Raw genomic sequence first — 56,497 nt, forward strand, 5'->3', positions numbered from 1 at the left:
GCTTGCCCTTCGCGTGCTGCGCCTCGGTCGCACGGTCACTCGGCCCGCGCCGCGCCTGCTCACGCAGGGACTGCAACTCGGCCACGCGCCCGCGGGCGTCCGTGGGCTCGCTCGGGGTCTGGTCCACAACGGTCATGTACCGACCTTACGAAGCGCGCGATGAAAAACCTCCGTTCATTCCACACAGTCTCGGGTGTCATCAGCTGTCCGGCCCGCACAGTACGGCCCGTGGATGCGTGGACTCCGCCATACGAGACCTTCGTCCTTTGTGGACCTTCCACAAATGGGGGAGACACCCTGCCTAGATGTTGAAATTTGAACGGAATGGGTCTAGCGTCGTTCCTGTTGAAGTCGTTGAAGATTCAACAGAACCGCTACCAAGGAGCACGTCATGGGTCTCTTCACCCGCCGCAGCCAGACCACGAACCTCCAGCAGGGCGCCGGCGCCGTCGCCACGCTCGACGTGGACCCCGCCCTCGCCGCCCTCACCGGCGACTACACCATCGACGCCGCCCACAGCAGCATCGGCTTCACCGTCCGCCACGCCATGGTCACCAACGTCCGCGGCAGCTTCGCCGAGCACGAGGGCACGCTGCACCTGGAGGGCGCCGACCCGTCCCGGTCCACCGCGTCCATCGACGTGAAGATCGCCTCCGTCGACACCGGCATCGCCGACCGCGACGGGCACCTGCGCAGCGGGGACTTCTTCGACGCCGAGGCCTTCCCGCTGATGACCTTCCGCTCCACCGAGGCGAGCCCGCTCGGCGGGGACACGTACCGCATCACCGGCGAGCTGACGATCAAGGACGTCACGCGCCCGCTCTCCATCGACCTGGAGTTCAACGGCTCCGCCACCGACGTCTACGGCAACGAGCGCGTGGGCTTCGAGGGCTCCGCCGAGATCCTGCGCTCCGACTGGGGCCTGACCTGGAACGCCGCCCTGGAGGCCGGCGGTGTGATGGTCAGCGACAAGGTGAAGCTGACCTTCGACATCTCCGCCGTCAAGCAGGCCTGACGAAGCGCTCGGCCCGGGTGACCGGGGGCGGCTAGAAGCCGCCCCCGCCGTCGAATCCACCGCCCCCGTCGAAGCCGCCACCGCCGCCGAAGTCCCCGCCGCCGAAATCGGACGGGTTGAAGTCGGCCCCGGAGACGTCCCCGCCCTCGAAGCCGCCGCCCATGCCACCGCCGAAGTCCGAGGCGTAGGCGGGGCTCGACATCATCGAACCGAGCAGCGTGCCCACGAGCAGGCCGGGCAGGATGCCGCCGCCGAAGTAGCCGCCGGCCCAGGGACCGTACGCCGGGCCGGCGTCGTAGTAGGGGCGCGGTCCGTGCTCGGTGTCGACCGTGCGGACGGCCGGGTCCTGGCCGTCGCGCAGCCGTACGGCGTCCGCCGTGCAGACCGGCACGGTACGGGCGGCCCCGCCGGCCGGAGCCCAGGAGGCGTCCTCGGTGCTCGGCCCGTGCCGCGGGTCGAAGAAGCACGGCGAGCGGCGCTCGGGCACCGGCTGCCCCTGACGGCGCGCGTCCAGGCAGGCCAGGGCGTAGCGGCCGTCCTCCAGCGCCTGGGTCACGCCCTGGACCTCTTCGGGGCGCTGCACCGAGGCCATGATCTGTTTGGCCTTCTCGTACGAGTCGAGGCCCTGCTCGTAGTCCTTGCGCATCGCGTCGTCGGCGCCGGGCTCGCCGGGGTGGAAGTCCAGCCGGTCCAGCTCCTCGCCGAAGGCCGTGATGTCCTCGTCGACGACCACGCTGAGGCGCTCGATCGCCTCGCGCCGGGTCTCTTCCTTCTTCTTCCGGTTGCGGCGGACCAGCGCGTAGGCGCCACCGCCGCCGATCGCGGCCACCGCGCCGAGGGTGATCAGCCCGCCGACCGGGGCGCCGGTGTCGGCGCCGGTGCTGCCCCAGGAGGCCGGGGCGCTGCCCTTGGCCTGGCTCAGGGCCTGGTCCACGAAGTTGTCGAGCTGGGTGGCCGCGTCGGGCGCCCCCACCTTCACCGCGTCGGTGAGGTTGCGTACGGCGTTGGTCGGCATGACCGCCTTGTCGGCGCCGGCGTTGAAGCCGTCGCCGAGCCGGATCGCGTAGAGCCCGGTGATCCCGGTCTCGGCCCGGACCGCGCTCAGCACCTTGTCAGCGGGAAACTCGCTCGTCGCGGGCAGCACGGCGACGAACACCGGCTTCCCGGCGTCCTTGATCTTCTTCGCGAGCGCGTCCGCGTCCGCCTTGGGCAGCTGGGCTTCGGCGCGGGGGTCGACGTAGACGGGGCCCTCCTTGAGGGCCTCCCCCACGGCGGTGACGCCGGTGGCGGCCGATGCCTGCGGGGCGACCAGGAGTCCGGTCGCGGACAGGGCCAGCACCAGACCGGCCAGCAATGATCCAAAGTGTGCGGATATAAGCCTGGTCCTCATACGCTCGACGCTACCCGAACCGGAAGTTTCCTGTGTGAACAGGACATAAGCCCGTCCGGACCTCGGTCGATGTGCGCACGCGTACGCTGCCGCCAGGGGGGTGGGCTGATGCGGCGCGCATGGCATGGGGTGGCTCTGGCACTGGTGGGAGCAGGGGTGCTCTCGGGCTGTTCGGCGGCGGACCTGCCGCTGATCTCGGTCCACAACGGAGTCGACGGAACGCCTCAGGTGACGATGGTGCCGTGCGGCAAGGACGCGATCGGCACCGCCGACTTCTACGTCCACAGGGAGTCCGCGGCCTCCCCCGGGACGGCGGCGCCCTCCCTGGGATCGACGGCGCCCTCCCCCGCGGCGACGCCGCTCCCCGTGTCGGAGGACGGCTGGATGGCCGGCGGATCTCCGCTGGCCCCCGGCACGGTCTCGTTCCCGCTGTTCTCGCCACCGGCGAGCTGGGCGGTGCGGGAGTGGGGCGAGAACCGGCGCCTGGAGCCCGGGCGCCGCTACGGCCTGAGGTTCCACGCCCCCGGGTTCGCCGACTACTCCGGCACCGTGAGGTTCACCGCCGAGGACCTCGCCGGGCTGAAACCCGGCGAGGTGTGGGCCGGCGGCCGGGCCATGTCCCCCAAGAAGTTCCGCGCACTGGTGGAGGACAAGTGCTGACCCGGCGGCGGGACTACTCGGCCGGTTCGACGCCCGCGTGCAGGAGGCCGAAGGTGAAGGCGTCCTCCAGGGCCTGCCAGGAGGCGGCGATGACGTTGGGGGCCACGCCCACCGTGGACCACTCGCGGACGCCGTCCGTGGTGGCGACCAGCACGCGGGTCGTGGACTCCGTGCCGTGCTTGCCCTCCAGGATGCGGACCTTGTAGTCCACCAGCTCGAACTTGGCCAGCTGGGGGTAGAAGCGCTCCAGGGCGACCCGCAGCGCCCGGTCCAGGGCGTTGACCGGGCCGTTGCCCTCCGCCGTCGCGACGATCCGCTCGCCCTTGGCCCACAGCTTGACCGTGGCCTCGTTGGCGTGGGTGCCGTCCGGGCGGTCCTCGACGATCGCGCGCCAGGACTCGATGCGGAAGTACTTGCGCGCCCGGCCCTCGACCTCGGCGCGGAGCAGCAGCTCGAAGGAGGCGTCGGCGGCTTCGTAGGTGTAGCCCTGGAGCTCCCGCTCCTTGACCCGCTCGACGACCCGGGAGATCAGCGCGCGGTCCCCGCCGAGGTCGACGCCGAGCTCCTTGCCCTTGAGCTCGATGGAGGCGCGGCCGGCCATGTCGGAGACCAGCATCCGCATGGTGTTGCCGACCCGCTCGGGGTCGATGTGCTGGTAGAGGTCCGGATCGACCTTGATGGCCGAGGCGTGCAGACCGGCCTTGTGCGCGAAGGCGGAGACGCCCACGTACGGCTGGTGCGTGGAGGGCGTGAGGTTGACGACCTCGGCGATCGCGTGCGAGATCCGGGTCATCTCGGCGAGCGCGCCGTCGGGGAGCACCTTGCGGCCGTACTTGATCTCCAGTGCGGCGACGACGGGGAAGAGGTTGGCGTTGCCGACGCGCTCGCCGTAGCCGTTCGCGGTGCACTGGACGTGGGTGGCGCCCGCGTCGACGGCGGCCAGGGTGTTGGCGACGGCGCAGCCGGTGTCGTCCTGGGCGTGGATGCCCAGGCGGGCGCCGGTGTCGGCGAGGACGGTGGCCACGGTCGCCGTGATCTGGGCGGGCAGCATGCCGCCGTTGGTGTCGCAGAGGATGACGACATCGGCGCCGGCCTCGTGCGCGGCGCGTACGACGGACTTCGCGTACTCGGCGTTGGCGCGGTAGCCGTCGAAGAAGTGCTCGCAGTCGACGAAGACGCGGCGGCCCTGGGCGACCAGGTAGGAGACCGTGTCCCGGACCATCTCCAGGTTCTCGTCCAGCGTGGTGCGCAGGGCGAGCTCGACGTGCCGGTCGTGGGACTTGGCGACGAGCGTGATCACCGGGGCGCCGGACTCCAGCAGGGCCCGCACCTGCGGGTCCGCGGCGGCCGAGCCGCCCGCCCGCCGGGTCGCGCCGAAGGCGACCAGCCGGGCGTTCTTGAAGTCGATCTCGGCCTGGGCCCGGGCGAAGAACTCGGTGTCGCGGGGGTTGGCGCCGGGCCAGCCGCCCTCGATGAAGCCCACGCCGAAGTCGTCCAGGTGCCGGGCGATCGTCAGCTTGTCGGCGACCGTGAGGTTGATGCCTTCGCGCTGCGCACCGTCGCGCAGGGTGGTGTCGAAGACATGGAAGCCGTCGTCGAGGACCTCTGTCGTCGTCATGCTGATCTGACTCCTGTCGGATGAGTGGGTCCGGGTGTCCGGGATCCACTGCCCCCATCATCGCGCGCGGCCCGGTCCCGGCAGGAATGGGCCGGGAAACGAAAAAACCCCTCGCGGGTGCGAGAGGTCTGCGCGCGGGTCTGGGGCACGATGGCCTCTGCCGCGGAGTTCTTCCACGGTTCAGCGGTCAGTGCGGACCGGCGCGCTGCTGCCGATAATCATGGGGTGAGCAAGCACGCCCGCAGTGTGCCATATCGCCTGCGGCTCGCGGACACGGATCTCAGTATGCGGACCCTGTGTCGGGCGTGGTCGGGTGCGGCGCCGTTGCTGGGGCTCCGCCCCAGGCCCCGCGCCTCAAACGCCGGCGGGGCTGGGTGTGCCGCCGGGACTGGATGTGCCCGCGGGGCTGGGTGTGGGTGGTGTGAGGCCTTCTGTGAGGAACTCTCGGACGTGTTCGAGGATTTCCTCGCGGGAGAGCAGGGGGAGGCCCACCGCCAGCTGGATGCTGAATCCGTCGAGGAGGGCCCTGGTGCGGGCCGCGAAGCGGTCGGCGTCGACCGGGCGGAACTCGCCGCGCGAGATGCCCTCGGCGAGCAGGGCCACCAGGTCCCGGTGCCAGGCGCCCTCGATCGCCGCCTGCCGGTCGCGTTCCTCGGGTCCGGCGTTCTGGGAGCGGTTCCAGACCTCCAGCCACAGGGTCCAGTGCGGGTCCCGGGCGCCCTCCGGCACGTACAGGTCGACGTACGCCTGGAGCCGCTCGCGCGCCGGGGCGCGCCGGGACAGCAGGGCCCGGCGCTGGTCGCCCAGCGCCGCCTCGCTCCACTCCAGGGTCTGCAGCAGGAGCTCGTCCTTGCTGCGGAAGTAGTAGAGGAGGTGGCCGCTGCTCATGCCGACCTCGCGGCCCAGACCGGCCATGGTCAGGCCTTCCAGGCCCCGCTCGGCGATCGTGGCCATGGCGGCGACGAGTACGTCCTCGCGCGGGGGCGCGTTCTTGCGCGCCGCCCGTACCGGTACTCCACCCGCCACCATGGGCCCACTCCTTGTCCGGATCCCGAAGGTCAGACCTTCGGCTGCTGCTGGGTGATGCAGTGGATACCGCCACCCCCGGCGAAAATCGTACGTGCGTCAACGAGTGTCACGGTCCGCTCGGGGAACAGTCCGCGGAAGATCTCGGCCGCCTCCTCGTCGCGCGGGTCGTCGAAGGCGCACAGCACGACGCCGCCGTTGCACAGGTAGTGGTTGATGTACGAGTAGTCCACCCACTCGCCGTCCTCCTCCAGCACGGTCGGCGCCGGGACCTCCACGACCTCCAGGCGCCGGCCCTGGGCGTCGGTGGACGCGCGCAGGATGGCCGCGATGGTCTTGCAGCGCTCGTGGTCCGGGTGGGCCGGGTCGGGCTGGGTGTGGACCATGACCACGCCGGGGCGGGCGAAGGCGGCGACGATGTCGACGTGGCCCTGGGTGCCGTAGGTGCCGTAGTCGCCGGCCAGGCCGTACGGGAGCCAGATGGCCTTGGTGGTGCCCAGGTGGGCGTGGATCTCGGCCTCGACCTGCTGGCGGGTCCAGCCGGGGTTGCGGCCCTCGCCCAGCTGCACGGTGTCGGTGAGGAGCACGGTGCCCTCGCCGTCGACGTGGATGGCGCCGCCCTCGTTGACGAGCGGGGTGCTGTACGTGCGGGTGCCGACCACGTCGGATACGTGCCGGGCGATCTTCGAGTCGTGGTCCCAGCGGGCCCACTCCTGGGCGCCCCAGCCGTTGAAGGTCCAGTCGACGGCCGCCAGCTCGCCGGCCCCGTTGGTGACGAAGGTCGGGCCGATGTCGCGCATCCAGGCGTCGTCGAGCTCGCGCTCCACCAGCTGGATGTCGTCACCCACGATCGCGCGGGCGCTCTCGGCGTCGCCGGGCGAGACGACGAGCGTCACGGGCTCGTACGTGCGCACCGCGCGGGCGACGGCGCCCCAGGCCTCGCGGGCCTCGGCGAGCTCCTGCTCGTTGGTGAAGGTCGGGTTGGGGCTGGGCCAGGCCATCCAGGTCCGCTCGTGGGGCATCCACTCGGCGGGCATCCGGAATCCGTCGGCAACAGGCTTGGTCATGGCAGGGTCCTTACGGGCTGTGCTGACTTACAAGAAGTACAGGCGGTTGAGGGAGACCGATTCGGCGGCTTCGGAGCGCAGCGGTTCCCCGTCGAGGGAGACGAGGCCGCTGCGCGCGTCGACATCGACCGCGCCCACCCGGGAGTTCAGGAGGAGGTCCTTGGGGCCGATGCCGCGGGTGCCGCGGACGGCCACGCGGCGCCGGCGGGTCGGCATCTCGTCGCTGCCGAGGGCCGCCGCGGCGGCCGAGACGAAGGCGACGGAGATGTCGGCGGCGGTGGCTCCGTACGAGCCGAACTGCGGGCCGAGGACCAGCGGTTCGCAGGTGTCGGTGGCGGCGTTGGGGTCGCCGGTGACGCCGTAGGCGGGGAAGCCGGACTTGAGGACCAGCTGCGGCTTGGCGCCGAAGAACTGGGGGCGCCACAGGACGATGTCGGCGAGCTTGCCGACCTCGATGGAGCCGATCTCGTGGGCCAGGCCGTGGGCGATGGCGGGGTTGATGGTCAGCTTGGCCATGTAGCGCAGGACGCGGGCGTTGTCGTCGCCCTCGCCGTCGCCGGCCAGGGGGCCCAGCTCGCCCTTCATCTTCGCCGCCATGGCGAAGGTGCGGCGGATGGTCTCGCCCGCGCGGCCCATGCCCTGGGCGTCGGAGGAGGTGATGCCGATCGCGCCCAGGTCGTGCAGGACGTCCTCGGCCCCCATCGTGCCCGCGCGGATCCGGTCGCGGGCCATGGCGGCGTCGCCGGGGAGGTCCGGCTTGAGGTCGTGGACGGAGACGATCATGCCGTAGTGCTCGGCGACCGCGTCCCGGCCGAAGGGCAGGGTGGGGTTGGTGGAGGAGCCGATGACGTTCGGCACGCCCGCCATCTTGAGCACGTTGGGGACGTGTCCGCCACCGCAGCCCTCGATGTGGAAGGCGTGGATGGTGCGGCCGTCCAGGACGCGCAGGGTGTCCTCGACGGACAGGCACTCGTTGAGGCCGTCGCTGTGCAGGGCGACCTGTACGTCGTACTCCTCGGCCACCCGCAGGGCCGTGTCCAGCGCCCGGGTGTGGGCGCCCATGTCCTCGTGGACCTTGAAGCCGGAGGCACCGCCCTCGGCCAGCGCCTCGACGAGCGGGGCGGCGTCCGAGGAGGAGCCGCGGGCGAGGAAGCCGATGTTGACGGGCCAGGCGTCGAAGGCGTTGAAGGCGTGCTTCAGCGCCCACGGGGAGTTGACGCCGACGCCCCAGACGGGGCCGAACTCCTGGCCGATGATCGTGGTGACGCCCGCGGCGAGCGAGGCCTCCATGATGCGCGGGGAGAGCAGGTGGACGTGGGTGTCCACGGCTCCGGCGGTGGCGATCAGGCCCTCGCCGGAGACGATCGACGTACCCGTGCCGACGACGACGTCGACTCCGTCGAGGGTGTCGGGGTTGCCGGCCCGGCCGATCGCGTGGATACGGCCCTCGCGGATGCCGATCGACACCTTGCGGATGCCCAGGACCGCGTCGATGACCAGCACGTTGCTGATCACGACGTCGCAGGTCTCGCGGACCGCGGCGGCCTTCAGGTGCAGGCCGTCACGGGCCGTCTTGCCGAAGCCGGCGAGGAACTCGTCGCCGGGCTTCTGCGCGTCGGACTCCACCCGGACGGTCAGCCCGGAGTCGCCGAGCCGGACCCGGTCACCGGCGCGCGGGCCGAAGACGGAGGCGTACTCGTGCGGGTCGATGTGCCGGCTGCCCGGCGCACAGTGGTCGCTGTGGGGGGTCTGGCGGCTCATGCCTGTGCTCCTTCGCTGCCGGTTTCAGATACGCCGAGGTAGCCGCAGGCCGCGGCCCTGCGCAGGGCCTCTTCCTTCGCGCCCTGCGCGTCCAGCGGCCCGTCCACCAGCCCGGCGAAGCCGACGGCGATGCGGTCGCCGCCGATCGGGACCAGGCCGACCTCGCCCTCGCCGTGGGGGTCGAACCGTACGGACGAGCCGGCCGGTACGCACAGCCGCATCCCGTAGGCGGCGGCGCGGTCGAAGTCGAGGCGGGGATTGGCCTCGAAGAAGTGGAAGTGCGAGGTGACGCTCACCGGTACGGAGGCGGTGTTGCGCACGCGCAGGTGCAGCACCGGCTCCGGCTGGGGGGCGCCGGGGCCGGGGACGACAGCGCCGGGGGCGTCGTCGCCGAGGGAGGCCGCGCCCTTGATGGGCGAGGAGACCACCGCGAGGCGGGATCCGTCGTCGAAGACGGCCTCCACGTGCACCTCGGTGACCACGTCGGCCACGCCGGGCAGGACGTCGTCGGGGCCCAGCACGCTGCGGGCCTCCTCGATGGCCTCCGCCAGCCGCTTGCCGTCGCGCGCGGCCTCGCAGACCGTGTCCGCGATCAGCGCGGTGGCCTCCGGGACGTTGAGCTTCAGGCCCCGGGCCCGCCGGGCCCTGGCCAGTTCCGCTGCGCTGCGGAGCAGCAGCCGGTCGCGCTCCGTAGGGGTCAGCCGCACGGCGATCCACCACCTTTTGCCTCGATGGGTTAGAGCATCACTCTAACTCTTCATTTCCTCGCTGGGAATCATTGACCTACAAGCAGGGCTTGAGTCACATTGAGTGTCGCTCAAACAATTGCGCAACCATCCCGGCCCTGCCAAGGGAGTCCCCCCATGCCCATCGAACAGCGCGGAGTCGACACCATCCCGGAAGAGGAGCGAACGAGCGGTCCCCGTGACCTGATCTCGATCCTGCTCGGCTCCAACCTCTGCCTCGGCGTGATCGTCTTCGGCTGGCTGCCCCCGTCCTTCGGACTGGGCCTGTGGCCCTCGGTCACCGCCATCGTGACCGGCACCCTCGTCGGCATCGCCTTCACCGCGCCGCTGGCGCTGGTCTCCCTTCGCACGGCCACCAACCTGTCGACCTCCAGCGGCGCCCAGTTCGGTGTCCGCGGACGGCTCGTCGGCTCGATCGTGGGCCTGCTGCTCTCGCTCGGCTACACCGCGCTCACGCTGTGGATCGGCGGCGACGTGATGGTCGGCACCCTCTCCCGGCTCACCGGGCTCCCGGACACCGGTGTCTCGCGGGCCGTGATGTACGGCGTACTGGCCGCGTGTACCGTCGTCGGGGCCGTCTTCGGCTACCGGCTGCTGCTGCGCATGAGCAAGATCCTCTCCATCGGCATGGTGGTCCTGCTTGCCGTCGGCTTCTTCGCCTACGCCCCGGACTTCACCGCCGCCGCCCCACCGGAGACCCCGCTGCTCCTCGGCTCCTTCTGGCCGACCTGGCTGCTCGCGGCCGTCGCCGCCGGCCTCAGCGGTCCCGTCGCCTTCATCACCCTGCTCGGCGACTACACCCGCTACATCTCCCCCCGCCGGCACAGCTCCCGCAAGGTGTTCTGGGCCACCGGCCTGGGTCTGCTGGCCGGCCTGCTGATACCGCAGCTCTTCGGCACGTACACCGCCCTCGCCGCCAGGGCCGGCGCCGACTACGCCGGGCCCCTCGTCGAGGCCGCGCCGTTCTGGTACCTGGTTCCGCTGCTCGCCGCCGCGGCGGCCGGCTCGGTGGGCAACGCCGGGCTGATGCTCTACTCCATGGGCCTGGACCTCGACGCGATCATCCCCAGGGCCACGCGCACCAAGGCCACCGTGATCGCCGCGGCCGTCGCCACCGCGTTCGTCTTCGTCGGCTCCTTCGAGTGGGACGTGCAGTCCGCGATGACCTCCTTCGTGCTGCTGCTGACCGCGATCGGCACCCCGTGGGCCGTGATCACCCTCATCGGCTACGTGCGCTGCCGCGGGCAGTACGACGCCGATGCCCTCCAGGTCTTCAACCGCCGCTCGGTGGGCGGGATCTACTGGTACCGCGGCGGCTGGAACCCGGCCGCCACCGCCTCCTGGGTCATCGGCGCCGGCGTCGGCCTGCTCGCCGTGACCACCCCCTTCTACGAGGGCCCGCTGCTCGCCCTCACCGGCGGTGTGGACTGCTCGTTCGTCCTGTCCGGCCTGGCCGGCGGGCTCGTCTACACGGCCCTGACCGCGCGCACCTCCCCGGCGGCCGTCCCGGCCGAGGAACCGGAGCCGGTGGCCGCGGCCGCCTGAGCCGCCCTCGCGTACGAAGGCCCGCGCCCCCGATACGGGAGCGCGGGCCTTCGTACGTACGACGCACCGCTAACCGTCCACCGCCCGCGCCAGCGCGAAACCGCCGCCCGACATGTCGTCGCACAACTCGCGGCAGCCGCCGAAGTGCTCGGCGAACTCGGGCTTCTCCTGCCAGCCCTTCATGGCCTCCGCGTCACTCCAGGAGGCGAAGGACACGTAGTGGCCGGGGCTGCTCAGATCGCGGATCAGGCGGGCGAAGAGGAACCCTTCGTTCGCACCCCTGGTCCACGTCAGGAAGGCCTCCCACCGGGCCTCGAACTCGTCTTCTCTGCCTTCGGAGACCTGCCAGGCACCGGAGGCCCAGAACCTGCTCGCCTCGGACATCGCACACCACCTCGGTACGGTCCCCCACTCCAGGTTCCCCGGATCGGACTCGGTGTTCAACCGTGGGTCCCGCGGTGGCGTCTACCGGTACAGCGGCGGCCGAACAGGACAGGGTCGCCACGAACGACACGGGGAGACGTCGTGGAAGAACTCGCATACGTGGCGGGCAAGATCGTCAAGGGCGTCGCCGGCCTGGCCTACGCCTTCGGTGACGCCCTGGTGGGCCTCGGCCCCGACGGGACGAACCAGGAGGGCAAGAAGAAGCGCGCGGGCGAGGGGGACGAGGAGCGCTGACCACGCCCTCCTCCTGCCCGCCCGCTGCCCCTGACGACCGAAGGCCCCCCGCGCGATGCACGGGGGGCCTTCGGATCGTTCGGGGCGGTACGGACTAGCCCAGCGGGTGCATCCAGCCGTGGTGGTCGGCGGCGTGGCCGGTCTGGAGTTCCAGGAGGGCCTTGCGCAGGCGCATGGTGACCTGGCCGGGCTCGCCGTCGCCCTGGGTCCAGTCGGCACGCGTGGACTTGACCGAGCCGACCGGGGTGATCACGGCGGCGGTACCGCAGGCGAAGACCTCGGTGAGGGTGCCGTTCGCGTTGTCGCGCTGCCAGTCCTCGGTGGTGATCCGGCCCTCCTCGGCGGTGTAGCCGAGGTCGCGGGCGATGGTGAGGAGGGAGTCGCGGGTGATGCCGGGGAGGAGCGAGCCGGTGAGCTCGGGCGTGACGATGCGGTCGCCGTACACGAAGTACAGGTTCATCCCGCCCATCTCCTCGATCCAGCGGTGCTCGACGGCGTCGAGCCAGACCACCTGGTCGCAGCCGTGCGAGGCGGCCTGGGCCTGGGCGACGAGGGAGGCCGCGTAGTTGCCGCCGGTCTTGGCCGCGCCGGTGCCGCCCTTGGCGGCGCGGACGTACTCCTCGGAGAGCCAGACGGAGACGGGCTTGACGCCACCGGGGAAGTAGGCGCCGGCGGGCGAGGCGATGACGATGAAGAGGAACTCGTTGGCCGGGCGGACGCCGAGGCCGACCTCGGTGGCGAACATGAACGGCCGCAGGTAGAGGGAGGCTTCACCGGAGTCCGGCACCCAGGCGCGGTCCTGCTTGATCAGCGCGTCGCAGGCGTCGATGAACAGCTCCACCGGCAGCTCGGGCATCGCCATGCGGCGGGCGGAGGCCTGGAAGCGCTCCGCGTTGGCCTCGGGGCGGAAGGTCGCGACGGTGCCGTCGGGCTGGCGGTAGGCCTTGAGGCCCTCGAAGATCGTCTGCGCGTAGTGCAGCGTCATGTTCGCCGGGTCGATCGCCAGGGGCGCGTACGGGACCAGCTCGGCGTCGTGCCAGCCGCGGCCCTCGGTCCACTTGATCGTCACCATGTGGTCGGTGAAGTGGCGGCCGAAGCCGGGGCTGGCCAGGATCGCCTCGCGCTCCGCGTCGGACAGCGGGTTCGAGGAGGGCTTGAGCTCGATCGTGGGCGTCGTCATGAGTGCTTGTCCTTCACCGTGTGTGTATGGCGGACCGCGCTCATGCGTACTAGTTACTAGGACGTCCGAGCTTCCCCGTAGTCCGCGGCCTCGCGTTCGATTATCGCGCGCGAGGGGGGTTCGGAGAAACGGGGTGTTGCGGCCCAGGGGAGATGGTGGCACCCGGGGCCGCACAGGAGAAGCCGCCGGGTCCTGGAATGCGACCCGGCGGCTTCCTGGGGTGGAGCTGCCGGGTCAGCCGGCTACGCGGGCGGCGAGGGCGTCGCCGATCTCGTCGGTGGAGCGGAAGGTGCCGTCGCGCTCGGCCAGGTCGGCGGAGACCGCGTCCTCGATGCGGACGGCCTGGGCCTCGTAGCCCAGGTGGCGCAGCAGGAGCGCGACGGAGAGGATCGTCGCGGTCGGGTCGGCCTTGCCGGTGCCGGCGATGTCCGGGGCCGAGCCGTGGACGGGCTCGAACATGGACGGGAAGGTGCCGGTCGGGTTGATGTTCCCGGAGGCGGCGAGGCCGATTCCGCCGGTCACGGCGGCGGCCAGGTCGGTGAGGATGTCACCGAAGAGGTTGTCCGTGACGATGACGTCGAACCGCTCGGGCTGGGTGACGAAGAAGATCGTCGCGGCGTCGACGTGCAGGTAGTCGGTGGTGACCTCGGGGTACTCCTGGCCGACCTTGTCGAAGATGTTCTTCCACATGTGGCCCGCGTACACGAGGACGTTGTTCTTGTGGACCAGGGTCAGCTTCTTGCGGGGGCGGGCGTTGGCCCGCTCGTACGCGTCGCGGACGACGCGCTCGACGCCGTACGCGGTGTTGATGCTGACCTCGGTGGCCACCTCGGCGGGGGTGCCGGTGCGCAGCGAGCCGCCGTTGCCGGTGTACGGGCCTTCGGTGCCCTCGCGGACCACGACGAAGTCGATCTCCGGGCGGCCGGCGAGCGGGGTGGCCGTGTTGGGGAACAGCTTCGACGGGCGCAGGTTGATGAAGTGGTCGAAGGCGAAGCGGAGCTTCAGCAGCAGACCGCGCTCCAGGACACCGGACGGGACCGACGGGTCGCCGATGGCGCCCAGCAGGATCGCGTCGTGGTGCTTGAGGGCTTCGAGCTCCGCCTCCGGGAGGGTCTCACCGGTGCGGTGCCAGCGCTGGGCGCCGAGATCGTATTCCTTGGTCTCCAGCTTCACATCCTGGGGCAGGACCGCGGTAAGGACCTTGAGTCCCTGAGCCACGACTTCCTGGCCGATGCCATCACCGGGGATCACTGCGAGATTGATGCTGGTCGACATGGCGAAACCGTACTCCGTGTCCCAGCCCTCAGACATATTGCGTCCAGCATCTGGACCCATGTGGACGCAACATGTCCTGGGGCGCTGTTCAGTGGCCGGTCGCCCCGCCGTTGTCGCGGCGGTCGAGGGCCCGCTGGAGGGCCGCGGCGGCCTGCTTGCGGTCGGCGTCCGCGGTGGAGGAGCGGCGGACGCGGCGGGGTGCGGTGGATGCGTTCATGGTGATCGACTCCTTGAGATCACGGCGTGGCGGGGCCACGGATGAGGGGTTCCTTCAAGGCGCCGGATGAGGCGGGGAGCAGTGCGCCGCAGGGGTTGCCTGCAGGGGCGCGCGCTCTCGACCGCCATTCGCCGGATCGGCGAGACGTTCGGCTTCTACAAAGCTAGGGCAGGTCCCGCTGTATGTCTCCGCAATTACTCGGACTTCCTACTATCTGAGACGCCGAACCCCCCGGAAGGCCTCCTCCCGGGGGTCCGTTTCAGCCCTTCTCGGAGCGAAGTTCCCTGATCAGAGCCCTTACGGCGAGGGTTGCGGCCGATTCCGGCGTGGTGACGTATCCCACCCGCCTCACCGGCCCCGAGGGGCCCAAACCGGTGATCTGCACCGCCGGACCGGCCTCGCGGAGCGACAGCTCCGGCAGGATCGCCATGCCGAGGCCCCGGCCGACCATCGTGAGCACCATCCCGTCGTCCTCCGCCTTCACGGTGGCCGACGGGATCCAGTCCTGGGCCCGCCACCAGTCGCGGGTGTAGGAGCCGCAGTTCTCGTCCCAGTCCAGCAGGGGCAGCGCCTTCGGGTCCGGGTGGCCGACCGGGTGGACCAGCGCGTACGCCTCCCGCGCGAGCACCCCGCTCAGCAGGCCGGGCGGCAGCTCCGACGGGCCGCCCAGGGTGGCGATGCCCAGGTCCGCGCGGCCGGCGGCGACCTCCCCGGCCGTGCCGGCGCCGAGCTCGCGCACCACCCGGACCTCGGGGCGGACCCCGGGGTGCCGGGCGGTGAGCCGCTCCAGGGCGGGCGGCAGCAGGTGCAGGGCCGCGCTGCGGAAGGCGGCGATCCGGATGACGCCTTCGAGCACGTCGGCGCCCGCGCCCGGCCCCGCCGGGCCGCCCGCCCGGCCCGCGCCGCGCGCCTCCGCGCCGAGGACCTCGTACAGTCGCAGGATGCGGCGGGCGTGCCCGACGGCCCGCTCCCCCGCCGGGGTGGGCGAGGCCCCGCTCCGCCCGCGCTCGAAGAGCACCGCGCCGATCTTGGCCTCGCTGCCGCGCACGGAGTGCGATACGGCCGACTGGGTGAGGCCGAGCGCGGCGGCCGCGGCGGAGAACCCGCCGGCCTCGGCGACGGCGACCAGGATCCGCAGTTCCTGCGGGCCGAGTTCGGCCGGGCCGCTTCCGCGGGCCCCTCCGGCTCCGGCCCCTGCGCCGGTTCCCGTGCCGCTGTCGCCGGCTGCCATGGGCTCTCACCTCGTTGTATGAGCGCCGCTCATACAACGGCGGCTTCCATGAGCCAAACCCCCTGCCCGGCCCGATGATTCCCTCCTAGCGTCAGCGCCATGACCGCAGACACCGCTTACGCCGTCCACCAGATCGCCCGCCCCGTGGGCTTCCCCGCCCCCACCGACTTCGCCTACACCTCGCACCCCGTCCCGGAACCGGGACACGGCACCGCCCTCGTGCAGAACCTGCTGCTCTCGGTGGACCCGTACCACCGCGGGATGATGGACGGCGGCGAGGACGGCTTCGAGCTCCACGCCCCGCTGGAGGGCCGGTCGGTGGGCCGCGTGCTCGCCTCCCGCGACCCGGGGCTGCGCGAGGGCGACCTGGTCTTCCACCGGCAGGGATGGCGTACGCACGCCCTCGTCACCCGCGGCGTGGACGGCACGCGCACGCTGCGGAACCACGCGGGCGTCCCCCTGGAGGCGTACCTCTCGATCCTCGGCGGCACCGGCCTGACCGCGTACGCCGCGCTGACCCGGACCGCCGCCCTCCGGGAGGGCGAGGACCTCTTCGTCTCCGCCGCGGCGGGCGGGGTGGGCACGGCGACCGGCCACATCGCCCGGCTGCTCGGGGCCCGCCGGATCGTGGGCAGCGCGGGCTCGGCGGCCAAGGTCCGCCACCTCACCGAGGTCCTCGGCTTCGACGCGGCCTTCGACTACCACGACGGCCCGGTCGGCGAACAGCTCGCGAAGGCTGCTCCGGACGGGATCGACGTCTACGTGGACAACGTCGGCGGGGACCACCTGGAGGGCGCGATCGACGTGCTGCGCGAGTACGGGCGGATCGCCTGGGTCGGCGGGATCTCGATGTACAACGGCGACCGCTCCCCCGCCGCGCCCCGCAACCTCTTCGAGGTCGTACACAAGTCACTTCGGCTGGAAGGGGTATTGGTTCGCAATCACACCAATCTGCAGGACGAGCTGGAGGACTTCCTCGTCCCCCATCTGCGCAGTGGCCGGATCGGCACCGACACCACCGTTGTCCAGGGATTCGATCACACGGTGGAGGCCTTCCGGGGCATGCTCCGAGGGGACAATCTCGGCAAAATGCTCGTTCGTCTCGACGGCTGAATCCAGCCAACCGGATGTTCACCGAGTTCTTACCGCACGGATGTAGACCTTTGCGGCGGCTGCCGCCACTCTTGCCGTCAATGTGCCAGCGGGGCACTGAAGTTGGAGGCGAGCAGGCAGTGACACCGATCAGCCGCAGAGGGTTCGTGGGAATCGGCGCCGGGCTGATGGCGGGCGCCGCCCTGCCCGCGATCGCGCCGACGACGGCGGCCGCGGCCGCCGCGACCGGCACGATCACCGACGTGAAGCACGTGGTGATCCTGATGCAGGAGAACCGCAGCTTCGACCACTACTTCGGCAAGCTGAAGGGTGTCCGCGGCTTCGGCGACCGGGCGGCCGGCAACATCCCGGGCGGCTGGGGCACCTTCAACCAGCCGAACTGGGGCGGCCGCCAGTACCCGTGGAAGCTGTCCTCCACCCCGCCGGCCGGCGGGGTCGACAGCGAGACCCTGGCCCAGTGCACCGGCGACCTCCCGCACAGCTGGACCTCACAGCACGCCGCCTGGAACAAGGGCCGGATGGACAACTGGGTGGCCGGCGTCGGCAAGACCCACACCCTCGGCTACCTGGACCGCGGCGACATACCCTTCCACTACGGGCTCGCCGACAACTACACGATCTGCGACGCCTACTTCTGCTCCACGCTCAGCGCGACCGGCCCGAACCGCACCTTCCTGTGGAGCGGCAAGGTCGACGCGGGCAGCAAGGACGGCGGCGAGGAGTCCGGGCTGACCTGGGAGACGTACGCGGAGGCCCTGCAGCGCGCCGGCATGAGCTGGAAGGTCTACCAGAACGCCCAGGACAACTACGGGGACAACGGGCTCGCCTACTTCAAGAAGTTCACGGACGCGGCGCCCGGCAACCCGCTGTGGGACCGCGGCATGGGCTCCGTCCCGAAGGTCACCGGCTCCACCCCGGACGACATCGCCGCCGCCATCCGCGCGGACGTGGTCGCGGGCACCCTCCCGCAGGTCTCGTGGGTCGTCGCCAACGAGGCCTTCTCGGAGCACCCGTACGCCCCGCCCGGGGACGGCGCGCACTTCGTGGACCTGGTCTACCGCGCGCTGGCCGCGAACCCGGAGGTCTTCGACTCGACCGTCCTCTTCCTCAACTACGACGAGAACGACGGCTTCTTCGACCACGTCCCGCCGCCGATCGCCCCGCCGGGCACCCCGGGCGAGTACATCGACGGCGTGCCGATCGGCCTCGGCTTCCGCGTCCCGATGCTGGTCATGTCCCCGTGGACCCGCGGCGGCTGGGTGAGCTCGGAGGTCTTCGACCACACCTCCGTCCTGCGGTTCATGGAGAAGTGGACGGCCGCCCTCGGCACCCCGGCCACCTGTCCGAACATCAGCGCGTGGCGCCGCAAGGTCGTCGGCGACCTGACCGGCGTCTTCGACTTCGCGCACCCGGTCTACGGGGTCCCGGCGGGCCTCCCGTCCACCGCCAAGGTCATCGGCCAGGCGACCTGCGGCCCGCTGCCCAACCCGGCGCCGCAGGACAACGCCCTCCCGGCGCAGGAGCCGGGCACCCGGCCGGCGCGCGCCCTTCCGTACCAGGTGAACGGCAACCTGGACCGCCTCGAATTCGGGGCGGCCGGCAAGATCCTGGCCTGGTTCTCGATGACGAACCAGGGCGCGGAGGCGAAGCAGGCGGCGCACTTCTCGATCCACCCGCACCAGTACCGGGACACGGCCGCCTGGCAGTACACGGTCGACGCGGGCGGCACCGGCAGCGACTACTTCAACATCGGCACGGGCTACGGCTCGGGCAAGTACGACATCTCGATGTACGGCCCGAACCGCTTCCTGCGCCGCTTCCTCGGCGACGCCACGAAGCCGGGCAAGGACCTGGAGGTGGCGGCGCGCTTCGCGGTCGAGCCGGGCACGGGCAAGACGGCGGTCTACTTCAAGATGACCAACGCCTCCGCCGCCGCGGTCACCTTCACGATCCGCTCCAACGCCTACCGCACGGACGGCCCGTGGACGTACACGGTCCCGGCGAACTCCTCGCGCGAGGACTACTTCAACGCGGTGGCGTACAGCAACGGCTGGTACGACTTCACGATCCTGGCCGGCTCCGACGGCACCTGGTCGCGCCGCTACACGGGCCACATCGAGTCGGGCGCGGCAAGCATCTCGGGCTCGTAGCGCCCGCCGCTCTCGCGACTCCCGCGGCTACAGGACGTCCCCGTCCCGCCAGTCGAAGTCGAGCCGCCCGGAGGGATCCAGCCGAATCCCCCCGGGCGGCACCCACACGTACGTGGACCCCTCCTCGTCGGCCAGCCGCACCGGCCCACCGGGCGAGAGCGCGCCGATCCGCCCGCCCCACACCGTCCAGCCGCGGCGCGCGTACAGCGGAGCCCCCTCGTCGGAGGCGGACAGCGCGCCGAACACATAGGCCCGCCGGATCACCTCCTCCAGCCCGACCATGACGGCGTCCCCCATCCCCCGCCGCCTCCGGTCGGCCCGTACGCCCACCCCCTCGACGTACCCCACCCTCAGCGCCCGCCCCTGGTGCACCACGCGCCGCTGCACCACGCTCCCGTGTGCGACGAGCTCCTCGCCCTCGTACACCAAGGCGTGCATCCCGCCGAGCGCGTGCTCGAAGTCCTCGTCGCCGAAGTCCCCCTCGAACGCCGCGTGGAGCAGGGCCCGGATCTCCGCCGGCGTGCCGGGGCCCAACTGCGAGGTGTGCGCGAGGCGTGTCCGCGTATCGGTCATGGAAGCAGTGTCCCCCCGCCACGAATCGGCCTGCACGTTCCTGGCCATGTCCGTGATCGCCCCAGCACACTCACTCCATGTCGCCCACCACACAGCAATGGACCCCCACCCACGGCCAGCCGTACCGTCCCGCCCCCTACCGGCCCGAGCGGATGCCGAGCGCGGAATCCCTCGCGCGCTCCGCCGAGTTGCGGGCGCGGATGGACGAGCGGCGGACCGTGCGCCACTTCTCCCCCGACCCGGTGCCCGAGCAGGTGGTCCGGGACGCCATCGCCTGCGCCGCGACCGCGCCGTCCGGGGCGCACCAGCAGCCGTGGACCTTCGTCCTGGTCAAGGACCCGGCCGTACGGGAGCAGATCCGCGCCGCCGCCGAGCAGGAGGAGGAGCTCTCCTACGACGGCCGCCTCGGCGACGAGTGGCTCGCCGCCCTGCGCCCGCTCGGCACCGACGCCGTCAAGACCCACCTCACCGACGCCCCGGCGCTGATCGTGGTCTTCCAGCAGCGCTACTGGCTCGGCCCGGACGGCACGAAGCGCAAGCACTACTACGTCGACGAGTCGGTCGGCATCGCGGTCGGCATGCTCCTGTCCGCCCTCCACCTGTCCGGCCTGGCGGCCCTGATCCACACCCCGAGCCCGATGCGCTTCCTCTCCCACGTCCTGAAGCGCCCGGAGAACGAGAAGGCCTTCGCGGTCATCCCGGTCGGCTACCCGGCGCCCGACTGCGAGGTCCCGGACCTGATCCGCAAATCCCTGGACCAGGTCATGGTCGAGGTCTGACCCCCTCGCCGACGGAAGGCTCCGGGGACTCCCCCGGGGCTGCTCCGCCGTCCGGCCCCCCACCGAGCGCCGAGGCCAGCCGCATCCCGATCCGGACCCGATCCTCCGGCGTGCAGGTCTCCATGGCCGCCCGCACCTGCCGCAGGATCAGCCAGTCCCGCACCACCTTGGCGACACCCAGCACGGCCGCCGTCACGATCGCCGCGGTCAGCATCAGCGATACCTCGCCCAGTTCTGGTGGCGTGTGATGAGGCCGTCTGCCGCCCATTGGGCACACCGGCTGTAGGGGATCCCCGTCGCCCTGGCGCAGAGTGTTGCGGTCCGGTGCCGATTGCTGCCGTGTGTGGACATACGTCTCCTCGAAGCCCCGTCCCGGAACGGCGCACAGAGGTCTCGTACATCCGGACAAGCTGCACAGTCACACGTACGGGAACTCGTGAGAGCCCTTTACCCCCCTCGGGTTGCCGGGCCCGAGCCTGTGGAGCATGCCTCCGTACCAACTCGCTTGAGATTAGCAGCAGTTCATCGCCCCCGGAACTGGAACCGCCCCCGCTCCGGACTTGGGGGTACCGGGGCGGGGGCGGGGTTCAGCGGGGCTGGGGTCAGCCCATGTGGGGGTAGCCGTAGTCGGTCGGGGCGACCAGGGTTTCCTTGATGGAGCGGGTCGAGGTCCAGCGCTGGAGGTTCGTCGCCGCGCCGGCCTTGTCGTTCGTGCCCGAGGCACGGCCGCCGCCGAAGGGCTGCTGGCCGACCACGGCGCCGGTGGACTTGTCGTTGATGTAGAAGTTGCCCGCCGCGAAGCGGAGCTTCTCCATCGCGTCCGCCGCCGCGTAACGGTCACCGGCGATGATCGAGCCGGTCAGGGCGTACGCCGAGACGGACTCCATCTGGGCCAGCATCGCGTCGTAGTCCGCGTCCTCGTAGACGTGGATCGCGAGGATCGGGCCGAAGTACTCGGTCGTGAAGACCTCGTTCTCCGGGTCGGTGCACGCGATGACGGTCGGGCGGACGAAGTAGCCCTCCGAGTCGTCGTACGTGCCGCCCGCGACGATCTCGCAGGTCGGGTCGGCCTTCGCGCGGTCGATGGCGGCCTTGTTCTTCGCGAACGACCGCTCGTCGATGACGGCGCCGATGAAGTTGGTGAGGTCGCGGACGTCACCCATGGCGATGCCGTCGACCTCGGCCGCGAAGGCCTCCTTGAAGCCGTCGTTCCAGATCGAGGCCGGGACGTAGGCGCGCGAGGAGGCCGAGCACTTCTGGCCCTGAAACTCGAAGGAGCCGCGGGTCAGCGCGGTCTTCAGGACGGCGCGGTCCGCGGACGGGTGCGCGACGACGAAGTCCTTGCCGCCGGTCTCGCCGACCAGGCGCGGGTAGGACTTGTACTTCTCGATGTTGTTGCCGACCGTCTTCCACAGGTACTGGAAGGTCTTGGTCGAGCCGGTGAAGTGGATGCCCGCCAGCTCGGGGTGGTTCAGGGCCACCTCGGAGACCGCGATGCCGTCACCGGTGACGAGGTTGATGACGCCCTTGGGGAGGCCGGCCTCCTCCAGGAGCTCCATCAGCAGGACCGCGGAGTGGGTCTGCGTCGGGGACGGCTTCCACAGGACCACGTTGCCCATGAGGGCGGGCGCGGTCGGCAGGTTGCCCGCGATGGCCGTGAAGTTGAACGGCGTGATCGCGTAGACGAAGCCTTCGAGCGGGCGGTGGTCGCTGCGGTTCCACACGCCGGCGGAGTTCGCGCCGGGCTGCTCGGCCAGGATCTGGCGGGCGAAGTGGACGTTGAAGCGCCAGAAGTCGACGAGCTCGCACGGGGTGTCGATCTCGGCCTGCTGCGCGGTCTTCGACTGGCCCAGCATGGTGGAGGCGGCGAGCTTCTCGCGCCACGGGCCGGCCAGCAGCTCGGCGGCGCGCAGGATGATCGCGGCGCGGTCGTCGAAGGACATCGAGCGCCAGGCCGGGGCGGCGGCGAGGGCGGCGTCGATGGCCTCCTGCGCGTCGGCCTGGGTGGCGTTGCCGTAGGTGCCGAGCACCGACTTGTGGTCGTGCGGCTGGACCACGTCGAAGCGCTCGCCACCGCCCATCCGCTTGACGCCGTTGATCGTCATCGGGAGGTCGATCGGATTCTCGGACAGCTGCTTGAGCTGCGTTTCGAGACGTGCGCGCTCCGGGGTGCCGGGGGCGTACGAGTGGACCGGCTCGTTGACCGGCGCGGGGACCTGGGTCACAGCATCCATGGGGCTGGTAACTCCTTGACCTAGTTCTTGGCTAGTTCTTGGTGATCATCGAGCGGACGAAGAAGAGCAGGTTGGCCGGCTTCTCCGCGAGACGGCGCATGAAGTAGCCGTACCAGTCGGTCCCGTACGCGGTGTACACACGCATCCGGTGGCCCTCTGCCGCCAGCCGCAGGTGCTCCTCGCTGCGGATGCCGTACAGCATCTGGAACTCGTACTCGTCCAGTTTGCGCCCGGCCGTCCGGGCGAGCTCCTGCGCGATGGCGATCAGACGCGGGTCGTGCGACCCGATCATCGGGTAGCCCTCGCCCTCCATCAGGATCTTCATGATGCGGACGTACGCCCGGTCGATCTCGGACTTGTCCTGGTACGCGACCTCGGCGGGCTCCTTGTAGGCGCCCTTCACGATCCGGACGCGGCTGCCGGCGGCGGCCAGGCGGCGGGCGTCGGCCTCGGTGCGGAAGAGGTAGGCCTGGATCACGCAGCCGGTCTGCGGGAAGTCCCGGCGCAGTTCCTCGTGGATGGCGAACATCGAGTCGAGGGTGGTGTGGTCCTCGGCGTCGAGCGTCACGGTGGTGCCGATGGCCGCGGCGGCCTCGACGACCGGGCGGACGTTGGCGAGGGCCAGCTCGTGGCCGCCCTCCAGCGCCTGGCCGAACATCGACAGCTTCACGGACATCTCGACGGTCTCGCCGAGGCCGAGGTCCGCGAGGCGCTCGATGAGCTGGAGGTAGGCGTCCCGGGCGGCGTGCGACTGCGCCACCTCGGTGATGTCCTCGCCGACGACGTCGAGGGTGACCTCCAGGCCGTTCTGCGTGAGCCGCTCGACGATCGGGATGACCTGGTCGACCGTCTCCCCGGGGATGAAGCGGTTCACCACGGGCTTGGTCACCGGGGCGGCAGAGACGATTCGGCGCATCTTGTCGCTGCGCGAAGCGGCGAGGATCACGGGACCCAGCACGGGGGCACCTCCAACGGGTGGCAGAAGAAAGCGCGGCAGAAACCGCAAGTAAAACCACCGTGAAACCTAAGGATCGCTTCGATCCTCTGCCATCGACAGCTGTCACGCATCCGTGTCCCGGATCTCATACATCTGTCTGAAGAGCCCCTCCGGGGGTGGGAGAATGTCCGGGTGAAGGGCGATTACCAGGACCTGGTGGACGAGATCTCGGCGCTGCTCGGCGCCCCGGCGACGCTGGAGAACCGGGACTTCCGCCTCATCGCCTTCGGCGCGCACGACAGCGACGACGACGCGGCCATGGACCCGGTACGGACCCGCTCGATCCTGACCCGCCAGTCGACGGCGGCCGTCCGCTCCTGGTTCGAGGGCTTCGGCATCGCCCGCGCGACCGGCCCGGTGCGCATCCCGGCGGCGCCGGAGGCCGGGGTCTTCCGGGGGCGGATCTGCCTGCCGGTGCGGTACCGGGGCATCGTGCAGGGCTACGTATGGCTCCTCGACCAGGAGCCCGGCCCGCAGGCGGCGGAGCTGGCGGCGGCCATGGAGGTGGCCGAGCGGATCGGGATCCTGCTCGCCGAGGAGGCGAAGGCGGGCGCGGACCTGTCGCGGGAGTTCCTGGCGGTGCTCACGGCCGGGCGGGGCTGGCAGCAGGACATGGCGGTGGCGGCGCTGCGGGTGGCCCTGGGCCCCGGCGGGGACGGGCTGCACGCGGCGGTGTGCGTGGCGCCGTGGTCCGGGGAGCCGCCGGCGTCGGTTCCGGGCGCGGCGGCGGTGTGCGTGGTCCCTGGCGGGGAGCCCGGCGCCAAGGGCGGTGTGGCGGGCGGCTCGGCTCTGGCGGTGCTGCTCCGGCTCCGCTCGACGGATGCGCTGGCTCCGGCCTTGACGGCGGTGGCCCGCCTACTGCCGCGCGCCGCCGCGGGATCGGCGGTCACCGCGGGAGCCGGCGGGCCGACGGGAACCCGGGGCGCCGCGGGAGCAGCGGGTACTGCGGGAGCCGGGGGGCCGGCAGCAACCCGGGGCGCCGCGGGAGCGGCGGTCACCGCGGGAGCCGGGGGCCCGGGAGGGGCAGGTGCCACGGCGACCGCGGGCACGGGCGGCGCCCACCCCGTGACCGCCGGGGTCGCCGATCCCGTCCGGGCCCTCACGGAGCTGCCGGCCGCCTGGGCGCAGGCCGTGGCCGCGGCCCGGGCGGCCAATGCCCAGCCCCGGTTCGGCCCGGTCGCCCAGTGGTCGGCGATCGGCCCGTACCGGCTGCTGGCGGCGCTCGCCGCCGATCCGGTGGACGACCCGGCGGCCCGCGCCCTGCTGGGCCCGGCCCATCGCGAACTCGCCCGCACCGCCGAGGTGTTCCTGGACTGCGCCGGCCAGGCGGGCCGCGCGGCGGCGGCCCTCGGCATCCACCGCCAGACGCTGTACTACCGGCTCGCCAGGGTGGAGCAGCTGACCGGCCTCGACCTGGACGAGGGCGAGGACCGCCTGCTGCTCCACATGGCCCTGAAGGCGGCCCGCCTGCACGGCTGAGCGCCCCTCAGTCGGCCGTGTCGCGGAACTCCAGCGGTTCGCCCGAGGCCGCGTCGAGGAGGATGCGGTCGCCCACGGGCCGGGACAGGGTGACCGCGACGGTCGCCCTGCGCATCGCCCCGGTGCACTTGGCGTCCGGTTTCAGGTCGGTGCGGACGAGGATCCGGCCGGCCAGGACCACCGTGCCCGCGCCCTCCAGGACGTCGACGGCGACTCCGGCGTCGCAATTGCCGTGGCCCGCGATCACGTTGAAGGAGGCCACGTCCCCCGTCAGGGCGGAGTGGCCGATCAGCGGGACCGTCCGGCGGCCGGAGATGCCCAGGGGGGTGATGGGCGGCTCGGCCCGCTCCATGACGATCGGGGGGTTCAGGCCGAGCCGTTGGTCCTCGCGCCACCGCGCGAGGGCGGCCGACCCCTCCCAGGCCGCCGCCACCGCCTCGCGGCGCTGCAGGGTGTCCTGCGGAGTGCTCTGCCGCACCGGGGCGTCGCCGCAGCCGGCCGCGAGGGCGAGGGCCGCGACCCCGCACACCGCCCCCGCGAGCCTGACCCGCGTCGCCGCCCCCGCCCTCGCTCCCGTTCCCGCTCCCATCGCAACTCCCTCTCATCCCGGGTGATTCGGGGCTGGGACGGGGCGGTCTCGGTGGCGGTTCCGGCTCCGCTTACGCCGGGTCCTCCCCCGGCACCCGCGGGAGCGCGGCGGCGGCCCGCCGCATGCCCTCGGTGAACTCCTCGGCGGTGGCCGCCGACTCCGGATCGAACAGCCACTGGATCATCAGGCCGTTCAGCAGCGCCTGGTAGAAGGCGCCGAGCGTGCGCACGTCCCGCTCGTCGAGCCGGTCCTCCGGCGTACCGGTCAGCATCGAGATCAGGCCGCGGCGCCCCTCGCCCTGCGAGGCCGCGAGCATGGCCCGCAGCTCCGGCCGCTGGTCCCCGCTCAGCGCGACCTCCAGGCTGGCCGCCCAGATCCGGCCGGACTTCTCGTGCTGCGCGAGGACGCCTTCCCACAGCGCGCGGAAGCGTTCCAGCGAGCCGCCCTCACCCTCCAGGCCGTCCTGGAAGACCTCGCCCCACTCCTCCATCAAGGCGATGAAGGCCTGGGTGAGCAGGGCGTCCTTCGAGCCGTAGTGGTAGCCGATGGACGCCAGGTTCGTCCCGGAGGCGCTGACGATGTCGCGCGCGGTGGTGCGCACGAACCCCTTCTCGACCAGGCACTTCTTGGCGCCTTCGAGCAGATCTTCGCGATGTCCCATGCCCACACCGTAGCAAGACAGTTGTCCTAGACAAAAGTTCTACACAACCGTTCTAGACAAGCGTTTATGACAGCTGTACATTCCTCCTCATGACGAACCCCGCCGCCACAGTGCGCCTCGCCGGCCGCCGCGAATGGATCGCTTTCACCGTTCTCGTGCTGCCCCTGCTCCTCGTCTCGATGGACGTCTCCGTCCTCTACTTCGCCATCCCGGCCATCACCGAGCAGCTCGACCCGAGCGCCACCCAGCAGCTCTGGATCTTCGACAGCTACGCCTTCGCCCTCTCCGGCCTGCTGATCACGATGGGTTCGCTCGGCGACCGGATCGGCCGCCGCAAGCTGCTGCTGATCGGCGCGACCGCCTTCGGCGTCGCCTCGATCGGCGCCGGGTACGCCACCAGCGCCGAGATGCTCATCGCCTGCCGCGTCCTGCTCGGCATCGGCGGCGCGACCCTGATGCCCTCCACGCTGGCCCTCGTACGGAACCTCTTCCAGGACGACAGGCAGCGCGGCAAGGCCATCGCCATCTGGTCCGGGGCCATGACCGGCGGAATCGCCCTCGGTTCGGTGCTCAGCGGTGTGATGCTGAACCACTTCTACTGGGGCTCGGTCTTCCTCATCAACGTGCCCGCGATGCTGCTCCTGCTGGTCCTGGTCCCCGTGCTGGTCCCGGAGTTCAAGGACCCGGCCCCCGGCCGCTTCGACCTCCTGAGCGTCCCGCTGTCCATGGCTGCCGTACTGCCGGTCGTCTACGGCCTCAAGGAGATCGCCGCCGACGGCTTCGAGCCCCTCCACCTCGGCTCGCTCGCCCTCGGCCTGGCCTTCGGGTACGTCTTCGTCCGCCGCCAGCGCAGCCGTGACGACGCGATGGTCCCCCGGGCCCTCTTCGGCCGGCGCGGATTCGGGGCGGGCATCGGCCTCAACACCATCGCCGCCTTCGCCATGATGGGCTCGGCCTACTTCACCACCCAGTACCTCCAGTCCGTGCTGGGCATGGGCACCCTGGAAGCCGCCCTGTGGAGCCTGGCCCCCTCGGTGGTGATCGGCGCCGCGGCCCCGGTCTCCGCGGCCCTGGCCCAGAAGGTGGAGCGGGCCTACGTCATCGCCGGCGGGTTCGTCCTCGCCGCCGCCGGCTTCGCCCTGATCAGCCTGGTGGGCACCGACTCCCTGTGGCTGCTGCTGATCGGCGCCGGGGCGCTGGCCTCCGGCATCGTCACCGTGATGTCCCTGGTCTCGGACATGGCGCTGGCCTCGGCCCCCGCCGAGAAGGCCGGATCCGCCGCCTCGCTGCTGGAGACGGGCCAGGAGTTCGGGGGCGCGCTCGGCATGGCGGTGCTGGGCAGCCTGGGCACCGCGGTCTACCGCAGCGACCTGGCGGACTCCGAGCCCGCCGTGCGGGAGACCCTGGGCGGGGCGGTGGCCACCGCCCGGCAGCTCGGCGGAGCCGCCGGTGAGCAGGTGCTGAACCTGGCCCGCGAGGCCTTCGTCCACGGAATGCAGTACGCGGCCTGGGGCGGTACGGCGCTGCTGCTCGGGGCGGCGCTGCTCGCCGCGGCCCTGATGCGGGGGATCGAAGCCCCGGCCCCGCCCGCGGCGGCGCAGGCCGAGGTTCCCGGAGCCGGCATGCAGGTGCCGACGTACAACTGATCGCCGCAAGGGCGCGGTGTCCGGCGGAACGCGAAAGGGCCCGGGGGTCTCCCCCCGGGCCCTTCGCCGTGTCGTACGGGTCAGCCGAGGCTGACCGTGCGCGCCGAGACGGCGCCGATCTCGGCCGAGATCTCCGCGAGGACGGCCGCCGGGACCTCCGCGTCGACGGTGAGGACCGCGAGGGCCTCGCCGTGCGCCTCGGCGCGGGCGACCTGCATGCCCGCGATGTTCAGGCCGGCCTCGCCGAGGATGCGGCCGACGGCGCCGACCACGCCCGGGCGGTCGGCGTAGCGCAGCACGGCCATGAAGTCGGCGAGCGCCAGGTCCACGTCGTACTCGCCGATGCCGACGATCTTCTGAAGGTGCTTCGGGCCCGCGAGGGTGCCGGAGACCGAGACCTCCTGGCCGTCCGACAGGGTGCCGCGGACGGTCACCACGTTGCGGTGGTCCGGGGACTCCGAGCTGGTGGTCAGACGGACCTCGACACCGCGCTCCTGCGCGAAGAGCGGCGCGTTGACGTAGGAGACCGTCTCGTCGACGACGTCCTCGAAGACGCCCTTGAGCGCGGAGAGTTCGAGCACCTTGACGTCGTGCTGGGTGATCTCGCCGCAGACCTCGACGTCGAGGCGGACCGCGACCTCGCCCGCGAGGGCGGTGAAGATGCGGCCGAGCTTCTCGGCGAGGGGCAGGCCCGGACGGACGTCCTCGGCGATGACGCCGCCCTGGACGTTGACCGCGTCCGGTACGAGCTCACCGGCGAGCGCGAGGCGCACCGACTTGGCGACCGAGACACCGGCCTTCTCCTGGGCCTCGTCCGTGGACGCGCCGAGGTGCGGGGTGCAGACGACCTGGTCGAGCTCGAACAGCGGGGAGTCCGTGCAGGGCTCCTTCGCGTACACGTCGAGACCGGCGCCGGCGACGCGGCCCTCCTTGATGGCCGAGTACAGCGCGGCCTCGTCCACGATCCCGCCGCGGGCGGCGTTGACGATGCGGACGGACGGCTTCACCTTGTGCAGGGCCTCGTCCCCGATGAGACCGAGGGTCTCGGGGGTCTTGGGCAGGTGCACGGTGATGAAGTCGGCGACCTCGAGGAGTTCGTCCAGCGTCAGCATCTTGACGCCCATCTGGGCGGCGCGCGCGGGCTGTACGTAGGGGTCGTACGCGACGATCTTCATGCCGAAGGCCGACATGCGCTGCGCGACCAGGACGCCGATGCGGCCGAGGCCGACGACGCCGAGGGTCTTCTCGCTGAGCTCGACACCCGTGTACTTGTTCCGCTTCCACTCGCCGTTCTTCAGGGCGGTGTTGGCCTGCGGGATGTTGCGGGCGGTGGCGACGAGCAGGCCGCAGGCGAGCTCGGCGGCGGTCACGATGTTCGAGGTCGGGGCGTTGACGACCATCACGCCGGCCTTGGTGGCGGCGGAGACGTCCACGTTGTCCAGACCGACGCCGGCGCGGGCGACGACCCGCAGCTTCTTGGCGGCGGCGATGGCCTCGGCGTCGACCTTGGTGGCGGAGCGGACGAGGATCGCGTCGACGTCGACGATCGCGGGCAGCAGCTCGGCGCGGTCAGCGCCGTTGCAGTGCCGGATCTCGAAGTCGGGGCCGAGCGCCTCCACGGTGGCAGGCGACAGCTCTTCGGCGATGAGTACGACAGGTTTCGAGCTCACGTGGGTCCTCACAAGTCCAGTGCGGACGGCCGTCCCGACGGCCGCAGGCGGTGGAGGGGGTAGCCGCGTGGAAGACGCACGACACTGTGGGCCTGACGCGTTGTGTTGAGCAGTGTATAAGCGCTGACGGACCGGATTTCCGCCTGTACGGAAGGATCACCCTTCCGTGGTTGGCCGGGTTGGACAAGCCGGGTGCACGAGGAGCGCGTTCCGGCCCGTCCGACGCAGGTCTGAGCACTACGCCGGCGGGGCCGGGACCCAGCGTCCCGGCCCCGCCGCCGCAAGATCAGTTCTCGCTGCTGTCGACCCAGCTCATGAGCTTGCGCAGCTTCTTGCCGGTGGTCTCCAGCAGGTGCGCCTCGTCGGCCTTCTTGTACTCGTTGTACTTCGGCAGACCGGCCTTGTACTCGGCCATCCAGGTGTTGGCGAACTCGCCGCTCTGGATCTCCGCGAGGACCTTCTTCATCTCGGCCTTGGTGGCGTCGGTGATGATGCGGGGGCCGGTGATGTAGTCGCCCCACTCGGCGGTCTCGGAGACCGACCAGCGCATCTTCTCCAGGCCGCCCTCGTACATGAGGTCCACGATGAGCTTCAGCTCGTGCAGGCACTCGAAGTACGCGATCTCCGGCTGGTAGCCGGCCTCGGTCAGGGTCTCGAAACCGGCCTTGACCAGGGCGGAGGCGCCACCGCAGAGGACGGCCTGCTCACCGAACAGGTCGGTCTCGGTCTCCTCGGTGAAGGTGGTCTTGATGACACCGGCGCGGGTGCCGCCGATGCCGGCCGCGTACGAGAGCGCGAGGGCGAAGGCGTTGCCGGAGTGGTCCTGCTCGACGGCCGCGATGCACGGAACGCCGCGACCCTCCTCGTACTGGCGGCGGACGAGGTGGCCCGGGCCCTTCGGGGCGACGAGGGCGACGTCCACGTTGGCCGGGGGCTTGATGAAGCCGTAGCGGACGTTGAAGCCGTGGCCGAAGAAGAGCGCGTCGCCGTCCTTGAGGTGGTCCTTGATGGACTCCTCGTAGATCTCGGCCTGCAGCGGGTCCGGCGTCAGGATCATGATGACGTTCGCCCACTCGGCGGCCTCGGCCACGGGGACGACCTTCAGGCCCTGCTCCTCGGCCTTGGCCTTGGACTTCGAGCCCTCCTTCAGGCCGACGACGACGTCGACGCCGGAGTCACGGAGCGACAGCGCGTGGGCGTGGCCCTGGCTGCCGTAACCGATGACCGCGACCTTGCGGCCCTGGATGATGGACAGGTCGGCGTCGTTCTCGTAGAACAGCTCGGCCACTGGGATATCTCCTTGGTGCGCTGGTGTTGCTCCCACCGTACGGCGGGGAACGGAATCTGAGTTTCGGGTCTCGCTATGCGAACTGACGCAATGCGAACTGACGCATGATCCGGACGGTCAGGCGCTGCGGTCGAGCGCCCGCAGGCTGCGGTCCGTGATGGACCGCCCGCCACGCCCTATGGCGATCGTGCCGGACTGCACGAGCTCCTTGATGCCGAAGGGCTCCAGCATCTTGAGCATCGCGCCGAGCTTGTCGGCACCGCCGGTGGCCTCGATGGTGACGGCCTCCGGGGAGACGTCGACCGTCTTGGCGCGGAACAGCTGGACGATCTCGACGATCTGCGACCGCGTCTCGTTGTCGGCGCGGACCTTCACCAGAACGAGTTCGCGCTCGATCGCGTTGTGCGACTCCAGCTCGACGATCTTGAGCACGTTGACCAGCTTATTCAGCTGCTTGGTCACCTGCTCGAGCGGCAGGTCCTCGACATTCACGACGATGGTGATGCGGGAGATGTCGGGGTGCTCGGTGACACCGACCGCGAGGGAGTCGATGTTGAACCCGCGGCGGGAGAACAGCGCGGCGATCCGGGCGAGGATGCCGGGCGTGTTCTCGACCAGGACGGAGAGCGTGTGCTTGGACATGTGAGTCGTTCTCTCTCTCAGGCTCTCTCGGCTCAGTCGTCTTCGTTGTCGCCGAAGTCGGGACGGACGCCCCGGGCTGCCATGACCTCGTCGTTGGAGGTGCCGGCGGCGACCATCGGCCACACCATGGCGTCCTCGTGGACGATGAAGTCGATCACGACCGTGCGGTCGTTGATCGCGTTGGCCTCGGCGATGACCTTGTCCAGGTCGGCCGGGTCCTCACAGCGCAGCGCCACGCAGCCCATGGCCTCGGACAGCTTGACGAAGTCCGGGACGCGGGTGCCCTTGCGGGGGGCGACGGACTCGCCGAGCTGGGAGCCGACCGTGTCGTGGCCGGTCTCGTCCGCGTGCAGCACGGTGTTGGAGTACCGCTGGTTGTAGAACAGGGTCTGCCACTGGCGGACCATGCCCAGCGCGCCGTTGTTGATGATCGCGACCTTGATCGGGATGTTGTTCAGCGCGCAGGTGACCAGTTCCTGATTGGTCATCTGGAAGCAGCCGTCACCGTCGATCGCCCAGACCGTGCGCTCCGGCATGCCGACCTTGGCGCCCATCGCGGCCGGGACCGCGTAGCCCATGGTTCCGGCGCCGCCGGAGTTCAGCCAGGTGCGGGGCTCCTCGTACTTGACGAAGTGCGAGGCCCACATCTGGTGCTGGCCGACGCCGGCCGCGTAGATGGTGCCCTTCGGCGCGAGCGCGCCGATCCGCTCGATGACCTGCTGGGGCGACAGCATGCCGTCCTCGGGCAGGTCGTAGCCCAGCGGGTAGGTGTCGCGCCAGCGGTTCAGGTCGTTCCACCAGGCGGTGTAGTCGCCGGCGTTGCCCTCGGTGTGCTCAGCCTGGACGGCCTGGATCAGGTCGGCGATGACCTCGCGGGCGTCACCGACGATCGGGACGTCGACCGCGCGGTTCTTGCCGATCTCGGCCGGGTCGATGTCCGCGTGGATGATCTTGGCGAACGGGGCGAAGCTGTCCAGCTTGCCGGTGACGCGGTCGTCGAAGCGGGTGCCGAGCGCGATCAGCAGGTCCGACTTCTGGAGCGCGGTGACGGCGGTGACCGCGCCGTGCATGCCGGGCATGCCGACGTGCAGCGGGTGGCTGTCGGGGAAGGAGCCGAGGGCCATCAGGGTGGTGGTGACCGGGACCCCGGTCAGCTCGGCGAGGACCTTCAGCTCGGCGGTCGCGCCGGACTTCATGACGCCGCCGCCGACGTACAGGACCGGGCGCTTGGCCTGGCAGATGAGCTTGGCGGCCTCGCGGATCTGCTTGGCGTGCGGCTTGGTGACCGGCCGGTAGCCGGGGAGGTCCTGGGTGGGCGGCCAGGAGAAGGTGGTCTTCGCCTGGAGCGCGTCCTTGGCGATGTCGACCAGGACCGGGCCGGGACGGCCGGTGGCGGCGATGTGGAACGCCTCGGCGATCGTCCTCGGGATGTCCTCGGCCTTGGTGACCAGGAAGTTGTGCTTGGTGATCGGCATGGTGATGCCGACGATGTCCGCCTCCTGGAAGGCGTCGGTGCCGATCGCCTTGGAGGAGACCTGGCCGGTGATCGCGACGAGCGGGACGGAGTCCATGTGCGCGTCGGCGATCGGGGTGACCAGGTTGGTGGCACCCGGGCCGGAGGTGGCCATACAGACGCCGACCTTGCCGGTGGCCTGCGCGTAGCCGGTGGCGGCGTGGCCGGCCCCCTGCTCGTGGCGGACCAGGATGTGACGGACCTTCTTGGAGTCCATCATCGGGTCGTACGCGGGGAGGATGGCGCCGCCCGGAATACCGAAGACGGTGTCGCACCCCACCTCTTCGAGAGAGCGGATGAGGGACTGCGCGCCCGTGACGTGCTCAACTGCGGCGGACTGCTGTCCGCCGGAACGGGGCCGCGGCTGCGGATGGTGGGCCCCGGTGGCCTGCTCGGTCATCGGCATTCTCTTCTCGAAGCTGAGGGTTTTACGAGGATTCGACTCTGTGCCAGTGCAACAAAAAACCCCTCGTGCCAGGAGGCAAGCGAGGGGAGCGCGTCGGGTGCGTTGAGCGGGGACATGCTGGTCCCGGCTTCAGCCGACGCGCTTTCCAAGTACGAGAATTCGGGTGCGCATGGCACTGACCCTCCCTCCGGCGGGAGGGTGATGTCAAGTAGGTGGGACGGGCGTCTCATTATGTGAGCCTCTGCGGATGGCCATCGAGCCCCCGGGCGAACCTCCGGCCAGGGCGGGTTGGACCGCTCCACCCGGTACTGGGAACGTACCGCGCACGAGGGCGCGGCGCAGCCTGTATTCGTCGAGTGGCCCGGAGAAGGCCATTCCCTGGCCGTGGGTGCACCCCATGGCACGCAGGGCCATCACCTGTTCGGGGAGGTCCACCCCGTCGGCCACGGACTGCATGCCCAGATCATTTGCGATCCGCAACAATCCTGCCGTGATCTTGTGGAGGCGGGCGGACTCGACGACCCCTTCCACCAGGCCGCGGTCCAGCTTGAGCATGTCCACCGGGAGGCGGCGCAGGGCACTGATGGCGGCGTAGCCGCTGCCGAAGCCGTCCAGGGCGATTCCCACGCCGAGCCGGTGCAGGGCCGTGAGGCGGCGCTCCAGGTCGTCGAAGGGCACTCTGGGGTCGGATACCGCGAGCTCGAGGACCAGGGCCCCGGAGGGGAGCCCGTGCCGGGTCAGCAGGGCTTCCACGGAGCCCAGGGGCACGGCGCGGTCGAGGAGCCGCTGGGCGGTCATCCGGACGGCCACGGGTGCGTCGTGCCCGGCCCGGTGCCGGTCGGCGGCCTGTTCCACGGCCTGCTCCAGCAGCCAGCGCCCCAGCTCGGCGGTGCGCGAGGCATCGGGGCCGGCCCCGGACGCGGCGCCCTCGCTGTATTCGGCCACCCGGAGGAACTCCGCCGGGGTGAAGAGGATCCCCTGGGCGGACCGCCAGCGGGCCTGGGCGGCCACCACGGAGATCTCGCCGGTGGCCAGCGACACCACGGGCTGGTGCAGCAGGGCGAACTCGCCCTCGTGCAGCGCGGTCCGCAGCCGCCCCGCCAGTTCGGCCTTCCGTACGGTCTCGGCCTGCATCTGCGGGGCGTACAGCTCGACGCGGTCCTTGCCCCCCGCCTTGGCCCGGTACATCGCGAGATCCGCGTTGCGCATCAGGTCCGAAGGGGTGATGCCGGGGTCCGCGAAGGCCACGCCGATGCTGGCGGCGACCCGGACCTCGCTCCCGGCGATCCGGTACGGCTGGGAGAGGGTGGTGCGCAGCCGGTCGGCGATCTCGTGCACCTGGTACTCGCGGGCGCTGCGGTCGCGGCTGCCGTCGCCCAGGATCAGCGCGGCGAACTCGTCGCCGCCGAGGCGGGCCGCGGTGTCCCCGGCCCGGACCGAGTCCTGGAGCCGGCGCGCGGCCTCGATGAGCAGCTCGTCGCCCGCCTGGTGGCCGATGGTGTCGTTGACGGCCTTGAAGCCGTCGAGGTCGATGAAGAGCACGGCGGTGCTGTGGTCGCCCGCGCGCCGGCCGGTCAGGGCCTGGCGGACCCGGCGGGTGAACAGGGCCCGGTTGGGCAGGTCGGTGAGCGGATCGTGCTCGGCGCTGTGCTGGAGCTGTGCCTGGAGCCGGACCCGCTCGGTGACGTCCCGGCTGTTGAGGATGAGCCCGCCCTGGTGGCGGTTGACGGTGGACTCCACATTGAGCCACTCGCCGCCGCCCGACTTGAACCGGCACTCGATGCGGGTGGTGGGCTCCTCGGTGGGCGGTGCGGCGAGGAAGCGGCGCACCTCGTGGACCACCCGGCCGAGGTCGTCGGGGTGGATCAGGGTGGCGAGCTCGGTGCCGACGAGCTCCTCCGCCTCACGGCCGTAGACCCCGGCGGCGGCGGGGCTCACGTAGCGCAGGGTGCCGGTCGGCGCGGCGATCATGATGACGTCGCTGGAGCCCTGGACCAGGGAGCGGAAGTGGTTCTCCTTCTGGGCCAGCTCCTGCGTCAGCGCGATGTTGTCGAGGAGCATGATGCCCTGGCGGATGACGAGGGCGAGCACGACCGTGCAGCCGGTGAAGACGACCATCCGGTCGACCTTCCGGCCGTCGACGACGTTGTAGAGGATCCCCAGGGTGCACACCGCGGCCGCCAGGTAGGGGGTGAGGGCGGGCAGCGAGCCGGTGATGGGGCGGCTGTGCGGACGCTCGGCGCGCGGGTGGCCGGCGGGCTCCGGGCCGGGGTGGACGCGCCGGGCGCCCCAGGGCGCGTACGCGAGCAGCAGCGAGCCCGCGAACCAGCCGGCGTCGAGCAGCTGCCCGGACTGGTACCCGGCGCTGAGCAGCGGCGAGGTGAAGAGGGCGTCGCTGAGCACGGTCAGGGCCAGCGCCGCGATGGCGGTGTTGACGGCGGAGCGGTTGGTCTCGGACCGCCGGAAGTGCAGGACCAGGACCATCGAGACCAGCGCGATGTCCAGGAGCGGGTAGGCGAGGGAGAGCGCGGCGCGCGGGACGCTGCCGGGGGCGCCGGACTGGGCGGTCCGCGCCGCGTGGGCGAGGGCCAGGCTCCACGACAGGGTGAGGAGCGAGCCGCCGATGAGCCAGGAGTCGAGCCCGAGGCACACCCAGCCGGCACGCGTGACGGGCCGTTTGGCGAGGACGAGCAGGCCCACGATGGCGGGCGGGGCGAAGCAGAGGAAGGCGAAGTCGGCGAGCGAGGGCTTCGGCACGGGTTGGCCGAGGATCACCTCGTACCAGCCCCAGACGGCGTTGCCGCCGGCGCCCATCAGGGAGGAGAAGGCGAAGAGCAGCCAGGCGGGGCGTTCACGGCTGTCGATGGCCCGCGCGTAGGTGTAGCAGGAGACCGCGGCGAGTAAGCCGGCCGCGCTGAGCCCGAAGTCGCCCATGATCTCGGCGACTTCCTCCGACCCCCAGTTGAGGGCGGCACCGACGGCGTACCCGCCGCTGATCACCGCCAGGAGCAGCTGCATCGCCAGGCCCTTGCCTCCGCCCGAGAGGGACGGGCGGTTCAGGAGCGCCGCCCCCGGGGCACTCACCGGTCCCCCTCGCCGACTTGTTCCGGTGCAGCCCAGTCTCGACAGCGTCGCCTCCGGCGGCTGTACCGCGTCGGATCCTTCGTCCATTGGCCGTGCATCGCCCGTCGCCCCCCAAAGTGTCCGATCACTCCCCAGCGCCAGACGTTCCTGGCGCAGCCCCTTCTTCCGGACGATACACCACTTTCGTCACTCAGGGACATACCTTCTCTACTCTCCGTTACCATGGGGGAGTTGCACCCACTGAGTGCATCCGGGTGACTGCGGAGCGTGCGCATCGCACGTCACTCGGTGATCAGCACCGTGTGTTCCACGGGCTCTCCGGCGGCGAACCGGGTCAGCTGGCGTGCCAGCAGGCGCTTGGCCCGGGGCTCGAAAGCCGAGCTGCTGCCGCCCACATGAGGCGTGATCAGGACATTCGGAGCATGCCAGAGCGGGTGCCCGGCGGGCAGCGGTTCCGGGTCGGTGACGTCGAGCGCCGCGCGCAGCCGGCCCGACTCCACCTCCGCCAGGAGGGACTTGGTGTCGACGACAGGGCCTCGCGCCACGTTCACGAGCAGGGCGCCGTCCTTCATCCGGCCGAGGAACGCGGCGCCGGCCAGGCCGCGGGTGGCGTCGGTCAGCGGCGTCGTGAGGATCACCACATCGGCCTGCGGCAGGAGTTCGGGCAGGTCGGCCAGCGCGTGGACGGGGCCGCGGGCACTGTCGCGCGCGGATCGGGCGACGCGGGCGATCCGCCCGCACTCGAAGGGCACGAGCCGGTCCTCGACGGCCGCGCCGATCGATCCGTAGCCGACGATCAGGACGGACTTGTCGGCGAGCGCCTCGTAGAAGCCGCCGTGCCACTCCTCGCGGTCCTGGCCCCGGACCATGCCGGGGATGCCGCGCAGGGAGGCGAGGACCAGGGTGAGGGCGAGTTCGGCGGTGCTCGCCGTGTGGACACCGGCCGCGTTGCAGAGCCGTACGCCGGGGTGCAGGTCGCCGAGACCGCCCAGGACGTGGTCGATGCCGGCGGTCAGGGTCTGCACGACCCGCAGGGCGGGCATCGCCGCCAGCGGCCGGACGGTGACCTCGGGGGACTTCATGTAGGGCGTGACGTAGAAGAGGCAGTCGGCCGGATCGGCCGGGAAGGCGTCCTCGCCGTCCCAGAGGCGGTACCGGAAGGTGTCGGGGAGGCCTTCGATCTCCTCGGCGGGGAACGGGAGCCAGACGTCGGCGGTCTTTGCGGTCATGATCAGGAGGCTATGCCAAGGGATGCGGATCAAGCCGTTAGTTTGGGGGCGGGAGCAGGAGGGGGACGCACGGGTGGAGCGCAGGTCGATCGGGGCGGGGGCGCTGACGGTGGGCGCCATCGGGCTCGGCTGCATGCCGATGAGCTGGGCGTACGCGCCTTCGCGCCGGCGGGGTCAGGAGTCGTTGGCCGCCGTACATGCGGCGCTGGACCTGGGGTCGAACCTGCTGGATACGGCCGATGTGTACGGGCCGTTCACCAACGAGCTGCTGCTCGGGCGGGTGCTGCGGGAGCGGCGGTCGGAGGCGTTCATATCGGCCAAGGTGGGCCTGCGGGCGGGTGATCAGCACGTGGTGGCCGACGGGCGGCCCGGCTATCTGCGGCGGGCCTGCGACGCCTCGCTGCGGCGGCTGCGGACCGATGTCATAGACCTCTACCAGTTGCACCGGGTGGATCCGGACGTGCCGGTGGAGGAGACGTGGGGGGCGATGGCGGAGCTGGTGGGCGCGGGGAAGGTGCGGGCGCTCGGGTTCTGTGCGCTGGGTGCGGGGGCCGGACCGGGGGCGGGGCGGCGCGGGGACCGCGCGTACGCGACGACCGTGCGGCACCTGGAGCGGGCGCAGCAGGTGTTCCCGGTGAGCGCGGTCCAGGCGGAGCTGTCGGTGTGGTCGCCGGAGGCGGCGTGGCAGCTGCTGCCGTGGTGCGCGGCGCGCGGGGTGGGGTTCCTGGCGGCGATGCCGCTGGGCAGCGGGTTCCTGACCGGGACGCTCACGCCGGGCGAGGGCTTCGAGTCCGAGGACGTACGGGCTCGGCATCCGCGGTTCACGGCGTACGCGATGGCTTCGAACCAGGGGCTGGTGGCGGGGCTGCGGCGGGTGGCGGGGCGGCACGGGCCCGAGGTCACGGCGGCGCAGGTGGCGCTGGCGTGGGTGCTGGCGCAGGGGCCGCAGGTGGTTCCGGTGCCGGGGGCGGACCGGGCGCACTGGGCGGCGGAGAACGCCCGGGCGGCGGAGGTGCGACTCACGGCAGGGGATCTGGCCGAGATCGCGGCGCTCCCGGTCGCGGTGGAGGCCTGGGACTGACCGACAACCACTCGATCGGGTGTACGAGTGATGGAACTTCGAGAAGTGTCCGGGCTGTTGAGACAGATGAAAGGGCACGATCGGAGGGACCGGAAGGGAGCAGGGCGATGCGATACGGACGGGTGGGGACCGTGAGGCGCGTGGGGAACACGGGGAGCACGGGGAACGTGGAGTACGCGGGGCAGGGCGCAGGGCGGCGGGGTGTGCTGGCGGCGGTCGCGCTGGCCGGGTGCGGGGCGTTGCTGGCGGCAGGATGCTCGCCGGAGGGCGGCCCAGGGGCGCGGCCGGGCGGCTCGCCACCGGGGACGGCCTCTCCGGGCTCCGGATCGCCGGGGGCCTCGTCGTCGGCCTCGGGGGGTGCGTCCGCCTCGCCGGAGGCCGCCGGCCCGCCGGCCAAGGGTGCCGTGACGGTGACCGGCGAGGTCGCCAAGGGGCTGGAGTCCCCGTGGGGCGTGGCCCCGCTGCCCGGCGGGGACCTGCTGGTGGCCTCGCGGGACAAGGGCACGATCAGCAGGGTCGCGGTGGGCTCGGGCGCGGTGACGCAGATCGGGAAGGTGCCCGGGGTGGCCCCGGGCGGGGAGGGCGGGCTGATGGGTCTGGCGCTGTCGCCCTCCTTCGCCTCGGACCGGCTGGTGTACGCGTACTTCACGACCGAGTCCGACAACCGCATCGCCCGGATGCGCTATGACGAGCAGCGGCCTGCCGGGCAGCAACTGGGCGCCCCCGACACGGTGTTCCGGGGGATCCCCAAGGGCCTGATCCACAACGGCGGCAGGATCGCCTTCGGCCCGGACAAGATGCTCTACGCGGGGACGGGCGAGACCGGTGAGACGGGGCTCGCGCAGGACAAGAAGTCGCTGGGCGGCAAGATCCTGCGGATGACCCCGGACGGGGATCCGGTGCACGGCAACCCGGAGGCGGATTCGGTCGTCTATTCCTACGGGCACCGCAATGTGCAGGGTCTGGCCTGGGACAAGGACAAGCGGCTGTGGGCGGCCGAGTTCGGCCAGAACACCTGGGACGAACTGAATCTGATCGAGCCGGGCGCGAACTACGGCTGGCCCGAGGCCGAGGGGAAGGCCGGCAAGCCGGGATTCCGGGATCCGGTGGCCGTGTGGAAGACCGATGAGGCCTCGCCCAGTGGGATCGCCTGGGCCGAGGGGTCGATATGGATGGCCGGGCTGAAGGGCAACCGGCTGTGGCGGATCCCGCTGGCCGGGGCGGTGCCGGTGGCGGAGCCCGAGGCCTTCCTGGAGGGGAAGTACGGCCGGCTGCGGACGGTGGTGGCCCTCGGCGGGGACAGATTGCTGCTGGTCACGAGCGAGACGGATGGGCGCGGGTCGCCGGAAGCGGGCGACGACAGGATCCTGACACTGACGGTGCGGTAACCGGCATGGCCCCGGCAGGGGGCGAAAGGTGCGGTGGGCGCGGTGTTCAACATGATCGAGGAGCTGTTCAATCCGGGGCGCAAGCACACGGACGAGGAAAAGAAGCGGCTGGAGCTGTCCCGGGTCGACGTCAATGACGGGGACCCGGGACGGGGTCCGATAGACCTGGAGTCCGGCAAGGTGCTCATACGCCCCGGCGAGCATCCTCCGGCTGCGCACTGACGGGCCCGGAGGGGGCGAAGAGGCGCAGCCGGTGGGCGACGGCCGCCGCCTCGCCCCGGCCTGCGACGCCCAGCTTCGCCAGGATGTTCGAGACGTGCACGCTGGCGGTCTTCGGGGAGATGAAGAGCTCCTCGGCGATCTTGCGGTTGGTGCTGCCGGCCGCCACCAGGCGCAGTACGTCCCGCTCGCGGCTGGTCAGGCCGAGTGCCTCGACCGGGTCGGCCTGCGGTGGAGGCGGCTCCGAGGCCGCGCCGACGGCGCTGAGCGGGAGCCGGGCGCGCTGTGCCAGCAGGGCCAGGTCCTCGCGCAGCCGGCGTGAGCCGAGGCGGTCGGCGGTGGCGTAGGCCGCGCGGAGCAGGGCGGCCGCCGGCTCGCGGTCGCCGCCCGCGGCCAGCAGGGCCTCGGCGAGCCGGTGGTGGGCCCTGGCCAGCAGGTACGGGCGCTCCAGCGGGCGGACGGCTTCCTCGACGGCGGTCCAGTCGGCGACGGTGTCCAGCGCCTGCGCCCGGAGTAGCTCGGCGCGCAGGTACTCGGCGTGGGCGGCCCACACCGGGACCGGGGTGGCGAGCCGGCGGGCGGCGTCGCGCAGCACGTCCAGGGCGGCGTCCCGGCCGGCTTCGGCGGCGGGGAGTCCCCGGGCGTCCGCCTCGGCGGAGGCGGCGGCGAGCAGCAGCGGCCAGGCGTAGCGGTGCTGCCCGAGCGGGAATCCGTAGGCGACGGCGGCGGCGGTCTCGGCGCGCACGTCGGCGATCCTGCCCTCCTCCGCGGCGACCCCGACCGCGAGGCGGTACAGCGGGATCCGGTGCTGGGGCTGGGTGTCGTGCGTGCCGAAGTGGGCGTGGGCGGCGGCGAGCTGGTGGGACGCCTCGGTCAGTTCGCCGCGGGCCAGCGCCAGATAGGCGAGCCGGGAGGCGGCGGAGCCGCGCGGGGCCGCGCTCTGCCCGACGAGCAGCGTGCGCCGGGCAGCCTCGGCGGCCTCGTCCCAGCGGCCGAGGCTGTAGAGGCTCTCGGCCAGATTGCCGCGCACCCAGGCCTCGGTGTCCAACAGCCGGGACCTGCTGACGAGTTCGGCCCCCTCTTCGGCCAGCTCGACGGCTTCCCTCGACCGCCCCATGGCTTCCAACTGAGAGGAAAGGTTGATATGTGCACGTCCCGCGAGCACGGTGAGCCCGAGTTCGGTGGCCCGCTCCTTGACCGCGAGCAGCTCGGCGAGGCCGGCCTCGCCCGTGCCCGAGTCGGTGAGCAGGCAGCCGACCGTGATCCGGGCGTTGAGCTCCACCTCCTCGGCGCCGACCATCCGCGCGTAGGCGACGGCGCGTTCGGCGGCGGCAAGGTTGCCCGGGCCCGGGTCGTGGAGCATGCCCCAGCCCGCGGCCCGGACCAGGACCTCGGCGTGCACCTGGGACGGGGGCAGCCCCTGGACGAGTTCCTGGGCCTTGGCGATCTCCTCCCAGCCGTCCCCGCGGCCCAGGCCGGCCACCAGCCGGGAGCGCTCGGTCCAGAACCAGGCGGCCCGCAGCGGGTCGTGGCCGTCGTCCAGCAGGCGCAGCGCCGTCTTGGTGATCTTCAGGGCGCGTTCCCGCTCCCCTCCGTAGCGGGCCGCGACGGTCGCCTCGGCCAGCAGGTCCAGGTGCTGGAGCGGGGTGGTCGACGGGTCGCAGCCGCACGGCGGGTACACCTCGGTGTAGTCCGCCGGGCGCAGCGCCTCGCGGACCTCCTCCGGGGCGCTCTCCCACAGGTCCATCGCCCGTTCCAGCAGGCGCAGCTGCTCGGAGTGGGCGTGCCGGCGGCGGGCGGCCACCGAGGCGGCGAGTGCGGCGGGCAGCGCCTTGGACGGGTCGTTCGCGTGGTACCAGTAGCTGGCGAGCCGGATGATCCGCTCCTCGGCGCGGATCAGGGACTCGTCGGCCTCCAGGGCCTCGGCGTAGCGGCGGTTGACGCGGGAGCGCTCGCCGGGCAGCAGATCGTCGCTGACGGCCTCGCGGACCAGCGAGTGGCGGAAGCGGTAGCCGTCGCCGTCGGTGGTGGCGAGCAGGATGTTGGCGCCCACGGCCGCCCGGAGGGCTTCGATCAGCTCGTCCTCGGTGAGCCCGGCGACGGCGCGCAGCAGCGGGTACTCCACGGTGGAGCCGCCCTCGGCGACGATCCGCACCACGCGCTGGGCCTCGTCCGGGAGGACCTCGACGCGGACGAGGAGCAGGTCGCGCAGGGATTCGGTGAGCCCGGCGCGGCATCCGCTCTCCCGGGAGGCGACCAGTTCCTCGACGAAGAAGGCGTTGCCGTCGGAGCGGTCGAAGACGGAGTCCACGAATTCCTCGTCGGGCTGCGAGGCGAGGATCCCGGCGAGTTGGCGGCGCACCTCGGCCCGGTTGAAGCGGGGCAGCTCGATGCGCCGGACGGTGCGGAGCCGGTCCAGTTCGGCGAGGAGGGGGCGCAGCGGGTGGCGCCGGTGGACGTCGTCCGCGCGGTAGGTGGCGACGACGACGAGCCGGCCGCCGGCGAGGGAGCGGAAGAGGTAGGAGAGCAGGTGCCGGGTGGAGGTGTCCGCCCAGTGCAGGTCCTCCAGGACGAGGACCACGGTGCGTTCGGCGGCGAGCCGTTCCAGCATCCGGGCCGTCAGTTCGAAGAGCCGGGCGGTGCTTTCCTCGTCGTGCGGGCCGCGCGGGGTGTCGCCGAGCTCGGGGAGGATCCGGGCGAGTTCGTCCTGCTGGCCCGCGGTCGCGGCGGCGAGCTCCTCGGGGAGCCGGCGGTGCAGCGTGCGCAGGGCAGTCGAAAACGGGGCGAAGGGAAGTCCCTCCGCCCCGATCTCCACACAGCCTCCGACGGCGACCACCGCGCCGCGGCGGGCCGCCTCGCAGAGGAACTCCTCGGTGAGGCGGGTCTTGCCGACTCCGGCCTCTCCCCCGATGAGCATCGCCTGCGGTTCCCCGTCGGCGGCGCGGGTGAGTGCGTCGGTGAGTACGGCCAGTTCGTCGGCTCGGCCGACGAACACCGGGCTGACAGATCTGGTCTCCACGTCGCCGAGCATCGCACAGACGTCCGGCCCGGCGGCACTCGTTATCGGTGCGCTTCTCATCACGTGTCAGTTGCCACGGTTCGCGACGCGGTTTACGCGGCGCGGGTGAAGCGGTTCCGGTGCCCTCTCACCGACCCTTCGGGTTCCTGGCTTCGCGACGAGGCGCGGCGCGCCTTCTTGGCCTCCCGCATCAGGCGGTACGCGTCGGCCTCGCGGATGAGGTCGGCGCTGCGGGCTGCGGCCATCTCGTACTCGAACATCTCGTACTCCCTGGTGTGTGTTGCTCGGCACCTCGTTCGGTGTGATCCAAGCTTCGCGTCCCAGGGGGTGGCGGGGCATCGGGCGCATGCCGCATCTGCCGGGGGCAGGGGGCCTTAGGCCCGGGCCCGAGGTCCCCCGTTCGGGCCGGGGAGACCTAAGGCGGTACCTAGCCGGCCACGCCGGCTGCCTTCGGGACGGCGAGGAGGAGGTCGAAGTACATGAGGACGAAGAGCAGTACGCCGAGGACGCCGAGGGCGATGGACGCCCAGGAGACGGACCGCACCCAGGTGGGGAGGTGGCGCTCGGGGGTGCCGAAGGCGGGGAGGGCCAGCACGAAGACGGCGATGATCAGGGCGACGGTGGAGAAGATGCCGTTCACCAGGGCGGTGCTGTGCCACGGGCCGACGAACTGGGCGGCGATCTGGGCGTTGGCGTCGGCGGCCTGGGTCAGTTCCAGGCGGCCGGTGATGCTGGTGCGCTCGGACACTATGCCGGCGACCCAGCTTCCGCTCAGGGCGACGACGGAGAGCCCCGCGGCCACGATGGCGGAGGCAGCGGATCCGACGTGGCTCGGCTGCTCGTTCTCGCCCTGCTCCGCGGCGAGCGCCTCGGCCTCCAGCTCGGCGTCCGCGTCCAGGTCCGCCTCCGGATCCTGGTCCAGGTCCGTGGCTGCGGCCGTGGCTTCGGTGTCGGCCTTCTCCAGGTCGACGGCGTTCGGGGCGGGGGTCTTCGTGGTGTCCATGCGGGGCACCGTAAGCGGCCTGTCTGAGAGGTTCATGAGAAATCCGGCGGGCCCCGCGGTGGCGGGGCCCGCGGACGGTTCAGGCGGGGCGGACCGGGGGCCACTCGTGCGCGAGGACCGCCCAGATCTCGGTGCTCTGGCGCACGCCCCGGTGCAGGTGGTTCTCCCGCATCACGCCCTCGCGGGTCAGGCCGAGGCGCTCGGCGACCGCGATGCTCTTCTTGTTCCCGGTGGCGACGTGCCACTCCACGCGGTGCATGCCGCGCCCGTTGAAGGCCCAGTCGATGAGCACCCGGCAGGCGGCGGTGACCAGCCCGCGTCCGGCGGCGGCGGGCTCCAGCCAGCAGCCGACCTCGCAGTTGCCGCCGGCCGCGTCGAAGGCCGGGTAGAGCACGCCGCCGACGAGGGTGTCGTCGACCCAGATGCCGAAGAACCGGGTGCCGTCGTTCGCGGCCTTCTCGGCGTTGGTGCGGAGCAGCTCGCGCGCCGAGTCCAGGTCGGTGGCGCGGTCGGGGAAGCCGACGTACTGGCCGATGTACTCGCGGCCGCGGTCCATGTGGGCGAGGAACTCCTCGGCGTGCCACACCTCCAGCGGCTTGAGCTGGGCGTCTTCGGCCAGGTCTATCGCGAACATGTGTCAGGTCCTTACGGCTGGTCAGCTGGACACGGTTACGGAGTCAGCCGGCTTGGCGGTGTCTCCGCTCGGCCGCTGTGCCGGAATTTTCGCATGCGGACGGCGCTCGGGGGGCTCGATGCTGATCTTGGGGAGCCGTCGGTCGAGCCAGGCGGGCAGCCACCAGTTGGCGCCGCCGAGCATGTGCATCAGGGCCGGGACGAGCAGGGTGCGCAGGACGAAGGCGTCGAGGGCCACCGCCGCGGCGAGCGCGATGCCGAACATCGCGATGATCCGGTCGCCGCTGAGCACGAAGGCCAGGAACACGGAGATCATGATGACGGCCGCCGAGTTGATGACCCGGCTGGTCTCGGCGAGGCCGACGCGGACGGCCCGCTTGTTGTCGCCGGTCTCCAGCCACTCCTCGTACATCCGGCTGACGAGGAAGACCTGGTAGTCCATCGACAGTCCGAAGAGGACGGACACCATGATCACGGGCAGGAAGGGTTCGATCGGCCCGGCGCTGCCCAGGCCCAGCAGTTCGCTGCCCCAGCCCCACTGGAAGATCGCCACGACCACTCCGAAGGAGGAGGCGACGGCGGCGACGTTCATGGCCGCCGCCTTGACCGGGATGCCGATCGAGCGGAAGGCCAGCAGCAGGAGCACGCAGCCGAGGGCGACGACCACGCCCACGAAGAGCGGCAGCTTCCCGATGATGACCTCGGCGAAGTCGTCGTAGCCGGCCGTCACACCGCCGACGTGGACCTCCATCGAGTTGCCGTGCCCGACGCGCGGGATGACGTCCTCGCGGAGCGTGTCGACGAGGTCGCTCGTGGCCCGGGACTGGGGGGCGGAGTCCGGTACGACGGTCAGGACGGCGGTGTCCCCGCTCCGGTTGAAGACGGCCGGGCCGGTGGAGGCGACGCCCTTCGTCGTACGGAGCGCGTCGGCCAGGCGGTCGACGGCGAGCCGGTCGCCGGCGCCGTCGAGGCGGGCGACCACGGTGAGCGGGCCGTTCGTGCCGGGCCCGAATCCCTCCGCCAGCAGGTCGTAGGCCTGCCGGGTGGTGGAGCCGGCCGGGTTGTTGCCCTGGTCGGAGGTGCCCAGGTGGAGGAAGAGGGTGGGCAGCGCCAGCACCAGCATGACGGCGGTCGCGAGGGCCCCGAGCAGCTTGGGGTGCCGCTCCACGAAGGCCGACCAGCGGGCGGCGAAGCCGGTGGTCCGCTCGGGCTGCGGGCCCTCGGCGGCGAGCTTGCGGCGCTCTCGGCGGGACAGGGCGCGCATGCCGATGCAGGAGAGGAGGGCCGGGAGCAGGGTGACGGAGGCCGCGACCGTGAGGACCACGGTCACGGAGGCGGCTATCGCGACGCCGTTGAGGAAGTTCAGCCGCAGCACCAGCATGCCGAGCAGCGCGATGCAGACGGTGGCTCCGGCGAAGACGACGGCCCGGCCGGTCGTGGCGACGGCGTTCTCGGCGGCCTCCTCGACCGGGAGGCCGCGGGCCAGGCCCTTGCGGTGCCGGGTGACGATGAACAGCGCGTAGTCGATGCCGACGCCGAGGCCGATGAGGGTGCCGAGCATCGGGGCGAAGTCGGCGACCGGCATCGCGTGCCCGAGCAGGGTGATGCCGAAGTACGCGGTGCCGACGCTCACCAGCGCGGTCGCGATGGGCAGCAGGCTCGCGGCGAGCGAGCCGAAGGCCAGGAAGAGGACGAGGGCCGCGACGGCGACGCCGATGACCTCGGCGAGGTGGGCGGCGGGGGCCTCGGTCAGGCCGATGGCGCGGCCGCCGAGTTCGACCTGGAGGCCGTCGGTTTCGGTGGCCGGGTTCTTGGCCGCCTCGACGACCGCCTTGGCCTGGGCCTTGGGTACGGAGTCGGCCTGCCGGTCGAAGGTGACCACGGCGTAGGCGGTGCGCCCGTCGGGGCTGATCCGCGCGGCGCTCTCGGCGCCCGGCCCGTAGGGGCCGGCGACCGATCCGACGCCGGGGAGGCGGGAGATGGCGTCCAGCGCCCGGACCATGCGCTCCTCGACGGCCGGGCTGCGGACGCTCTGATGCGCCGGGGCCCGCCACACGACGGTGTCGGTGTCTCCGCCCTGCCCGTGGAAGCCCGCGCGCAGGAGGGCATTGGCCTTGCCGGCTTCGGTGCCGGGGACCTCGTAGTCGTTGGAGAACGCCGATCCGGCGGTGGTCGCGGCCGCCGCCGTGCCGCCGAGCGCGAGCAGCCAGATCAGTACGGCGAGGAGTCGGTGCCGCATGCACCACCGTGCGATTGCTGCCAACGGACGTGCTCCCTGGTGGTTCGGATCTTTACCGGGAGACGACCCGCCGCAAAGAACGCACAACTCTTGAACTGGTAAACACCGCCACGATCTCAGCGTTTCGTGATCGTTGGCCCCTTTCGTGTGCATCGTCACAGGGGGGCGGGGAAGGGCGGGACCTTGGTCACCGCGGGGCGTGGACGGAGGGCCGTTCCTCGTCGCGGGCCGCCTCGTCGGGGGCGGTCTCGTCTCGGTCCTCGGGCTCGTCGACCCGGTAGCCCGGGATGGAGGGCCAGCGGACGGTGAGGACCACCGCGTCCTCCTCGGCGTACCAGGAGTGGTCGACGCCGCGGCCCCACAGCACGTAGTCCCCCTGCTCGGCGAGGACGACGGTCCGCCCCGGGAACTCCAGCCGGAAGCGTCCGCTGATCAGCACCAGCAGTGCGGTGCGCCGCTCGGCGGTCGCCCAGCGCTCGCGCTCCTCACCCTTGGCGTGGACGCCCCATTTGATCTCCACGTCCGCGCTGTGGCGGGGGTCCGAGGGGTCCTTGAAGTGGCCGAGGAGCCAGCCGCGGTCGGCGGCCGCGTCGGGGGCCGCCTTGCCGGTATAGATGGTGGAGTCGTCGTTCACGGGGTGAGGTTAATGCAGTTGTGGGGGCGCCTCGGACACTGGTGAGCTGGGGCGATGACGATGGATCTCGAAGGACTCCGCAAGGCCCGGGCCGAGTACGACGCCCGGATGCGCCGCGACGCACAGCCCGACTCCGCCCAGGCCCGGGTGGAGCGGGTGGGCCCGGTCGTACGGCAGACCGCGCCCGCGCTCGGCTGGAACGGCGTGCTCTGGTCGGACCTCGACGAGGGGACGGCGGATGCGGAGATCGCGGCGCAGGTCGCGTACTTCTCGGGGCGCGAGGTGCCGGAGTTCGAGTGGAAGCTCTACGACCACGACCGGCCGGCGGACCTCGGGGAGCGGCTGCGGGCGGCGGGCCTGGTGCCGGAGCCGCCCGAGACGCTGATGGTGGGCCGGGTGTCCGAGCTCGCCGGGCTGCCGGTGGAACCGCCGGAGGGGATCACCCTGCGGGTGGTGACGGACGAGGCCGGGGTGGACCTGATGATGGAGGTCCACGCGCGGGCCTTCGGCACCGAGCGGCCGCGGATCCGGGAGCTGATGCTGGACCTGCTGCGCGACGAGCCGGACTCCGTCGCCGCCGTCGTGGCGATGGCGGGCGACACCCCGGTGAGCGCGGCCCGGATGGAGATGCGGCCGGGGACCCCGTTCGCGGGCCTGTGGGGCGGTGGCACGGATCCGCAGTGGCGGGGCCGCGGCATCTACCGGCTGCTGGTCGCCCACCGTGCCCGCATCGCGGCGGAACGCGGCATCCCGTACCTCCAGGTGGACGCGTCGGCGGACAGCCGCCCGATCCTGGAACGGCTGGGCTTCGGGGTGCTCGGCGTGACCGTCCCCTACATCTGGTCGAGGGACTAGGACACCGGGGGCGCAGGCCCGGGCGAAGGCGGGACGCAGGCGGGGGCGAAGGCCTTTCCCGGCGCGGGACCGACGGGCAGGATCATGCGCATGGAACCCATCGAACGCATCATCCCGCCCCTCACCGGCGACGAGCGCGAGACCCTCCGTGCCTACCTCGACTACCACCGGGCCACCCTCGCCTGGAAGTGCGAGGGCCTCGACGACGAGCAGCTGCGCCGCGCCTCGATGCCCCCGTCCACCCTGTCCCTGCTGGGCCTGGTCCGGCACATGGCCGAGGTCGAGCGGCACTGGTTCCGACGCGTCCTGAACGGCGAGGAGCTGCCGCACCTGTGGTCGGACAGCCACGACTTCCAGGCCGCCTACGACGCCTCAGGCTCCGACCGCGCCGAGGCGTTCGGTGCGTGGGAGGCGGAGGTGGCCCACTCCCGCCGCATCGAGGCCGACGCCGCGTCCCTCGACGCGACGGCGTTCGTGCCGCGCTGGGAGAAGGAGGCCTCGCTGCGCATGCTGATGCTCCACCTCATCCACGAGTACGCCCGCCACAACGGCCACGCGGACTTCCTCCGCGAGGGGATCGACGGCGTCACCGGCGCCTGAGCCGGATGCCCCCCGGCGGGACGTCCCCGAGCAGGACGTCCCCGAGCGGAACGCCCTCATCCGGAACGCCCGGCTCGGCTCAGGCCGCCCGCCAGTACCCCAGCGCGTTCACCCGCTGCTTCGGCAGGGCGAGTTCCTTGCGCAGGTACGCCGTCAGCGCGCGGGTCGTCGCCGTGTCGGAGGCCAGCCAGACGTAGGCCGACGCCGGGTCCGGACCGAGCAGCTCCGGCAGTTCCGCCCGGACCCGGTCGGCCAGAGCCGTCCCGCCCCGCTCCACCCGGCGGATGTCGTGCCGGTCCGCGTCGGCCCGTAGCGGCAGCCCGGTGTCCGAGCCGTGCTGCGTCTCGAACCAGACCGTCGCCGGGGTCTGCGGGTAGGCGTCCAGCAGGGAGTTGATCGCCGGGAGCGACGCCGCGTCCCCGATGACGAGCAGCCGCTCCGGGGCCGGCTCGGGGGCGGTGAATCCGGTCCCCTGCACGGTGGCGTCGACGGTGTCCCCGGGCCGGGCGGCGCGCGCCCAGGCACTGGCGACACCGTCGTGCAGGGCGAACTCGAAGCAGAAGGTGCCCGCTTCGGGATCCGGGTCCACCAGCGTGTAGGCGCGCTGGTGCGGCCGGCCCGCGCCCTCGAACCACACCCGCACCCACATCGTCGGGTGCAGCGACTCCCCGGCGGCCGCCAGCAGCCCGCCGTCCGTGAAGTACACCCTGCGGTAGTTGTCCGTGACGTCTTCCGCCCCCGTCACCGTGAAGGTGAAGTCCTTGCCCCTGAGCAGCTTGAGGACCACACCCTCCCAGCCCTTGCCGACAGCCATGTCCAACCCCTCCCCTGACACCCCTATAGTTAGGTCAGCCTAACCTAATGCACCTTGGGGAAGAGTGTGAGCAGCGTGACCAGCGAGACCAGTGCGAACAGGGACGACGGGACAACCGGCGGAGCCCACGAGGCCGGCGGAACGTACGGGGCGTACGAGGTCTTCCGCGACCCCTGGGGCATCCCCCACCTGCGCGCCTCCGACGAGCTCACCCTCGCCTACGCCCAGGGCCGCGTCACCGCCTTCGACCGCGCCTGGCAGCTGGAGGTCGAACGGCACCGCGCCCAGGGCTCCAGTGCCGCCTTCCTCGGCGCGGACTCCGTGGCCTGGGACAGCTTCGCCCGCCAGTGCCGCCTCGACGACACCGCCCGCCGCTGCCACGAGGCCCTCGACGCGCGGACGGCCTCCTGGGTCGGCGCGTACGTCGACGGCGTCAACGACGGGCTGGCCGCCGGCGCCGCCCGCGACGAGCGCTTCGCGCGCACCGGACTCGTCCCCACACCCTGGGAGCCGTGGGTTCCGCTCTCCGTCTGGACCGCCACGCACGTCCTGTTCGCCGGTTTCGCCACCAAGCTGTGGCGCGAGCGCGTGGCCCGCGCCCTCGGCGACGACGCCGTCACCCTCTTCGCCACGGACGGCCCCGGCACCGCCGGCAGCAACGGCTGGCTTGTGCCGGGCGAGCGCACCGCCAGCGGTTCGGCGATCATCGCGGGCGACCCGCACCGGTTCATCGAGGACCCGGGCGTCTACCAGCAGATACGCCTCTCCTGCCCGGACTACGACGTCCTCGGCCTGGCCGTCCCCGGCGTCCCGGGCCTCGGCCACTTCGGGCACACGGGCAGCGCCGCCTGGGCCATCACCAACGCGATGGCCGACTACCAGGACCTGTACGCCGAGCGGTTGAGGCCCACGGCCGACGGCGCGGGCGTGGAGGCGCTGGGCCCGGACGGCGTCTGGGAGCCCGTCCACCGGCACACCGAGACGATCACCGTGGCCGGCGGCGAGGACGTCGAGGTCGAGGTCCTGGAGACCGCCCGCGGCCCGGTGGTCGTCCACGCGGACGACGCCCGCACCGGGGCCACCGACAGCGCGGCCACCGCGGCCGGAGCCGCCCCCACCACCGCCGGGCAGAGCCTCTCCCTCCGCTACCCGCCCCGCGTCCGCGAGGACCTCGGCTTCGCCGTCCTCCCCGCGCTCCTGCGCGCCCGTACCGTCGGCGACATCGACCGCGCCCTCGACGGCTGGGCCGAGCCCGTGAACGTCGTCCACGCCGCCGATTCCGCGGGCGGCCTGCTGCACCGCGTCGCGGGCGCCGTGCCGCTGCGCGACCGCGCCAACCGGCTGCGCCCCGTGCCCGCCTGGGACCCGCGCCACGCCTGGCAGGGCGGCTGGGCCGAGACCCCCGCCGAGCCGGTGCAGGGCTTCGCCGTCATGGCGAACGCGCGCGGGATCGCCTCGCCCCTCGGCGTGGAGTTCGCGCCTCCGCACCGCGCGAACCGCATCCGCGAGCTGCTCAGCGGCTCCGCGGACTGGTCCCCGAAGGCGATGGCCGACGTACACGCGGACACCCACCTGGCCTCCGCCGAGCCGCTGCTCGCCCTGCTGCCCGCCTTCGAGGGCCTGACCGCCGCCGGGGAGGCACTGCGCGCCCGGCTGCTGGCCTGGGACCGGCACATGGCCGCCGACAGCGCCGACGCCACCGTCTTCGCGGCCTTCCGGACCGCGACCGTACGCCGCTTCGCCGCGGACCCCGTCTTCGCGGACCTGGCCGGCGCCCCGCCCGGCCCCGAGGTGTTCCACCCCTGGCTCTACCTGGTCCCCCGGATCGGCTACGCCCTCGAAGGCCTCCTGGCCACGCCCCTCCTCCCTGGCCTCGACCGGGCGGCCCACGTGCGCGCCGCCCTGGAGGAGACGGCCGCGGCCGGCGCCCCCGACACCCCCTGGGCCGAGGTCCACCGCCTCACCCCCTGGTCGGCGCTGCCGGACCCGGAGGCCCAGTGGCCCGGCCTCGGCGGCGACCACGACTGCGTGAACGCCACCTCCTCCGTCCCCGGTTTCACCGACCTCACCGCCCGCGCATCGGCGGCCCGTTACGTCTGGGACCTCGGCCGCCGCGAGGACAGCCTCTGGGCGGTCCCGCTGGGTGCGGACGGCGTCACCGGCACTCCCCACCACCGCGACCAGCTGCCCCTGTGGGCGCGCTGCGAACTCGTCCCCGTCGTCACCGACTGGACCCGCCTCACCAAGGAATCGATATGAGCTCCACCAGACAGCCCGTGCACACCCACCTCGTCGAGGGCTTCGGCACGGTCACCATCACCCCCGTCGACCCGGCCGCCGACTCCGCCCTGATCCACGGCTGGGTCACGCAGGAGCGGGCCCGCTTCTGGGGCATGGGCGAGGCCAGCCGGGAACTGGTCCAGGAGATCTATGAGGACGTCGACCGCCGCACCACGCACCACGCGTTCATCGTGGCCCGCGACGGGGTGCCGGTCGCGCTGTTCCAGACGTACGACTGCGCCGAGGACCGGGTCTCCGAGTGCTACGAGGTCCAGCCCGGGGACACCGGCGTGCACCTGCTGATCAGCCCCGGCGACGGCGCCCCCGAACGCGGTTTCAGCGCGGGCCTGATGACGGCCTTCTTCGCCTTCGTCTTCTCCGACCCCGCCACCCGGCGCGTGGTCGCCGAGCCCGACGCCCGCAACGACAAGGCCATCGCCCGCCTGGAGCGGACCGGTTTCGTACTCGGCCCTGCGATCGAGCTCCCGGAGATCGACCTGCCCGAGGTCTACCTCCCGGCCAAGCAGGCCCGGCTCTGCTTCCTCAGCGCACCGGTGCCTCTGCCAGAAAACCGGTGACCAGCGCGGCCCACTCGGCCGGGCGCTCGGCGAACGGCAGGTGCCCGGTGGGCAGTTCCGCGAGCCGCGCGCCCGGCAGCGCGTCCGCCAGCTCCCGCTGAAGGGCGAGCGGCACGAGCCGGTCCTCGGTCGTCGCGATGACGAGGGCCGGTACGTCGATCCGCGCGAGCTCGGCGCGCAGATCGGCCCCCTGGAGCAGGTCGACGTGGTCGCCGGCCCCGGCCGGGATGGATCCGGCGGTCGCCCGCACCACGTCCTCCACCTGCTCGGGGGTCAGCCCCTCCAGCACCGCCGGGTTGAACGCGAGCGGCACCAGCAGCCTGGCCAGCAGCTCGCTCTCGCCGCGCGCCGCCAGTCCCGACCACAGGTCGGCGACCAGCTTCAGCCGGTTCCCGGCCCGGGCGAAGGTGGCGGTGAGCACGAGCGCGGTGACCCGCTCGGGGTACCGGGTGGCCACCCTGATCGCCACGTTCCCGCCGACGGAGTACCCGAGCACGGCGAACTTCTCCAGCCCCTCCGCATCGGCGGCCGCCACCAACTGATCGGCCAGCTCGTCGAGTTCCAGCGGCTCATCGGACTTCGGGGTCCCCCCGGTCCCGGGGTAGTCCACGCCGACGACGCTGTGGCGGGCGGCCAGCTCGTCCAGAATCGCGCCGAAATTGCTCTCGATCGACCCTCCGCCCCCATGGGCCAGCAGGAGCCCGGGCCCACCGCTCTCCTTGCGGACGGTGCGGGCGTAGGGGGCGGTCTTCGTGGTGACGGACACGGGCATGGCAGGACCTCGGCATTTCTGTAGCGGTCGTTACGAATTCAACAGTACATACATTCATTAGCGATCGCTACAGAACTCAACCCGTACAACGGTTTTGTACGGGTGCCGTACGTGCGGTTCGTGCGTCAGCGGGGCCACGAAGGGGGAAGTGACCGACATGCCCCACAGCAACAGGCCCCAGCGCAACGCCTCTTGGAAGGTCGTCGGCGTCCTGCTGGCCCATCAGCGCAAGCGCGCCCTGCTCACCCAGGAACAACTGGCCGAACTGGCCCACTGCGACGTCGAGTCCATCGCCTCGGTGGAACAGGGCCGCAGGCCGCTCTCCACGAAGATGGCCGCGGTCCTCGACACCCTCCTCGAATCGAAGGGAGCACTGCGCGAGGCGGCGGAGGCGATTCCGCGCCGCGAGCGGTACCCGGCTTTCGCCCGCGACTACATGGAGCACGAGGAGGAGGCACTCAGCCTGCTCTCGTACGAGAACGCAGCCGTCCCAGGCTTGCTGCAGACCCCGGAGTACGCGGCGGCGGTCTTCGCCAACTTCTACCCGCCACGGCCCGCCGACCAGATCGCGCAGCAGACCGAGGACCGAATGGTCCGCAGGAAACTCTTCCATCGCGAGCCGCAACCGCCCGTGATGCACTTCATCATCGAACAGTCCGTGCTGGAGCGCCCCATCGGCGGCCCTGAGGTACTACGCGGGCAGCTCCGCCATCTGCGCGCGATGTCCGAACTCCCCTTCGTGGGAATCCAGATCATCCGCACCGACCGCGAAACCCACGCGGGTCTGGCAGGCCCGATGGTGCTCCTGGAAACCCCTGAGCACGACCAGCTCGCCTACCTGGAGGGACAGCACGTCAGCTTCCTCCAGGACGACCCCGATGAGGTCCATCTCCTCCATCTCAAATATGGGATGCTGCGTTCGCAGGCGCTCTCGATCGAGGACAGCAAGCGCCTGCTGGACGACCTGCTAGGAGAGTCATGACGCAGCAACTGGCCTGGTTCAAGTCGAGTTACAGCGGCGACGCGGGCGGCGACTGCATCGAAGTCGCCTACCACTGGCGGAAGTCGAGCTACAGCAGCGATGCGGGCGGCAACTGCGTCGAAGTGGCCGCCCACTCCGCCGCCGTCCATGTCCGCGACTCCAAGGTCACCGAAGGCCCGGTCCTGACCGTCGCCCCCGCCACCTGGGCCGCCTTCGTCGCCGACGCCACCCGCTGACCACTCGACCCCGCCTCACTCCTCGCGCGACACCCCGAGGTCGGCTCGATTCCCGTTGACCCGCCAACCGCCGCACGGGAAGCTGTGCATTGATCAACTGCCAGGCGGTGGGGGGAAATTGACCAGCCAGAATCTGCACATCGGACCGGACACGGCGCCCGACCGGTACCGGCTGCTGCGGTCCATCGGACGCGGCGGGGAGGCCGTGATCCACCTCGCGGAGATCGACCTGGCCGGCGGGGTCGAGCCCGTCGTCGTGAAGGTGCTGGACTCCCGGCAGACGATCACCACCGAGGAGTTCGGCCGGATCAGCCGGAAGTGGAACGAGCAGGCGGAGCTGCTGCGCTTCGTCCACCGCCCCGGTGTCGTGGGCGTACGGGAGCACTTCGAGGGCGCTCCGATCCATCGGGCCGGCGAGTCCGCCGCCGTCACCGGGCGGTCCCTGGTGCTCGTCATGAACCACGTCGACGGGCTCGACCTGCGCGACTGGCGGGCGGAGCGGACCCTCGCCACCGCCGCCGAACGGCGCGAGGTCATGCGCACGCTGGAGCAGCTCGCCGACGTACTGGACTGGCTCCACTCCGGCAAGGCCACCCCCTCCGGGCGCCAGGTCATCCACGGCGACCTCTCCCCCGGCAACGTCATGGTCGACGCGAACGGGCAGGCCACGCTGGTGGACTTCGGCCTCAGCAAACTGACCGCCGACCACCAGACCGCCGAGATCTGGTTCACCCCGGGCTACGCGGCCCCCGAGGTCTTCGACGGCAAGCGCACGCCGGGCACGGACCGGTACGCCTTCGGGGCCATCGCGTACTTCCTGCTGAGCGGGGAGTCGCCGCCCGCCGTACCGGGCCTGCTGGCCGACGCGATCGCCGCGCTGCCGCCGATCGCGGTACTGGACGCGGAGCGGCGGGCGCGGATCGCCGCGCTCTGTTCGGCCGATCCGGAGCAGCGGCCGCCGAGCCTGACCGCCTGGGTGCAGGACGTCCGGCAAGCCGTGGTCTCCGTACAGCGGGACGTCCAGGACACCCCACCGATGCCGCCGGCCCCGCCCCCGCTCCTGCCCCCGCCCCCGCCCCCGCAGAAGCGGCGTCGCGGCCGTGTACTGGGCGCCGTGGCCGGGGTGCTGGTCCTGGCGGCGCTCGCGGTGCTCGGCGTACGACTCCTCGGTGACAAGGACGGGGACGGCTCGAAGCAGGCGGGCGGCGACCGACCTGCCGCGCAGCCCTCGGATTCAGCCTCGGGCTCGGCCTCGGGCTCGCCGAGCTCCGACGGGGTCTCACTCACCACCCTGGCCCCGGCCGCCAAGAGCGAGTACGCGTGGTTCGAGGTGGGCAAGGGGACGCTGAACGGCCGGCGGTACGACACCGCCCTGGTGTCTGCCGGCCCCTACAAGATCTGCGACGGCTCGGCCGCCTACGACCTGGGTGGTGGCTGGAAGACCCTGAGCATGGTCGCGGGCGTCGACGACTCCTCGACGCATGCGGCAGCGCGGATCAGCGTGACGGTGGACGGCTCGCCCGTGTGGGCCGGCGAGGTCCGGGTGGGATCGCCGAAACCCCTGTCGCTGGACGTCTCGAACGGCCGTCGCCTGGAGATCTCCTACGAGGACCCCGGTCGCACCTGTGGTCTGGGTCCGCTCACTCTGGGCGCCCCCACTCTGAAGAAGTGATCGTCACCCTAACGGGATACCGATCCCCAT

At 71.7% G+C, this 56,497-nt stretch carries 50 protein-coding genes; 19 read left to right on the top strand and 31 right to left on the bottom strand.

From position 1 onward, the window contains the following. Positions 1-391: 391 nt before the first annotated feature. Positions 392-1,015: a YceI family protein gene (locus ACFWBN_RS20685; RefSeq protein WP_385178337.1), complete on the top strand. Its 624-nt coding sequence runs from the start codon at positions 392-394 to the stop codon at positions 1,013-1,015. A gap of 31 nt (positions 1,016-1,046) precedes the next feature. On the opposite strand, the gene ACFWBN_RS20690 is transcribed toward ACFWBN_RS20685, so the two are convergent. Beyond that, on the bottom strand, positions 1,047-2,405 hold the full coding sequence (locus tag ACFWBN_RS20690; RefSeq protein ID WP_385178338.1) for a hypothetical protein: 1,359 nt from the start codon (positions 2,403-2,405) through the stop codon (positions 1,047-1,049). Between the two features lie 129 nt (positions 2,406-2,534). Between ACFWBN_RS20690 and ACFWBN_RS20695 the strand changes: the two genes are divergently transcribed. After that, positions 2,535-3,065: a hypothetical protein gene (locus tag ACFWBN_RS20695; RefSeq protein WP_385178339.1), complete on the top strand. Its 531-nt coding sequence runs from the start codon at positions 2,535-2,537 to the stop codon at positions 3,063-3,065. 13 nt (positions 3,066-3,078) lie between these two features. Here ACFWBN_RS20695 and cimA read toward each other — a convergent pair whose 3' ends face one another. From cimA to ureA, 5 genes are all read right to left on the bottom strand, one after another. Beyond that, positions 3,079-4,683 (bottom strand): citramalate synthase, encoded by a 1,605-nt coding sequence (gene cimA / locus ACFWBN_RS20700; RefSeq protein WP_385178340.1) that lies wholly within the window; start codon positions 4,681-4,683, stop codon positions 3,079-3,081. A 354-nt stretch (positions 4,684-5,037) separates the two neighbouring features. After that, on the bottom strand, positions 5,038-5,712 hold the full coding sequence (locus tag ACFWBN_RS20705; RefSeq protein WP_385178341.1) for a TetR/AcrR family transcriptional regulator: 675 nt from the start codon (positions 5,710-5,712) through the stop codon (positions 5,038-5,040). A gap of 29 nt (positions 5,713-5,741) precedes the next feature. Then, complete coding sequence (locus tag ACFWBN_RS20710) at positions 5,742-6,776, bottom strand: agmatine/peptidylarginine deiminase (RefSeq protein WP_385178342.1); 1,035 nt, start codon at positions 6,774-6,776, stop codon at positions 5,742-5,744. 27 nt (positions 6,777-6,803) lie between these two features. Further along, a complete protein-coding gene (locus ACFWBN_RS20715; RefSeq protein ID WP_385178343.1) occupies positions 6,804-8,537 on the bottom strand; it encodes an urease subunit alpha in 1,734 nt (577 codons plus the stop codon). Beyond that, the gene (gene ureA, locus ACFWBN_RS20720) at positions 8,534-9,244 is read right to left on the bottom strand and encodes an urease subunit gamma (protein WP_385178344.1); all 711 of its coding nucleotides are present in this window, start codon (positions 9,242-9,244) and stop codon (positions 8,534-8,536) included. Before ureA ends, ACFWBN_RS20715 begins: the two co-directional genes overlap by 4 nt. Before the next feature lie 156 nt (positions 9,245-9,400). On the opposite strand from ureA, the gene ACFWBN_RS20725 reads away from it, so the two are divergent. Then, the gene (locus tag ACFWBN_RS20725) at positions 9,401-10,828 is read left to right on the top strand and encodes a cytosine permease (protein ID WP_385178345.1); all 1,428 of its coding nucleotides are present in this window, start codon (positions 9,401-9,403) and stop codon (positions 10,826-10,828) included. A 69-nt stretch (positions 10,829-10,897) separates the two neighbouring features. Here ACFWBN_RS20725 and ACFWBN_RS20730 read toward each other — a convergent pair whose 3' ends face one another. Continuing rightward, complete coding sequence (locus tag ACFWBN_RS20730) at positions 10,898-11,212, bottom strand: antibiotic biosynthesis monooxygenase family protein (RefSeq protein ID WP_385178346.1); 315 nt, start codon at positions 11,210-11,212, stop codon at positions 10,898-10,900. A gap of 141 nt (positions 11,213-11,353) precedes the next feature. Here ACFWBN_RS20730 and ACFWBN_RS20735 point away from each other — a divergent pair, with 141 nt between their 5' ends. Next, on the top strand, positions 11,354-11,506 hold the full coding sequence (locus ACFWBN_RS20735) for a hypothetical protein (RefSeq protein WP_385178347.1): 153 nt from the start codon (positions 11,354-11,356) through the stop codon (positions 11,504-11,506). Between the two features lie 94 nt (positions 11,507-11,600). Here ACFWBN_RS20735 and ACFWBN_RS20740 read toward each other — a convergent pair whose 3' ends face one another. The 4 genes from ACFWBN_RS20740 to ACFWBN_RS20755 form a co-directional block, all read right to left on the bottom strand. Continuing rightward, positions 11,601-12,686 carry a branched-chain amino acid aminotransferase gene (locus tag ACFWBN_RS20740; protein ID WP_385178348.1) on the bottom strand — a complete coding sequence of 362 codons (1,086 nt, stop codon included), beginning with the start codon at positions 12,684-12,686 and terminating at the stop codon, positions 11,601-11,603. 234 nt (positions 12,687-12,920) lie between these two features. Beyond that, positions 12,921-13,961: a 3-isopropylmalate dehydrogenase gene (locus ACFWBN_RS20745; RefSeq protein ID WP_385178349.1), complete on the bottom strand. Its 1,041-nt coding sequence runs from the start codon at positions 13,959-13,961 to the stop codon at positions 12,921-12,923. A gap of 88 nt (positions 13,962-14,049) precedes the next feature. After that, the gene (locus ACFWBN_RS20750; protein ID WP_385178350.1) at positions 14,050-14,178 is read right to left on the bottom strand and encodes a hypothetical protein; all 129 of its coding nucleotides are present in this window, start codon (positions 14,176-14,178) and stop codon (positions 14,050-14,052) included. Positions 14,179-14,437: 259 nt separating this feature from the next. Next, the gene (locus ACFWBN_RS20755; RefSeq protein ID WP_385178351.1) at positions 14,438-15,409 is read right to left on the bottom strand and encodes a LysR family transcriptional regulator; all 972 of its coding nucleotides are present in this window, start codon (positions 15,407-15,409) and stop codon (positions 14,438-14,440) included. Between the two features lie 99 nt (positions 15,410-15,508). On the opposite strand from ACFWBN_RS20755, the gene ACFWBN_RS20760 reads away from it, so the two are divergent. Together ACFWBN_RS20760 and ACFWBN_RS20765 are read left to right on the top strand one after the other, a co-directional pair. Beyond that, a complete protein-coding gene (locus ACFWBN_RS20760; protein WP_385178352.1) occupies positions 15,509-16,522 on the top strand; it encodes an NADP-dependent oxidoreductase in 1,014 nt (337 codons plus the stop codon). 119 nt (positions 16,523-16,641) lie between these two features. After that, positions 16,642-18,672, top strand: a complete 2,031-nt coding sequence (locus ACFWBN_RS20765) for a phosphocholine-specific phospholipase C (protein ID WP_385178353.1) — start codon at positions 16,642-16,644, stop codon at positions 18,670-18,672. Positions 18,673-18,699: 27 nt separating this feature from the next. Here the strand turns inward: ACFWBN_RS20765 and ACFWBN_RS20770 are convergent, their stop codons facing one another. Continuing rightward, positions 18,700-19,245, bottom strand: a complete 546-nt coding sequence (locus ACFWBN_RS20770) for a GNAT family N-acetyltransferase (RefSeq protein ID WP_385178354.1) — start codon at positions 19,243-19,245, stop codon at positions 18,700-18,702. Positions 19,246-19,322: 77 nt separating this feature from the next. Here ACFWBN_RS20770 and ACFWBN_RS20775 point away from each other — a divergent pair, with 77 nt between their 5' ends. Further along, positions 19,323-20,024, top strand: coding sequence for a nitroreductase family protein (locus tag ACFWBN_RS20775; protein WP_385178355.1), 702 nt, complete (start codon positions 19,323-19,325; stop codon positions 20,022-20,024). Here ACFWBN_RS20775 and ACFWBN_RS20780 read toward each other — a convergent pair. The 3 genes from ACFWBN_RS20780 to ACFWBN_RS20790 form a co-directional block, all read right to left on the bottom strand. Continuing rightward, a complete protein-coding gene (locus tag ACFWBN_RS20780; RefSeq protein WP_385178356.1) occupies positions 20,008-20,238 on the bottom strand; it encodes a hypothetical protein in 231 nt (76 codons plus the stop codon). The genes ACFWBN_RS20775 and ACFWBN_RS20780 overlap by 17 nt on opposite strands. A 388-nt stretch (positions 20,239-20,626) precedes the next feature. Then, positions 20,627-22,258, bottom strand: coding sequence for an L-glutamate gamma-semialdehyde dehydrogenase (gene pruA, locus ACFWBN_RS20785; protein ID WP_385178357.1), 1,632 nt, complete (start codon positions 22,256-22,258; stop codon positions 20,627-20,629). A gap of 31 nt (positions 22,259-22,289) precedes the next feature. Continuing rightward, the gene (locus ACFWBN_RS20790; RefSeq protein WP_385178358.1) at positions 22,290-23,216 is read right to left on the bottom strand and encodes a proline dehydrogenase family protein; all 927 of its coding nucleotides are present in this window, start codon (positions 23,214-23,216) and stop codon (positions 22,290-22,292) included. Between the two features lie 171 nt (positions 23,217-23,387). Between ACFWBN_RS20790 and ACFWBN_RS20795 the strand changes: the two genes are divergently transcribed. Beyond that, positions 23,388-24,734 carry a PucR family transcriptional regulator gene (locus ACFWBN_RS20795; protein WP_385178359.1) on the top strand — a complete coding sequence of 449 codons (1,347 nt, stop codon included), beginning with the start codon at positions 23,388-23,390 and terminating at the stop codon, positions 24,732-24,734. A 7-nt stretch (positions 24,735-24,741) separates the two neighbouring features. Here the strand turns inward: ACFWBN_RS20795 and ACFWBN_RS20800 are convergent, their stop codons facing one another. Continuing rightward, positions 24,742-25,323, bottom strand: a complete 582-nt coding sequence (locus ACFWBN_RS20800; protein ID WP_385178360.1) for a hypothetical protein — start codon at positions 25,321-25,323, stop codon at positions 24,742-24,744. Between the two features lie 70 nt (positions 25,324-25,393). Beyond that, the gene (locus ACFWBN_RS20805) at positions 25,394-25,984 is read right to left on the bottom strand and encodes a TetR/AcrR family transcriptional regulator (RefSeq protein WP_385178361.1); all 591 of its coding nucleotides are present in this window, start codon (positions 25,982-25,984) and stop codon (positions 25,394-25,396) included. Between the two features lie 89 nt (positions 25,985-26,073). Between ACFWBN_RS20805 and ACFWBN_RS20810 the strand changes: the two genes are divergently transcribed. Continuing rightward, positions 26,074-27,630: an MFS transporter gene (locus ACFWBN_RS20810; RefSeq protein ID WP_385178362.1), complete on the top strand. Its 1,557-nt coding sequence runs from the start codon at positions 26,074-26,076 to the stop codon at positions 27,628-27,630. 80 nt (positions 27,631-27,710) lie between these two features. Here ACFWBN_RS20810 and serA read toward each other — a convergent pair whose 3' ends face one another. The 6 genes from serA to ACFWBN_RS20840 form a co-directional block, all read right to left on the bottom strand. After that, complete coding sequence (serA, locus tag ACFWBN_RS20815; protein ID WP_385178363.1) at positions 27,711-29,300, bottom strand: phosphoglycerate dehydrogenase; 1,590 nt, start codon at positions 29,298-29,300, stop codon at positions 27,711-27,713. 286 nt (positions 29,301-29,586) lie between these two features. After that, positions 29,587-30,588: a ketol-acid reductoisomerase gene (ilvC, locus tag ACFWBN_RS20820; protein ID WP_376680983.1), complete on the bottom strand. Its 1,002-nt coding sequence runs from the start codon at positions 30,586-30,588 to the stop codon at positions 29,587-29,589. 117 nt (positions 30,589-30,705) lie between these two features. Continuing rightward, positions 30,706-31,230 carry an acetolactate synthase small subunit gene (ilvN, locus tag ACFWBN_RS20825; protein ID WP_031150278.1) on the bottom strand — a complete coding sequence of 175 codons (525 nt, stop codon included), beginning with the start codon at positions 31,228-31,230 and terminating at the stop codon, positions 30,706-30,708. 32 nt (positions 31,231-31,262) lie between these two features. Beyond that, positions 31,263-33,149, bottom strand: coding sequence for an acetolactate synthase large subunit (locus ACFWBN_RS20830; protein WP_385178364.1), 1,887 nt, complete (start codon positions 33,147-33,149; stop codon positions 31,263-31,265). A 204-nt stretch (positions 33,150-33,353) separates the two neighbouring features. Further along, positions 33,354-36,167, bottom strand: coding sequence for a putative bifunctional diguanylate cyclase/phosphodiesterase (locus tag ACFWBN_RS20835; RefSeq protein WP_385178443.1), 2,814 nt, complete (start codon positions 36,165-36,167; stop codon positions 33,354-33,356). A 347-nt stretch (positions 36,168-36,514) separates the two neighbouring features. Further along, positions 36,515-37,462 (bottom strand): 2-hydroxyacid dehydrogenase, encoded by a 948-nt coding sequence (locus ACFWBN_RS20840; protein ID WP_385178365.1) that lies wholly within the window; start codon positions 37,460-37,462, stop codon positions 36,515-36,517. A gap of 73 nt (positions 37,463-37,535) precedes the next feature. Between ACFWBN_RS20840 and ACFWBN_RS20845 the strand changes: the two genes are divergently transcribed. The 3 genes from ACFWBN_RS20845 (at position 37,536) to ACFWBN_RS20855 (ending at position 40,153) form a co-directional block, all read left to right on the top strand. Then, entirely contained in the window at positions 37,536-38,543 is a 1,008-nt protein-coding gene (locus ACFWBN_RS20845) for an aldo/keto reductase (RefSeq protein ID WP_385178444.1), read from the top strand. A 107-nt stretch (positions 38,544-38,650) separates the two neighbouring features. After that, positions 38,651-39,931 carry a PQQ-dependent sugar dehydrogenase gene (locus tag ACFWBN_RS20850; protein ID WP_385178366.1) on the top strand — a complete coding sequence of 427 codons (1,281 nt, stop codon included), beginning with the start codon at positions 38,651-38,653 and terminating at the stop codon, positions 39,929-39,931. A gap of 42 nt (positions 39,932-39,973) precedes the next feature. Continuing rightward, positions 39,974-40,153, top strand: coding sequence for a DUF6191 domain-containing protein (locus tag ACFWBN_RS20855; protein ID WP_385178367.1), 180 nt, complete (start codon positions 39,974-39,976; stop codon positions 40,151-40,153). Here the strand turns inward: ACFWBN_RS20855 and ACFWBN_RS20860 are convergent. From ACFWBN_RS20860 to ACFWBN_RS20885, 6 genes are all read right to left on the bottom strand, one after another. Next, a complete protein-coding gene (locus ACFWBN_RS20860) occupies positions 40,116-43,181 on the bottom strand; it encodes a BREX system ATP-binding domain-containing protein (protein WP_385178445.1) in 3,066 nt (1,021 codons plus the stop codon). The two genes, ACFWBN_RS20855 and ACFWBN_RS20860, sit on opposite strands and share 38 nt — an antisense overlap. A gap of 80 nt (positions 43,182-43,261) precedes the next feature. Beyond that, positions 43,262-43,429, bottom strand: a complete 168-nt coding sequence (locus tag ACFWBN_RS20865) for a hypothetical protein (RefSeq protein ID WP_385178368.1) — start codon at positions 43,427-43,429, stop codon at positions 43,262-43,264. 167 nt (positions 43,430-43,596) lie between these two features. Then, entirely contained in the window at positions 43,597-44,172 is a 576-nt protein-coding gene (locus ACFWBN_RS20870; protein ID WP_385178369.1) for a hypothetical protein, read from the bottom strand. Between the two features lie 79 nt (positions 44,173-44,251). After that, positions 44,252-44,806, bottom strand: coding sequence for a GNAT family N-acetyltransferase (locus ACFWBN_RS20875; RefSeq protein ID WP_385178370.1), 555 nt, complete (start codon positions 44,804-44,806; stop codon positions 44,252-44,254). 21 nt (positions 44,807-44,827) lie between these two features. Beyond that, positions 44,828-47,068: an MMPL family transporter gene (locus tag ACFWBN_RS20880; protein ID WP_385178371.1), complete on the bottom strand. Its 2,241-nt coding sequence runs from the start codon at positions 47,066-47,068 to the stop codon at positions 44,828-44,830. Positions 47,069-47,231: 163 nt separating this feature from the next. Then, entirely contained in the window at positions 47,232-47,678 is a 447-nt protein-coding gene (locus ACFWBN_RS20885) for a signal peptidase I (protein ID WP_385178372.1), read from the bottom strand. A gap of 54 nt (positions 47,679-47,732) precedes the next feature. Here ACFWBN_RS20885 and ACFWBN_RS20890 point away from each other — a divergent pair, with 54 nt between their 5' ends. Continuing rightward, a complete protein-coding gene (locus ACFWBN_RS20890; protein ID WP_385178373.1) occupies positions 47,733-48,533 on the top strand; it encodes a GNAT family N-acetyltransferase in 801 nt (266 codons plus the stop codon). Between the two features lie 90 nt (positions 48,534-48,623). After that, complete coding sequence (locus ACFWBN_RS20895; protein ID WP_385178374.1) at positions 48,624-49,133, top strand: DinB family protein; 510 nt, start codon at positions 48,624-48,626, stop codon at positions 49,131-49,133. Positions 49,134-49,212: 79 nt separating this feature from the next. Here ACFWBN_RS20895 and ACFWBN_RS20900 read toward each other — a convergent pair whose 3' ends face one another. Next, on the bottom strand, positions 49,213-49,947 hold the full coding sequence (locus ACFWBN_RS20900; RefSeq protein WP_385178375.1) for a siderophore-interacting protein: 735 nt from the start codon (positions 49,945-49,947) through the stop codon (positions 49,213-49,215). Between the two features lie 180 nt (positions 49,948-50,127). Between ACFWBN_RS20900 and ACFWBN_RS20905 the strand changes: the two genes are divergently transcribed. Further along, the gene (locus ACFWBN_RS20905; protein ID WP_385178446.1) at positions 50,128-52,206 is read left to right on the top strand and encodes a penicillin acylase family protein; all 2,079 of its coding nucleotides are present in this window, start codon (positions 50,128-50,130) and stop codon (positions 52,204-52,206) included. After that, complete coding sequence (locus tag ACFWBN_RS20910) at positions 52,203-52,805, top strand: GNAT family N-acetyltransferase (protein WP_385178376.1); 603 nt, start codon at positions 52,203-52,205, stop codon at positions 52,803-52,805. The genes ACFWBN_RS20905 and ACFWBN_RS20910 overlap by 4 nt, the downstream gene beginning before the upstream one ends. Here the strand turns inward: ACFWBN_RS20910 and ACFWBN_RS20915 are convergent. Continuing rightward, complete coding sequence (locus ACFWBN_RS20915) at positions 52,771-53,577, bottom strand: alpha/beta fold hydrolase (RefSeq protein WP_385178377.1); 807 nt, start codon at positions 53,575-53,577, stop codon at positions 52,771-52,773. The genes ACFWBN_RS20910 and ACFWBN_RS20915 overlap by 35 nt on opposite strands. A gap of 157 nt (positions 53,578-53,734) precedes the next feature. Here ACFWBN_RS20915 and ACFWBN_RS20920 point away from each other — a divergent pair, with 157 nt between their 5' ends. The 3 genes from ACFWBN_RS20920 (at position 53,735) to ACFWBN_RS20930 (ending at position 56,467) form a co-directional block, all read left to right on the top strand. Next, positions 53,735-54,559 carry a Scr1 family TA system antitoxin-like transcriptional regulator gene (locus ACFWBN_RS20920; protein WP_385178447.1) on the top strand — a complete coding sequence of 275 codons (825 nt, stop codon included), beginning with the start codon at positions 53,735-53,737 and terminating at the stop codon, positions 54,557-54,559. Next, the gene (locus ACFWBN_RS20925) at positions 54,556-54,795 is read left to right on the top strand and encodes a DUF397 domain-containing protein (protein ID WP_385178378.1); all 240 of its coding nucleotides are present in this window, start codon (positions 54,556-54,558) and stop codon (positions 54,793-54,795) included. Before ACFWBN_RS20920 ends, ACFWBN_RS20925 begins: the two co-directional genes overlap by 4 nt. Before the next feature lie 118 nt (positions 54,796-54,913). Then, positions 54,914-56,467, top strand: a complete 1,554-nt coding sequence (locus ACFWBN_RS20930) for a protein kinase (RefSeq protein WP_385178379.1) — start codon at positions 54,914-54,916, stop codon at positions 56,465-56,467. Positions 56,468-56,497: the final 30 nt, after the last annotated feature.

This window comes from Streptomyces sp. NPDC059989 (assembly GCF_042736975.1).
Lineage (GTDB): Bacteria > Actinomycetota > Actinomycetes > Streptomycetales > Streptomycetaceae > Streptomyces.

Bases quoted from the DNA above. Each gene is read 5' to 3' on its own strand.
- ACFWBN_RS20685 (WP_385178337.1), top strand. From the start codon at position 392: ATGGGTCTCTTCACCCGCCGCAGCCAGACCACGAACCTCCAGCAGGGC.
- ACFWBN_RS20890 (WP_385178373.1), top strand. From the start codon at position 47,733: ATGACGATGGATCTCGAAGGACTCCGCAAGGCCCGGGCCGAGTACGAC.
- ACFWBN_RS20760 (WP_385178352.1), top strand. From the start codon at position 15,509: ATGACCGCAGACACCGCTTACGCCGTCCACCAGATCGCCCGCCCCGTG.
- ACFWBN_RS20850 (WP_385178366.1), top strand. From the start codon at position 38,651: ATGCGATACGGACGGGTGGGGACCGTGAGGCGCGTGGGGAACACGGGG.
- pruA (WP_385178357.1), bottom strand. From the start codon at position 22,258: ATGGATGCTGTGACCCAGGTCCCCGCGCCGGTCAACGAGCCGGTCCAC.
- ACFWBN_RS20750 (WP_385178350.1), bottom strand. From the start codon at position 14,178: ATGAACGCATCCACCGCACCCCGCCGCGTCCGCCGCTCCTCCACCGCG.
- ACFWBN_RS20910 (WP_385178376.1), top strand. From the start codon at position 52,203: ATGAGCTCCACCAGACAGCCCGTGCACACCCACCTCGTCGAGGGCTTC.
- ACFWBN_RS20705 (WP_385178341.1), bottom strand. From the start codon at position 5,712: ATGGTGGCGGGTGGAGTACCGGTACGGGCGGCGCGCAAGAACGCGCCC.
- ACFWBN_RS20740 (WP_385178348.1), bottom strand. From the start codon at position 12,686: ATGACGACGCCCACGATCGAGCTCAAGCCCTCCTCGAACCCGCTGTCC.
- ACFWBN_RS20745 (WP_385178349.1), bottom strand. From the start codon at position 13,961: ATGTCGACCAGCATCAATCTCGCAGTGATCCCCGGTGATGGCATCGGC.
- ACFWBN_RS20725 (WP_385178345.1), top strand. From the start codon at position 9,401: ATGCCCATCGAACAGCGCGGAGTCGACACCATCCCGGAAGAGGAGCGA.
- ACFWBN_RS20715 (WP_385178343.1), bottom strand. From the start codon at position 8,537: ATGAGCCGCCAGACCCCCCACAGCGACCACTGTGCGCCGGGCAGCCGG.
- ACFWBN_RS20875 (WP_385178370.1), bottom strand. From the start codon at position 44,806: ATGTTCGCGATAGACCTGGCCGAAGACGCCCAGCTCAAGCCGCTGGAG.
- ACFWBN_RS20800 (WP_385178360.1), bottom strand. From the start codon at position 25,323: ATGGGAGCGGGAACGGGAGCGAGGGCGGGGGCGGCGACGCGGGTCAGG.
- ACFWBN_RS20775 (WP_385178355.1), top strand. From the start codon at position 19,323: ATGTCGCCCACCACACAGCAATGGACCCCCACCCACGGCCAGCCGTAC.
- ACFWBN_RS20730 (WP_385178346.1), bottom strand. From the start codon at position 11,212: ATGTCCGAGGCGAGCAGGTTCTGGGCCTCCGGTGCCTGGCAGGTCTCC.
- cimA (WP_385178340.1), bottom strand. From the start codon at position 4,683: ATGACGACGACAGAGGTCCTCGACGACGGCTTCCATGTCTTCGACACC.
- ACFWBN_RS20870 (WP_385178369.1), bottom strand. From the start codon at position 44,172: ATGGACACCACGAAGACCCCCGCCCCGAACGCCGTCGACCTGGAGAAG.
- ACFWBN_RS20805 (WP_385178361.1), bottom strand. From the start codon at position 25,984: ATGGGACATCGCGAAGATCTGCTCGAAGGCGCCAAGAAGTGCCTGGTC.
- ACFWBN_RS20780 (WP_385178356.1), bottom strand. From the start codon at position 20,238: ATGCTGACCGCGGCGATCGTGACGGCGGCCGTGCTGGGTGTCGCCAAG.
- ACFWBN_RS20860 (WP_385178445.1), bottom strand. From the start codon at position 43,181: ATGCTCGGCGACGTGGAGACCAGATCTGTCAGCCCGGTGTTCGTCGGC.
- ACFWBN_RS20835 (WP_385178443.1), bottom strand. From the start codon at position 36,167: ATGCAGCTGCTCCTGGCGGTGATCAGCGGCGGGTACGCCGTCGGTGCC.
- ACFWBN_RS20925 (WP_385178378.1), top strand. From the start codon at position 54,556: ATGACGCAGCAACTGGCCTGGTTCAAGTCGAGTTACAGCGGCGACGCG.
- ACFWBN_RS20915 (WP_385178377.1), bottom strand. From the start codon at position 53,577: ATGCCCGTGTCCGTCACCACGAAGACCGCCCCCTACGCCCGCACCGTC.
- ACFWBN_RS20900 (WP_385178375.1), bottom strand. From the start codon at position 49,947: ATGGCTGTCGGCAAGGGCTGGGAGGGTGTGGTCCTCAAGCTGCTCAGG.
- ACFWBN_RS20920 (WP_385178447.1), top strand. From the start codon at position 53,735: ATGCCCCACAGCAACAGGCCCCAGCGCAACGCCTCTTGGAAGGTCGTC.
- ACFWBN_RS20830 (WP_385178364.1), bottom strand. From the start codon at position 33,149: ATGCCGATGACCGAGCAGGCCACCGGGGCCCACCATCCGCAGCCGCGG.
- ACFWBN_RS20690 (WP_385178338.1), bottom strand. From the start codon at position 2,405: ATGAGGACCAGGCTTATATCCGCACACTTTGGATCATTGCTGGCCGGT.
- ilvN (WP_031150278.1), bottom strand. From the start codon at position 31,230: ATGTCCAAGCACACGCTCTCCGTCCTGGTCGAGAACACGCCCGGCATC.
- ACFWBN_RS20810 (WP_385178362.1), top strand. From the start codon at position 26,074: ATGACGAACCCCGCCGCCACAGTGCGCCTCGCCGGCCGCCGCGAATGG.
- ACFWBN_RS20840 (WP_385178365.1), bottom strand. From the start codon at position 37,462: ATGACCGCAAAGACCGCCGACGTCTGGCTCCCGTTCCCCGCCGAGGAG.
- ACFWBN_RS20755 (WP_385178351.1), bottom strand. From the start codon at position 15,409: ATGGCAGCCGGCGACAGCGGCACGGGAACCGGCGCAGGGGCCGGAGCC.
- ACFWBN_RS20895 (WP_385178374.1), top strand. From the start codon at position 48,624: ATGGAACCCATCGAACGCATCATCCCGCCCCTCACCGGCGACGAGCGC.
- ACFWBN_RS20865 (WP_385178368.1), bottom strand. From the start codon at position 43,429: ATGTTCGAGTACGAGATGGCCGCAGCCCGCAGCGCCGACCTCATCCGC.
- ACFWBN_RS20770 (WP_385178354.1), bottom strand. From the start codon at position 19,245: ATGACCGATACGCGGACACGCCTCGCGCACACCTCGCAGTTGGGCCCC.
- ACFWBN_RS20710 (WP_385178342.1), bottom strand. From the start codon at position 6,776: ATGACCAAGCCTGTTGCCGACGGATTCCGGATGCCCGCCGAGTGGATG.